Source organism: Aeromicrobium sp. Root472D3 (assembly GCF_001426485.1).
Classification (GTDB): Bacteria; Actinomycetota; Actinomycetes; order Propionibacteriales; family Nocardioidaceae; genus Aeromicrobium.
On sequence record NZ_LMET01000001.1, the window covers coordinates 296,844 to 352,507 of the forward strand.

The following is a 55,664-nucleotide window of genomic DNA, read 5'->3' on the forward strand; positions in this document are numbered from 1 at the left end:
GACTCCCGAGGGCATCACCGCGGTCGACGACGAGACCTCGACGGCCGACCCGGTCGACGAGGACGTCGCGGCGCTCACCGATGCCAATCCGAGCGGCGCCGACCTGAGCGCCACCGCGACGCAGCTCGCCTTCGACGACGTCGTCGACGAGTCGGAGGACGAGTCCAAGAAGTAGCCCGCAGCACCTCTCGCCTCATCGGGGAGCTTCCCGGTCACCCCGTGACCGGAAGGCTCCCCGATGTCGTCCGTCCGGGCCCCGACATGCGAAAAGTCCGGTCGGGAGGGAGCCACGGACCGGACTTCGTGCTGATCGGGAGGGACCAGCGTCGCAACCGGACGGGAGGGAGTGTGCCCGGTTCGAAAGGATCAACGACGCTCGCCCGGGCGGGTCACGGTGGAGAATGGAGAAATGTCGACGACCCGTTGCCCCTGCCTCAGCGGCCTCACCTACGCCGACTGCTGCGGACGACTGCACGACGGCTCCGCGACGGCCCAGACCGCCGAGCAGCTCATGCGGTCGCGCTTCAGCGCCTTCGCCGTGGGCGACCCCGACTACCTGCTGGCCACGTGGCACCCGTCGACCCGGCCGGCGTCCCTCGAGCTCGACGACGACCAGCGCTGGTACCGGCTCGACGTCCTCGCGACCCGCGAGGGCGGTCCGTTCGAGACGTCCGGGGTCGTCGAGTTCGAGGCCTTCCACCGCTCGCCGTCCGGCCGGGGCAGCCAGCACGAGATCAGCCGCTTCACCCGCGAGGGCGGCCGCTGGTTCTACGTCGACGGCGTGCGCGGTCAGTAGGGGATGCAGGCGCCGCTGCCGACGGCCGCCAGACCCGCGAGATCGCCCGCGCCCCACCGCGTGAGCGTCTCGTCGCCCTCGGGCTGCATGAGCTGACCCGGTGCGTCGACGTGGTCGAGCCCCACGAGGTGCCCCAGCTCGTGCATGATGACCGACCGCACCGACGCGCGTCCCCGACGACCGTCGAGGATGCGGGCCAGCTGGGGCCCGTCGAGCACGACCGTCCCGGTCACGAACCAGCGCCGGCCGTCGCGCTCGACCGACGAGCTGCCGGCGAAGCCCGCGACGCTGCCCTTCAGCTTCGGGGACGCGACGGGATCGCTCCACGTCACCGTGACGGGCAGCCAGCCGCCGTCGGGCGACCGGACGGTCTCGTCGTCGGGGGCCGTCTCGTCGGTCGTCCCGTCGACGACGAACTGCAGCCCCGACGCCTCGCTGACCTCGTCGAGCGCCTGGTCGAGCAGACGCATGCCGCCCTCGACGATCGTGCGCGGGTCGACGACCAGGTGGATCGGCGCGCACGGGTCGTACGTCACCGGCTCGTCGCCGTCCGGCTGCGTCGCGATGAGCCGGTACTGTCCGTCGTCCCCGGCTCTCGCGGCCGGCACGCCGAGCGGCGTCGACGCCGCGTCGTCCGGACGATCCGGGAACGCTCCCCCGGCCGCACCGTCGTCGAGCATCGAGGCGACCGACAGCGCGCCGAGCAGCACCACGAGGGCCGCGACCGCCACCGCAGCGCGCCGACGGCCGGCATCGGCGTCCCTCCCGCGTGCGGTCACCCGCAGATTGTCCCCCGCCGGAGGTCGGGCCCGCACGTCCCGCCCCTACGATGTGACCGGCACTGGGCCCGACGAGAGGACACCGCGTGAGCTGGACACTGCACGGCGACGGCAAGACCATCGCCGAGGGAGAGCTCGTCCGACCCGGCGAACGCCTCTCGTGGCCCCGCACGATCGGCTTCGGCGGCCAGCACGTCGTCGCGATGTTCGGTGCGACGTTCCTCGTGCCGCTGCTGACCGGGTTCCCACCCACGACCACCCTGTTCTTCTCGGGCGTCGGGACGATCCTGTTCCTGCTGCTGACCCGCAACCGCCTGCCCAGCTACCTCGGGTCGTCGTTCGCGTTCATCGCGCCGATCCAGGCCGCGACGGCGGCCGGCGACATGTCGGACGCGCTGTTCGGCCTCGTCGTGACGGGCATCCTGCTGGCCCTGATCGGTGCGCTCGTGACCGTCACCGGCACGGGCTGGATCGAGGTGCTGATGCCGCCCGTCGTGACGGGTGCGATCGTCGCGCTGATCGGCCTCAACCTGTCGGGCGCGGCGACCGGCAACTTCGCGCAGGGGCCGTGGATCGCGACGATCACGCTGGCCACGATCGTCGTCGTCGCGGTCGCGTTCCGCGGGCTCCTCGCGCGCCTGTCGATCCTCGTCGGCGTCGTCGTCGGCTACGCGGCCGCGGCGATCGGCGGACAGCTCGACTTCGGCCAGGTCGCGGACGCCGACTGGTTCGGCCTGCCCGACTTCACGAGCCCCAGCATGACGTGGTCGGTCGTGCCGATGTTCCTGCCCGTCGTGCTGGTGCTGGTGGCCGAGAACGTCGGCCACGTGCGCAGCGTGGCCCACCTGACCGACGACCCGTCGCTCAACGAGAAGACGGGTCCCGCCCTGTTCGCCGACGGTCTCGCGACGACGATCGCGGGCATGGGCGGCGGCTCGGCGACCACGACCTACGGCGAGAACATCGGCGTCATGACCGCGACGCGCGTGTTCTCGACGGCGGCGTACTGGGTCGCCGCGGTCGTGGCGATCGCGCTGAGCCTCTCGCCCAAGGTCGGTGCGCTGCTCAACACGATCCCCGCCGGCGTGCTGGGCGGCGTGACGGTCGCGCTGTACGGCCTCATCGGCCTGATCGGCGTCAAGATCTGGATCGACAACCAGGTCGACTTCACGCAGCCCGTCAACCAGTACACGGTCGCGATCGCCCTCGTGATCGGCATCGGCAACCTGACGCTGAGCGCCGGCGACATGACGTTCACGGGCATCGCGCTCGGCACGATCGCGGCCGTCGTGGTCTACCACGCGATGCGTCAGCTGCAGCGCCTGCGCGGCTGACCCGTCGCGGTGCCGACCCTGTCGCCGGGCCCGCGCGACGCCGTCGTCGACGCACCCTACGGTGGACCCATGGTGACCACCGACGGCTCGACCGGTTCCCCCGCCTGGCGGCGCGCCGCCCGCACCGACCTGCTGGCCTTCGCCCGCCGCTCCGAGCGGCCCGAGGGCGGGTTCGTGTGGCTCGACGACGCGGGCGAGCCCGACCCCGACAAGAACCTCGAGCTGTGGATCAACGCCCGCATGACGTACGTCTTCGCGCTGGCGCACCTGTCCGGTGCGAGCGACACCCTGCGGCTCGCCGAGCACGGCGTCCGCAGCCTGCAGACGCTGTTCCACGACGACGAGCACGGCGGCTGGTACGACGAGGTCGACGTCGACGGGCACACCGACGACACCGACAAGCGCTGCTACGGCCACGCCCACGTCCTGCTCGCCGCGGCCACCGCCGTCGCCGCGGGAGCCGAGGGCGCCCAGGCCCTGCTCGACGAGGCCACCGACCTGCACACGCACCACTTCTGGGAGCACGAGTCGGGCCGCTGCGTCGAGTCGCTGAGCCGCGACTGGACGCAGGTCGACCCCTACCGCGGCGCCAACAGCAACATGCACACCGTCGAGGCGTACCTGGTGGCCGGCGACGTCACGGGCCACCCGGTCTGGCACGAGCGCGCCCTGTCGATCTGCGAGCGCATCATCGGCATCCACGCCCGCTCGCACGGCTGGCGCATCCCCGAGCACTACGACCACGACTGGACGCCCGTCCCGGAGTACAACGTCGAGTCGCCGGCCGATCCGTTCCGTCCCTACGGCGCGACGCCCGGGCACGCCTTCGAGTGGTCGCGGCTGCTCGTGCAGCTCGCGGCGAGCCTCGACGAGCCGCGACCGTGGATCCTCGAGGCCGCCGAGGCCCTGTTCGCCCAGGCCGTCGAGGACACCGCCGAGGACGACACCCCGGGCCTGGCCTACACGACCGACTGGCACGGCGAACCGGTCGTCCGCGAGCGCTTCCACTGGGTCATGGCCGAGGCCGTCCTGGCGGCCGAGGCGCTCAACACCTACACCGACAGCGCGCTGTACGCGGGGCTCGCGAGTCGGTGGTGGTCCGAGATCGCCGAGCACTTCGTCGACGACGCGACGGGCTCGTGGCACCACGAGCTCGGCCCGTCGATGGCCCGCTCGACGCGCACCTGGCGCGGCAAGCCCGATGCGTACCACGCGTTCAACGCCCTCACGCTGCCCGATCTGCCACTCTCGCCCAGTGCGGCGCTGACGATCGGCGGAGACATCGCATGACCGAGCGCCAGCGAGGTCAGCGCCAGCGAGGTCACCGACAGGTGCTCATGCGGACGACGACCTACCGTCGCTCTTCCCCGGAGGAGGCCGCATGACCGTGCTGGTCATCGGCGAGGCGCTGGTCGACGTCGTGCAGCGCGAGGGCCGCGAGCCCGAGCCGCACGCCGGCGGATCGCCGTTCAACGTCGCGGTGGGCCTGGCCCGCCTCGACGTGCCGACGGTCCTGGCCGCACAGGTCGGCCCCGACCGCTACGGCGACGGGCTCCGCTGGCACCTGACCGACTCCGACGTGTCGCTGGTCGAGCTCGACCCCGTGCCGGCGCGGACGTCGACGGCGGCCGCGACGCTGGCCGACGACGGCAGCGCGAGCTACGAGTTCGACCTGACGTGGGACCCTGCGGCACTGCCCGATCCCGCCGACTTCGTCGCGGTGCACGTCGGCTCGCTGGGCACGTCGCTGCAGCCCGGGGCGGCGCTGGTCGCCGACCTCGTGGTGAGCGCCGACGTGATGGGCGTCCCGGTGTCGTTCGATCCCAACGTGCGGCTCGCCGTCGAGCCCGATCCCGAGGTGTGGCGGCGCGTGTTCGCCGAGATCGCACCGCACGCGTCGATCCTGAAGATGAGCGACGAGGACGCCGCGACGCTGTTCCCGGGCGAGGACCCCGCCGACCTGGTCCGCCGGCTGGCGGCCGACCACGGCATCGTCGCGATCACGCGCGGTGGCGAGGGCGCCGTCATCGCGACGGCGGGGGCGTTCGCGAGCGTCCCGCCCGCCGACGTCCGCATGGTCGACACGATCGGCGCGGGCGACTCGTTCATGGCGGCGATGCTCGCGTGGTGCGCGACGTACGACTGGCCCAGCGCGTCCGAGCTCGACGCCACCGAGCTGACCGATCTGGCGATGTACGCCTCGAGCGCCGCCGCCATCACCTGCTCGCGTCCGGGGGCCGACCCGCCGCGGACGATCGACCTGACCCCGTGACCGATCCCCCGGTCGAGCACTACGCCGGTCGCGACGGCCTGCAGCTGGCGTACCGGCAGGTCGGCGACGGGCGGCCCGTCCTGCTGCTGCACGGCTTCTTCACGACGGGCGCCGTCGCGTGGCTGCGCAGCGGGCACGCGGCCCGGCTGGTCGCGAGGGGGCACCGCGTGATCGTGCCCGACATGCGCGGTCACGGCGACAGCCCCAAGCCGCACGACCGCGCCGCGTACCCGCCGGACGTGCTGACCGACGACGCCCTCGCGCTCGTCGAGCACCTGGGCCTGACCGACTACGACCTCGGCGGCTACTCGCTGGGCGCGCACACGATCGTCCGCATGCTGGTGCGGGGCGCCGTCCCCCGACGGGCCGCGGTGGGCGGCGCGGGCTTCGACCAGCTGCTCCACGCCTCGGGCCGCGGCACGACCTTCCGGCACGTGCTCGACCACCTCGGGCGCCACGAGTGGGGCTCGCGCGACTGGCTCATGGAGGGTTTCCTGCGCAAGACCCGGGGCGATCCGACGGCGCTGCGGCACGTCCTCGACACCCCCGTCGACACGACGCGCGAGCAGCTCGCGGCGATCGGGGTGCCGACGCTCGTCGTCACCGGCACCGACGACGAGCCCGACGCGGGCCGCGAGCTGGCGGCGACCCTGCAGCACGCGACGTTCGTCGAGGTGCCCGGTGACCACGTCGGCGCCTCCGGCACCCCCGAGCTCGGCGAAGCCTTCACCGAGTGGTTCGCCTGACTCACCCCTTCCCCGGCCCCCCGTGACCCGCGAGTGGTGCGGCGTGGACGTTCTGGGACGGCGTGTCCGACCACACCGCACCGCTCGCGCTCGCGGATGCACCACTCGACGCGCGGGACGTCAGGCGACCGGGCGGGCTCCCCGCACCGACACGCAGCCCGCGGCCGACTCGGCGCCCGCGCGCAGGGACGCCTCGGCGTCCCGCGTGCCGACCCAGCAGCTGAGGAAGCCCGCCGCGAAGGCGTCGCCGGCACCCACGGTGTCGACGACGTCGGCCTCGAGCGCCGCGACCGCCTCGCCCGCGAACGTCGCCCCCTCGGCGCCGCGCGTGACGACGACCCCGTCACCCTCGAGCCGCAGGAACCCCTGCTCGTCCTCGTTCGGGAAGACCAGGTCGGCGCCGGCGAGCCACGACAGGACGGTGTCGCGTCCCGCGGCCTCGACGAAGCCCAGCGAGCTCGGGTCGATGCTGACGCCGGCGCCGCGCCGCCGCGCCTCGGCCACGAGCCCGAGCGCGAGCGGTCGCACCGCGTCGTCGAAGAACGAGTAGCCCGTCAGGTGCAGCCACGTCACGTCGTCCCACGCGTCGGCGGGGACGTGCTCGGCCGTCATGGTCGCGTTGGCGGCGCGGTCGACGTACATCGTCCGGTCGGCGGCCGCGTCGAGCGTCAGCACGATCGTCGCCGTCGGCAGGTCGGGGTCGCCCGACACCCGGGCGTCGACGCCGTACGCCTCGAGCGCCGCCACGTGACGCGCGACGGCGTCGGCACCGCAGCGACCGACGAAGCGCACCGGCGCGCCCAGGTGCCCCAGCCACGCCGCGACGTTGGCTGCCGAGCCGCCCGCCGTCATGCGGATCTCCGAGACGGTGTCGCTCGCGGCGTTGACCGCGCCGAGCGGACGGACGCCGATGTCGTCGACCAGGTCGCCGACGACGAGGATCATCGCGCGTCCCTCATCGGGCCGACCACGACAGCGCGATCTCGCCCGCGACCCGGATGTTGTTCTCGGCGATCTTCAGGTTCACCGCGAGACTCTCGCCGCCGGTCAGCTCGACGATCGTCAGCAGCAGGAACGGGGTGACCTCCTTGCCCGTCAGGCCCTGCTCGTCGGCCATCCGCAGCGCGTCGGTCAGCGCCCGGTCGTGCACCGCGGGGTCGAGCTGCTCGGCGACCGGCAGCGGGTTGGCGACCAGGATGCCGGCCTGCTGGCCCAGGGCGTCACGAGCCGCCATGACGTCGGCGACCGCCGCGGCGTCCGGCACGGTCCAGTCGAGCTCGAAGCCCGAGTCGGTCAGCCAGAAGCTCGGGAAGCGGTCGGTGCCGTAGCCGAGCACCGGCACGCTGAGGGTCTCGAGGCGCTCGAGCGTCGCCGGGATGTCGAGGATCGACTTCACGCCGGCCGAGACGACCGTGATCGGCACCTGCGACAGGATCGTCAGGTCGGCTGACTCGTCGAACGTCTCGGACGCGCCGCGGTGCACGCCGCCGAGGCCGCCGGTCGCGAACACGCGGATGCCGGCGAGGTTCGCGATGTACGACGTCGCGGCGACGGTCGTCGCGCCGCTGCCGCCGCGGGCGATCGCGATCGGCAGGTCGCGCACGCTCAGCTTGGGGATGTCCTCGCCCGCGACGCGCACCAGCTCGTCGTCGGTCAGGCCGGCCTTGAGCACGCCGTCGAGCACCGCGATCGTGGCCGGGACGACGCCCGCGTCGGTCAGGATCGACTCGAAGCGGCGGGCGGCGTGCAGGTTGTCGGGGCGCGGCAGGCCGTGCGAGATGATCGTCGACTCGAGCGCGACGACGGGCCGCCCCTCGTCGAGCGCGGACTGCACGGCGGGCGAGATGCTGAGGGGAAGGGTCACTCCGAGATCCTACGAGTCGAGTGGTGCATTCCCGTCCGCGAGTGGTGCGTCGTGGTCAGACACGCCGTCCCAGAAAGTCCACACCGCACCACTCGCGAATACGGGGCTCAGATCTCGGTGCGGTGGAAGTTCGCGTGGGAGCGGGACGCCGTGGGGCCGCGCTGGCCCTGGTAGCGCGAGCCGTACTTCTCGGAGCCGTACGGGTTGTCGGCCGCCGAGCTGAGGCGGAAGTAGCAGACCTGGCCGATCTTCATGCCGGGGTAGAGCTTGATCGGCAGGGTCGCGACGTTCGCGAGCTCGAGCGTCACGTGCCCCGAGAAGCCGGGGTCGATGAATCCGGCGGTCGAGTGCGTCAGCAGACCCAGACGACCGAGCGACGACTTGCCCTCGAGCCGCGCCGCGATGTCGTCGGGCAGCGTCACGAGCTCGTACGTCGAGCCCAGCACGAACTCGCCGGGGTGCAGGATGAACTCCTCACCCGACGCGACCTCGATCTCGCGCGTCAGGTCGGACTGGTCGGCCGCCGGGTCGATGTGCGGGTACTTGTGGTTGTCGAACACCCGGAAGAACTTGTCGAGCCGGACGTCGATGCTCGACGGCTGGATCATGCCGGGGTCGAAGGGGTCGAGGCCGACGCGGCCGGCCTCGATCTCGGCGAGGATGTCGCGGTCTGAGAGGAGCACGAGTCGAAACTAACGCATCGGCGGCACCGTGCCCGGTCTACCGTTGGCCCATGGGCCGACTGATCTACTCGTGCAACGTCTCGCTCGACGGCTACTCGGCCGACGCCGAGGGGCGATTCGACTGGTCGCAGCCCGACGAGCAGGTGCACGCCGTCACCGCCGACCTGCTGCGCCCCATGGGCACGCACCTGTACGGGCGACGGATGTACGACGTCATGGTGTTCTGGGAGACGGTCGACGACCCCGATCCGTTCATGGTCGACTTCGCCCGGCTGTGGCGGGCCGCCGACAAGGTCGTCTACTCGCGCACGCTGACCGAGCCGTCCAGCGACCGCACGCGCATCGAGCGCGACTTCGACGTCGACGCCGTGCGCGCGCTCGTCGAGGAGTCCGCGACGGACGTGCTGATCGGCGGCGCCGAGCTGGGCGGCCAGGCCATCGCGGCGGGCCTGGTCGACGAGCTCCACACCTTCGTGCACCCCGTGCTGATCGGCGGTGGCACGCGCTGGCTGCCCGACGGCGTCCGCGTCGACCTCGAGCTCGTCGACGAGCACCGCTTCGGCGGTGTCGTGCACCTGCACCACCGCGTCTCGCGGGACGACCGATGACGTCGACGCTCGACGTCCGCGAGGACGACCTCACGGGCCCCGAGGTCGTCGCCCTGCTCGAGCAGCACCTCGACGAGATGCACAGCCACACCCCGGCCGAGAGCGTCCACGCACTCGACGTCGACCGCCTGCGGGCCGACGGCGTGACGTTCTGGAGCGCCTGGTCGGACGGACGTCTGGCGGGCTGCGGCGCGATCAAGCACCTCGACCCGACGCACGCCGAGATCAAGTCGATGCGCACCGCGGACGGGTTCCGCGGGCGCGGAGTCGCCGCCACCCTGCTGGCGCACATGGTCGCCGAGGCCCGCTCCCGCGGCTACGAGCGGCTCAGCCTCGAGACCGGCAGCAACCCGCCGTTCGCCCCGGCCCGCCGCCTGTACGAGCGGCACGGCTTCGCCTACTGCGAGCCGTTCGGCGACTACGAGCTCGACCCGTGGAGCGTCTTCATGTCGCGCGACCTCGTCTGACGACGGCGCCACACCGCGCTGACGACGGCGTACGCCACCAGCACCAGCGTCAGCACGACCCAGCTGAGCACGTACGGCTTGCCGAGGATCGTCTCGTTGCCGGGCTTGCCCCCCTGGCCGCTGAGGACCGGCAGGAACGCGACGGTCAGCGTGCCCCACACGAGGAACGCCGTCGCCGATCCGCTGCGGAAGTGGGCCGGCAGCACCCGCGACGCGCCGTAGCCGATCGCCACCACGACGGGCGCCAGCACAGCGTCGTGCAGGATGACGCCACCGGCGAGCCAGAACGCCTCGGACGTCAGCTGCTCGCGGGTGAAGTCGCGCATGAGCCACACGCCCCACAGACCGCATCCGACACCGAGGGCGACCAGCAGCGCCCGCACGGCCCTCATGCGTCGACCTCGAGCCGGTTGACCCACTTGGTCTGGAACACGCCCGGACGGTTGGGGGCGATGAGCCGGGCCGGGTAGCCGTGGTCGATGTCGAGCTTCTCGCCGTTCAGCGAGAGGGCGAGCATCGTCCGGTCGTCCTTGACGACGTTGCCGACGACCCGCGACGAGCCGAAGGCGCCCTTGGTCTGCAGCGACCGCAGCACGACGTCCGCGTCGGGCTCGGCGCCGACCAGGGCCAGCAGGTCGCGCAGCGGGACGCCCGTCCACGTCGCGCTGCGGCTCCACCCCTCGACGCACGCGATCGGCAGCCGGTGCGTGCTCTGCGGCATCGCGAGCAGCTCGTCGCGCGACAGCGAGACGGTGCGGTCGCCGGCGGTCACCTCGAGCCGCCAGGCGGGGTCGAGCGCCGTCTCGGACGTGCCCGCGCCGGCCGCGGTGCGGTTGACGGGCAGGTCCTGCGGGCCATCGCCGGGTCGCACCGAGAAGGCCGAGACCTTGCGCAGCCACGGCACCGACTGCCCGGCGGTCAGCAGCACCGCCAGGCCGGACGCCGCGAACGCGCCGCGCAGGACGGTCCGACGGGTCGGGGCGGACGGGTCGAGGTGCTCGTCGGGGTGCTCGATCGGCGCGCCGAGGGCCGTGCGGATGACGGGCAGCTTGACGCCGATGTGCACGACCAGCGAGCCGATCGCGACCCACGCCACGGCCTCGTGCGTCCGGCGGAAGCTGAACTCCCAGGGGTACCAGCCGATGATGTTGAGCGTCCCGCTCGCGAGCATGAAGAACGTCGAGCCCATCAGCGCGGCGATGGACGCCCGCTCGAGCACCTCGACGACCAGACCCCGTGCGCCGGTGGCCGGGCGGTTGAACAGCCGCGGGAACACCGACCAGAGCTTGACCAGCAGCAGCGGGATCGCGGCGGTGCCGGAGGCGATGTGCAGGCCCTGCGTCCAGCGGTACAGCTGCGCCGGATTGGGGCTCAGCGTCAGCCACCCCGGGGTGCTGTACTGGAAGTGGCTCCACATGCCCGTCGCGAAGCAGACCGCGAAGCAGACGCCGAGGGCGGTGCCGACGCGGGCCGTCAGCGCCGTGCCGCGCGCCCGGCTCTCGAAGTCGTCGGGTCGCGGGATCCGTCGCTCGATGTCGGCGACGGTCGGCAGCCTCACGCCGTGTCCCGCACCATCGTCGCGGTGTGGCGGGTGCCGACCGTGCGGGTCGAGACGACCCTCATGCCGGCCGCGGCGGCGACGTCGTCGATCGCGTCGAGACCGACGACGGCCCAGTCGAACGGCACCGAGAGCCGCCCGTCGACGCGCAGGCGTCGGCGCTCGCGCACCAGTCCGGTGCCGTGGTCGGCGACCTCGGCGATGACCCTGCCGCCGGGCACCAGCACCTCGCCGACGCGGGCCAGCAGCCGGACGGGGTCGCCGCCGATGCCGAGGTTGCCGTCGGCGAGCAGCGCGTACGTCCAGCTCCCCTCGCCGGGGATCTTCGTGTAGACGTCGCGCAGCAGCGCCAGGGCACCGCGGTCGCGGGTCTGGCGGACCGCCTCCTGCGAGACGTCGATGCCCATCGCGAAGACGTGGCGGGCGGCGAGCGCGCCGACGAGGCGTCCCGGCCCGCAGCCGATGTCGATCGTCTCGGCGTCGCACGGGTCGATGAACAGCGCGCGGTCGACCCAGTCGGGCTCGGACGACCACATCGCGACGTCGAACGGCTCGATGCGGCCGACGTCGTCGACGACGTGCGTCGTCTTGCCGGTGAAGGCCGCGTCATAGGCGCTGACCGGGTCGAAGGCGAGACTCATGAGGTGGCCTCCGCCGACTCGTGGCGGCTGACGGCCTCGGCGAGGCGCGAGATCGGGATGTCGGCGGCGATCGCGACCGCGTCGTCGTACGTGTCCATGTCGGCGAGGGTGCGCAGGGTCACGACGTCGCCACCGAGGGCCTCGACGGTCTTCGCGCCCGTGTCGTCGGCCGACATCTCGACGTCGAGGAGCCGTTCGGCCAGCGACGGGTCGGGCAGCCCGAGGAGCCACCACCCGCCGTCCGTGGCCGGGCCGACGACGATGCTGCCGAGCTCGACCATGCGGCCGGCGTCGAGGTAGTCGGCGACCAGCAGCTGGGGGGTGTCCATGCCGACCTGGACGATCCCGGTGCCGTCCTCGGCCGTCGCGGCGGCGTCGGCGTGCGCGTGGGCCAGGCGTTCGGCCAGGCCCTCGCCGCGCTGCGGGACGACGCGCAGCGGTTCGAGCGCGGCGGCGATCTCGTCGGCGCGGGCGGCCTTGGACAGGTCGCCGGTCATCGCGACCACGACGGGCCAGCCGACCGCCGACGCCGTCGCGAGCGTGTCGAGCAGGGCGGCGGCGGCGAGCTCGGCCGCGACGTCGTCGCCCACCGTCCGGGCGACGCGGGTCTTGGCCAGGCCGGGCACGGGCGCCTTCGCCACGACGAGCAGCGTGGGGGCGGTCATCGCATGACCTTCGCGAAGTCGTGGGCGACGCGGACCGTGCCCTTGAGCGAGCCGGAGACCTTCGACTTCGTGCCCGCGGCGCGGCGGTCGTACGACACGTCGACCTCGCTGACCGTCCAGCCCGCGCGCGACGCCTTGAGCATCAGCTCGAGCGGGTAGCCGAAGCGCCGGTCCTGGACGTCGAGCGCCAGCAGGTCGTCGCGGCGGCACACCCGCATGGGGGCGAGGTCGTGGATGCCGAACGCGCTGCGGCGGCGGATCATGGTCGCCAGCGCCAGGGTCCCGGCGCGGGCGTGCCACGGCCACACCCCGCGCCCGACGGGCCGACGGCGACCGACCGCCATCGTCGCTCCTCCGTCACGCACGAGGTCGAGCATCGGCTCGAGCTCGTCCATGCGCATCGACGCGTCGCCGTCGATCACGGCGACGTACTCGGCCGTCGCGGCCAGCATCCCGGTGTGCACGGCGGCCCCGTACCCCGGACGGTGCTCGGTCACCACCTGCGCGCCCAACGAGCGGGCGACATCGGCCGTTCCGTCGGTCGATCCGTTGTCGACGACGATGACGTTCCAGCCCACCGGGACGTGCGCGAGCACGGTCGGGAGGGCCAGAGCCTCGTCCCGACACGGGATCACGACATCGCAGGTGCTCATGGTCATGGTTCGAACCTAGGGGTCGCGGCGCTTGGTCGCATGCGCAGGCGATGCGGCGCCACCCGATCGTCAGGCTGATCTCAGGCCGTCCACCTAGGCTGACGGCGTGCCCACGACCCTCACCCGCCCACGCGCCGCCGCCATCTCGGCCGCCGCGGGCCTGCTGCTCGTCGCCGCCTCGATGATCGTGCCGCTGTGGCTCGACGACGACGTCCGGGTCCACTTCCCCCCGCTGCACGCCGACTGGGACCCCCGGTTCGGCCTGCTGACGCTGCCCGCGATCGCGATCGGCCTGCTGCTCGTGGCCGTGCTGCCGCGGCTCGCGCGGGCCCTGCCGTGGCGTGCGCTGCTCGCGACGGCGTTCGCCACGACCTGGGTGTGGATCGTCGCGGTCGCGATGACCGAGGGCACCGAGGGGCTCGCGCGGACGTTCGAGCGTCGCCAGGAGTACGTGTACGACGCAAAGAGCGTCGGCTCGATCCACACGATGCTGCAGACGTTCATCGACCGCATCCCGATGGACGCGCCCGACAACTGGTACGTCCACGTCGCGGGCCACCCGCCGGGAGCGCTGCTGTACTTCGTCGGCATCGACCGGCTCGGCATCACCGACCCGTTCTGGATCGGCGTCGTGTGCGTGACGATCGCGAGCACCGCGATCGTCGCCGTCATGATCACGCTGCGCACGCTCGGCTCCGAGGCGCTCGCCCGGTCCGCGATGCCGTGGATCGTCCTGGCCCCCACCGCGGTGTGGATGGGCGTCAACGGCGACGCGGTCTTCACGGCCGTCGCGGCGTGGGGGCTGGCGCTGCTGGCGGTGGCGGCGAAGCACCGGCGCGCACTGCCGGCCGTCGGCGCGGGCCTGCTGCTGGGCTACTGCGTCTACCTGTCGTACGGCCTGACGCTGCTGGGCGTCCTGGCGCTCGCGGTGCTGCTGATCGCCCGCTCGTGGCGTCCCCTGCCGTGGGCCGTCGGGGGCGCGCTCGTCGTCGCGGCGGCCTTCACGCTCGGCGGGTTCGCGTGGTGGGAGGCCTACCCCGTCCTGCGCGAGCGCTACTACGACGGCATCGCGTCCGAGCGGGCGTTCTCCTACTGGGTGTGGGCCAACATCGCGGCCTGGACGTTCACGGCGGGGCTGGCCGTGTGGGCCGCGTTCCCGACGGCCGTGCGGGCCGTCCGCGAGCGCAACGTCCTGGCCCAGCTGGCGGCCGCGGCGGTGCTGACGATCGTCATCGCCGACCTGTCGGGCATGAGCAAGGCCGAGGTCGAGCGCATTTGGCTGCCCTTCACGATCTGGATCGTCGCGCTGCCGTCGCTCCTGCCCGAGCGCTGGCACCGGCCGCTGCTGCTCAGCCAGGTCGTCCTCGCACTCCTGGCCCAGCAGCTGATCCTGACCCGCTGGTGAGCCCTAGCGGGTTCGCAGGGGGTCGGTGGCCAGGGCGGCGAGCCCGTCCTGCGGGGTGATCTCGGCCTCGAAGCCCAGGCCCGCCCTCGCCGCCTCAGGCGAGGCGACGACGTGGCGGACGTCGAACGCCCGGTAGTCGCCCGTCAGCACCGGCTCCCGGCCGCCCGCCGCCGCCGAGAGCGTCGAGGCCATCTCGCCGATCGTGAACGTCGTGCCCGACGCGACGTTGTACGGCGTCACGCCCGACGGGTGCGAGCCCACCTGCTCGATCGCGAGCACGTTGGCCCGCGCGATGTCGTGGACGTGCACGAAGTCGCGCACCTGCCGGCCGTCCTCGTACACGCGCGGCGCCTCGCCTCGGGCGATCGCCGACCGGAAGATCGCGGCCACCCCGGCGTACGGCGTGTCGGCGGGCATGCCCGGGCCGTAGACGTTGTGGTACCTCAGCGCGATCGCGCGGGAGCCTTCGAGCGTGCACCACGCGGACGCGTAGTGCTCCTGCGCGATCTTCGACGCGGCATAGCTCGTGCGCGGGATGAACGGGGTGTCCTCGGCGATGCGCCGCCACTCGATGTCGCCGCCGCACACGGGGCAGCGGGGGTCGTACCGGCCGGCCGACAGGTCGTCCTCGCGACGCACCGCCGGCGGGACGTCGCCGTGCTCGGGGCACGTGTAGCGGCCGTCGCCGTAGACGACCATCGACGACGCCAGCACCAGGTCGGCCACGCCGCGCCGGGCCATCGCGGCCAGCAGGCGGGCCGTGCCGGCGTCGTTGTGCTCGGCGTAGTCGGGCAGGTCCTGGGCGTCGACGCCGTTGCCGACCATCGCGGCTTGGTGGCACACGACGTCGATGCCGTCGAGGACGTCGTCGAGCCGGTCCGACCTCAGGTCGAGCCGCTCGAACCCCGGCGGACGCTCGCCGGGTCCGTGCGCCTTGTCGAGGAACATGTCGAGCTGGACGACGTCGTGGCCGCGCTCGCGGGCGATGCGTCCGATGTGGGTGCCGATGAAGCCCGCGGCACCGGTGAGCAGGATCCTCATGACAGCACCCGGCTCACGGCAGCTCGACCGGCAGGTCCATGCCGTCGACGGCGTGCGGGCACGCGCAGTCGCGGTCGGTGCCGAGGTTGCGCACGACGTCGGCCAGCACGCCCTTGAGCGTGTCGGTGTGGGCGGCGAAGACCTCGAAGACCGACTCCATGCTGACGGCCGACGCCTCGTCGACCCCGGCGTCGTGGTCGGTCACGAGCGCCACGGTGGCGTAGCAGAGCGCCAGCTCGCGGGCGAGGACCGCCTCGGGGTGGCCCGTCATGTTGACGACGGCCCAGTCCTGCGCGGCGTACCACTTCGACTCTGCGCGGGTCGAGAACCGCGGCCCCTCGATCACGACCATCGCGCCGCCGTCGACGGGGTCGTGGTCGCCCAGGCCGTCGAGCAGGTGGCCGCGCAGGCGCGAGCAGTACGGATCGGCGAACGAGACGTGGCACGCGCCGGAGTCGAAGTACGTCTGGTGGCGCCCGGAGGTGCGGTCGACCAGCTGGTCGGGCACGACGAACGTGCCCGGCCCGTGCTCGACCTGCAGGCCGCCCACGGCGCACGGCGCCAGCACCTGCCGGACGCCGATGCTGCGCAGCGCCCACATGTTGGCGAGGTACGGCACCCGGTGCGCCGGGAAGTCGTGGTGGGCGCCGTGCCGCGGCAGGAAGGCCACCGACCGTCCCCCGACCGTCCCGACCGAGATGGGGGCGGACGGCTTGCCGTACGGGGTGTCGACCTCGACCTGCTGCGGGTCGTCGAGGAACGTGTAGAAGCCGGATCCGCCGATCACGGCGACGTCCGGGCGGGGCGATGCGCTCATCCCCCGAGCATGGCAGGGGCGGCCCCCCTCCGCGAAAGGAGGGAGGCCGCCCGTCGGCGGTCAGGCAGCCGTCACCTGACCCGCAGCGTCACCTTCGGGGCTGTGCGGGCGCCGACGGTCGACGACCCGGCGTACAGGGCCCGCACCGAGTACGTGCCCTTGCGGAGCTTCGGCAGCCGCACCGTGACCCGGCCGTTGCGCACCGTCGCCGTGACCGTCCGCGTCACACCCTTGCGGGTCACCTTCACGGCGACCCGGCCGCCGGGACGCAGGCCGGGCGCCGTGACCGTCACCGTGACCTTGGCGCGCTGCGTCCGCTTGACCGACGACGTCGCGAGCCTCGAGCGCACCGCGGCGGACGTCTTGACGACCGACACCACGACCTCGCTCGACGCCGACGGCGCCTGCACCGAGGCGTCGGCCGGGACGAACGTCGCGGTGACGCGGTGCGTGCCGACCGCGAGGGTAGACGGCAGCCGCAGCCGGGCGACGCCGTTCGACAGCTCGGCCTGGCCGAGCACCGCACCGCCGTCGGCGAAGCGGACGACACCGCGAGCGCGTCCCGTGCCCTCCGACGTCACGGACGCCGTCAGGTCGACGACCCGGTCGGAGCCGTACGCCTGCGAGGTGGCCGACGCGAAGATCTCGGACGTCGTGGCGGCCGCGGCGGGGTCCGTCGGATCGGTCGGGTCCGTCGGATCGGTCGGGTCGACGGGGTCGGTGCCGATCTCGACGACGGCGGGTCGCGAGACCACCGAGCGTCCGGTCGCGTCGGTGACCCGCGCGAACCACAGCGAGCCGGCCGGCAGCGCGGCCACGTCGAACCTGGCCTCCGCCCCGGCCTCGACGGCCTGCGAACCCAGCGGGGACGACGGAGCCGACACCGTCCACGCCTGCGTCGCCAGCGACTTGTCGACCAGCAGGTCGATCTTCGCGACGAACTCGTCGTCCTTCGCGAGGTAGCGGCCGTCCTGGTAGTCGTTGGCCGCCGTCCCGCGCATGCCCGGCTCGTCGTACTTGTACGCCTCGAACGAGTCGAGGTGCGGCGAGTACGAGTTCACCGCCATCAGCTCGGCGTCGACGTCGACCTGCAGCAGTCGCTGGAAGCCGCTGTCGCGGTCGAGCGTGTCGGCGCGGGGTGTGGGCTGCGTCGACCGGTAGCCCTGGTAGTCGGCCAGCATCTGGACGACGGTGCGCCCGGTCTCGCCGACGTTGCGCACCGCGACGGTGTCCTCGGCCAGCTCGATCGCGTCGGACTGCTCTCCCGTCACCGGGTCGCCGTACTTGGTGGCGACACCGTGGTAGTGCCCGCCCAGCACGAGGAAGATGTTGTCGCTCGGTGCGATGAGGTCGCGCCAGAGCACCTCGCCGCGGGCGGTGTAGCGGTCGCCGCGGTTCTCGATCTCCTTCTCGGTGTTCAGGTAGCTGTGCGTGACGAGGACGACGTTGCGGTCGGGGTACGAGGCGGCGATCTCCTTGGCCCACTCGATCTGCTCCGGCGACGGCCGGTACGGCAGCGACAGCGCGACGAAGTCGACACCGTTCTGCTCGAAGAAGTCGTAGTGGGCGCTGTTGTCGCCCTTCTTCCACGACCCTCCCCACCAGTCCTCGTCCTGGTACATCTCGGGGCCGAAGTACTCGTTGTACAGATCGGTGTTGCGGCCCCAGAAGCTGTCGTGGTTGCCGGGCAGGACGCCGTTCGGCACGTCCGCGTCGTTGAGGATCTGGTGGATCCTCCGCGCCGCGGCGAACTCCTTCTTCGCCCGCACGGGGTCGGCGTTGCCGCCGATCCAGTTCTCGACGATGTCGCCGCCGTTGGTGCTGTACGCGATCTTGCGCGCGTCGGCGTTCGCGACGACCCAGGTGGCCATGCGGCGGAAGACGTCGCGGAAGCCCTCGGACAGGAACTGCGTGTCGGTCATGTGGTTGACCGCGAAGTCGTAGTCCTGCGGGTCGAGGAACGTCTGGTCGGACACGCCGATCTCGTCGACCGCGCCGCCCCGGACCCGCGGACCGTCGACCACCACGACGTTCGCGACGCCGTCGACGACCGACGCGGCGGGCAGCGTGGCGACGAGCGTCAGGTCGCCGTCGGCGCTCGGGTCGCCCTCGGCCAGCAGCTTCCACGCGGTGCCGTCCCAGCCGTGCACCTGGATCTCGTTGCGGGCCCGGGTCGTGCCGCTCCACGTGAACTCGACACCGCCGGCCGGCACCGACGCGACGGGGATCGCGTAGCGCTGGAACGGGTAGGTGTCCTGGCCGGCTCTCGTGGTGAGGGCGGGCGCCGTCGCGACGCGCCGCTCGCCCGTGATCGACAGCGAGGCGGGCAGCGTGGTCCGACGGGTGGATCCGGCGTACACGACGGTGCCCTCCTCGGCGCCGACGGGCGTCGACGTCAGCAGGTCGACCGTGAGGTCCCCACCGTCCTCGTCCTTCGTCGTGACCGTCGCACGGAACCCGTCGGTGCGGGCGCGGTCCGTGGCGTCGGGCGTCCCGGGCACGTGCTCGGTGGCGACCTCGACGGGGTCGGTCTCGCCCTTGAGCGGCTCGGTCGGGTCGACCCAGGCGACGTCGGCGAGCTCGCCGGGCGTGCGGCCCGGCGTCTTCATGAAGTTCTCCTCGTCGTCGTCCGTCGTGCGGGCCCGCTGGTACGACTCGCCCCGGTCGTTCTTGGTGGTGTTGCGCAGCTCGGAGCCGAACGCGACGCACGGGCTGTAGGTGACCGTCTCGTACACGCCGACCGCGTCGACCATCGCGCCCTTCGGGTCGCGCAGGTACAGGCCGTAGCCGTCGGTCTCGTTGAGCCCGACCGACCAGACGCCCTTGGCGATCGCGCGCAGGTCGGCCGGCGCGTTGTCGTCCGCCGCGACGTACGTCCCGCCCGGCTCGAGCGTCACGTCGCCGAGGTCGGGCACCTGGTAGCCGGCGTTGCCGCGCCCGTCGCCCTCGCAGCGGCTCAGCGAGTAGCCCTTGAGGTTGATCGGCGACGTGCCGTAGTTGGCGATCTCGACGAACTCGTCGTTGCTGCCGGCGCTGCCGGCGCCGACGAGCTCGCTGATGCGCAGGTCGTGGCGGCTGGGCGCGGCCGGCGTGGTCAGCTGCTCCTTCGTCGAGGCGACGCCGGGCGAGCGCTCGCGGGCGAGCATGAAGTCGGTGGCGTTGTCGCCGGTGTCGGAGACGCGGTGGTAGCTCTCGGCCTGCATCGAGCTCAGGTCGGCGGCCTGCGGGTCGCCCTGGGTGCAGGTGCTGTTGCGGTTGGCGTAGAAGCCGACACGGTCGACGATCCTGTCGTCGGCGCGCGTGATCATCGCGCCGAAGTCGCGCCAGTGCATGCCGGTCGTGTAGCGGGCGCCGACCGTGACGCCCGGCAGGATCGCCGTCGTGGCGGCCGTCGGCGCGTAGACGAACGACTTCCCGGCGCCGATCACGGTGCCGGTCGGCAGGCCCGTGTTCTGGCTGTACGCCGTGCCGTTCTCGCCGCAGCGGTAGAGCTTCCAGCCCGACACGTCGACGGGCTCGGAACCGAAGTTGGTCAGCTCGACGTACTGGCTCGACGTGCTGGTCTGGTTGCCGTTGGCGACCTCGCTGATCTTGACGGTGCTGGGCGCCAGCGGCTGGACGGCCGCGGTCGCGTTGGGCGCGTCGGGCGTGCGACCGGCGACGACGAAGTCCTTCTCCTGGTCGCCGGTGTTGGCGACCCGCTGGTGGCTCTGGTTCAGCCGGTGGTCGAGGGCGCGGCTCAGGACCGTCGGGCGCTCGCAGTCGGAGTCGACCGACGGGTGGTAGAAGCCCACGGCGTCGAGCACCGTGTAGTCGGGCGCCTCGATGTAGGCGCCGAAACCGAACTCGTGCAGCGTGCTGCCGGTCGCGTCGTAGTCGGCGTCGCGCGCGACGACGTCCTTCCTCGTGCTGGCGGGGTTGCCGATCGTGTACGTGTCACCGGGGGCGAGCGTCGTGCCGGCCGGGACGACCTTCTGCGGGCCGTAGGCGTCGCCGGTCTGCCCGCAGCGCAGGATGCGGTAGCCCGAGATGTCGACGGGCGCGGAGCCGAAGTTGCCGATCTCGATGAAGTCGTCGGACGTGACGCGGCTGGCGTTGCTGGTCGCGCCGGCGCCGCCGTTGGCGATCTCGCTGATCAGGATCGGGGACGGGTTGGGCTTGACGTCGGCGGCGGCACGGACGGCCGGTGCGGCGTGCGCCACGCCGGGCAGCATCGTGACCAGGACGGCCGATCCGGCGAGACAGCTCACCAGTGCGGACAGGGGACGTGCACGTTTCACGGGTTCCTCCGGGGGCAGGATCGAGACAGGGTGCCTGAGGGCGACCTGAGAGTCCCGGGCCCCGGTGAACGCCGGGTGACGTCCGTGGCGGTCGCGGCTGTCGGTCCCACGAATCCCTGACGCCGTCCCGGTGGACGGTGGCTACACTGGCGGCGACGTCTTGCACGTCGCGCCGATGTAGCTCAGTGGTAGAGCGCTTGCTTCCCAAGCAAGATATGCGGGTTCGATTCCCGTCATCGGCTCCCCGGCGCGGAGCGCCTCCCGCCCGATGACGGGAATCGAGTGGGCCCCTCAGCGCGGCCGCTCCCCGCGGCGCAGCCGCCAGCAGCGGCCGCCGGACCAGGGATCCCGTCATCGGCAGCGGGCGTACGCGCCCGCCCATCGGCGCACGCAGAACAGCATCCTCACAGGCAGCTCGCAGCAATCGCCGCGTCCAAGACGTCGTGCACAAACTATTTTCACACCTCTTTCTGCCTGCGATTGCAGCAGTTGCAGCACCGGACAGCCCACAGTTTCAGGCCCCCCACCAATCCCCTCCCCACCCCCGCGGCGAAGTACAGGTGTAAGTCCCCCCAACTTTCACCAGCACCCCAATCGCAAGGATGTGGATCACATGAGCACCATTCGCTCGTACAAGAAGACCTTCGCCGGCATCGCCATCGCGGCCGTCGCAGCACTGCCCCTCGCCGCCTGCTCGTCGTCCGACTCGGCCGGCTCGTCGTCGTCCGCCTCGGAGTCGAAGACGTCGATCGCCAAGCCCGTCGCCCGCATCAACGCGCTGTCCGGCGAGGACACCGCCGTGGCCCTCGACGCGGGCTTCACCGACGCCCTGACCTCGCTCGGCCTGACGCCCGGCGTCGTCGGCGACGGCGCGCTCGAGGACGGCTCGCTCGTCTTCCCGATCACGGGCGGCAACGTCACGTACTTCAAGCCGGGAACGGCCAAGCCGTACGTCATCGGCCAGATCCAGCACGAGGGTTCGGGCTTCTCGCTCACCGCGGGTGACACCAAGGTCGAGATCACGAACCTGAACGTCGACCCGGGCGCCTCGCGCGTCTACGGCGACGTCTCGGTCAACGGCAAGACGGCCGCCAGCTCGGCGTTCATCTTCCAGCTGCGTGGCGCGACCCTGAAGCCGCTGCAGACCGAGGGTGACACCGCGATCCTCGAGGGCACGAAGGTGTACGTCAGCCCCGTCGCCGCGAGCCTGCTGAACGACACGTTCAAGACCGACGCCGTGACCGACCAGCTCCTGGTGGGCGTCGCCAAGATCACCGTCAACACCACGCCGGCCAGCTGACGGACCAGACCTCCTTCCCGGTTGGGTGAGGAGAACACACGACGGGCGTCCCCTCGGGGGCGCCCGTCGTGCTGTGTGCCGGCCGGGTCAGACGGCCTGGTGCTGGTCGGCCACCGAGCGGGCCTCGTCGCGCAGCGCCTGCACGACCAGGCGGACCGACGGCCGCTCGAACCGGTCGGGACGCAGCAGGGCCGCGATCTCGCGCTTGGCGCGGATGCCCACCAGCGGGCGCGTGACCAGTCCGTTGCCGTGCTCGCGGGTCGTGAACCGCGGCAGGATCGCGATGCCGTGGCCGCCGGCCACCAGCGCCTCGACGATGCCGTTGTCGGAGATCCGCTGCGCGATGCGCACCGGCTCGCCCGTGGCCGCCACGACCTGGCTCAGCACCCGGTCGAAGGGGTAGTCGTGCGGCACGCCGATCCAGGTCTCGCCGACGACGTCGCGCGGCGAGAGGCTCGCCCGGTGCGCGAGCGGGTGCCCCTCGGGCAGGGCGACGTCGAGCGGCTCGCTCATCAGCGGCACGACCTGCAGACCACGCTCGTGCCATGACGCCGCCGTGGTCGGGGAGTCGGCGATCACGACGTCGTAGTCGGGCGTCAGGTCGGCGAAGTCGACCGTGACACCGTCCTCGTCGGAGCAGATCAGCTCGACCTCGGGCGTGTCGGCCATGCGCGACAACGTGCCCGGCAGCAGCATCTCGCCACCCGTCGGGAACGTCGCGACCCGCACCTGCCCGGCCGGACGCTCCATGTACTCGCGCCAGCGGCCCTCGGCGCGCTCGATCGCGACCGCGATCTCGGTGGCCGTCTGCACCAGCGCGCGACCCGCCGGCGTCAGCGCGACCCCCCTCCCGGCGGGCTCGACGAGCCGGTATCCCGCCTCCCGCTCGAGCACCTTGAGCTGTTGGGACACCGCCGAGGGTGTGACCTTCATCGCGTCGGCGACCGCCCCGACGGTGCCGCGCTCCGACAGTTCCCGCAGCAGTGCGAGGCGATACACATCCATGTAGCGATGCTACATGTTGGGCATAGATATGTTGGCTTGTCCTTGACGTTCCGGCGTTCCACACTGGAAGCACGAGCCACCCCCGACTCGTCCACACAGCCTTCAAGGAGGCCCCCATGCTCGTCCTCGGAATCCTCATCGGTGCGGTCACCGCGATCGGCGTCAGCAAGACCATCCACCTCGTCGCGACCGACGGCCACGGCCGCGTCCCGACGCGCACGTCGACGCACGCCTTCGACCTGCGCTGACCCGCACCGCACCGCCGAGACCCCCACGCAGCCGCAGGCCGTGGGGGTCTTGCACGCCCAGGGTCGGTAGCGTCGCGACCATGACGACGACCGGCTTCGACCTCGACATGACGCTGATCGACTCGCGTCCCGGCATCCGCGCGGTGTACGACCGGATCGTCGAGGAGTCGGGCGCCACGATCGACGTCGACGTCGTCGTGTCGCGCCTCGGCCCGCCGGTCGAACAAGAGCTCGCGCAGTGGATGCCCGCCGACGACGCCGCGCGGTGGGCCGACCGCTACCGCGAGATCTACCCGGGCATCGCCCTCGAGCTGATCTCGACCCTCCCGGGAGCCCACGCGGCCGTCGACGCCGCCCGGTCGCGAGGACGCGCGATCCTGATCACCGCCAAGCACGCGCCCAGCGCGACCCTGCACCTCGAGCGCCTCGGCATCGAGGTCGACGAGGTCTTCGGTCGCGCGTGGCGCGAGGGCAAGGCCGACGTGCTGCGGGCCCAGGGTGCCGGGGTCTACGTCGGCGACCACGTGCACGACATGGAGGCCGCGCGCTCCTCGGGCGCGTTCGGCGTCGGGGTCACGACCGGACCGTGCGACGCCGACGAGCTCCGCGCGGCCGGTGCGGGCCACGTCCTGACGTCGCTCGAGCTGCTGCCCGGCTGGTTCGCGCAGCACGCCTGATCGCGGTGTGACGGGCGGAACAGGTTCGTGGGGCCGTTCGACTTGTCTTTGGCACCATCGGGAGCGGATACTTAAGTTACTACCCAGTAGCAAGCTGCGCCGCAGCCACCGATGAAGGAATGCTGGCATGAGCCATTACAAGAGCAACCTCCGCGACGTCGAGTTCAACCTCTTCGAGCTGTTCGACCGCCAGAGCGTCCTCGGCGCCGGCCCCTTCGAGGAGGTCGACGTCGACACCGCCAAGAGCATCCTGCGCGAGATCGACCGCATCTCCCGCGACGAGCTCGCCGCGTCCTTCGAGGACGCCGACCGCAACCCGCCCGTCTACGACCCCGCCGCGAAGACCGTCGTCATGACCGACTCGTTCCGCGCCTCCTACGACGCCTGGATGGGTGCCGAGTGGTGGCGCCTGGCGATCCCCGAGGAGCTCGGCGGCCAGGTCGCCCCCGCCTCGCTGGTGTGGAGCAGCGCCGAGTTCGTCCTCGGCTCGAACCCCGCCATCTGGATGTACGCCTGCGGCCCCGCGTTCGCGCGGATCGTCTTCGAGAACGGCATCGACCGCGACAAGAAGATCGCGCAGCACATGGTCGACCGGCAGTGGGGCGCCACGATGGTGCTCACCGAGCCCGACGCGGGCTCCGACGTCGGCGCCGGCCGCACCAAGGCGTTCCCCAACGAGGACGGCTCGTGGAACATCGAGGGCGTCAAGCGCTTCATCACCTCGGCCGAGCACGACCTGAGTGAGAACATCATGCACCTGGTGCTCGCCCGCCCCCAGGGCGTCGAGGGCGTCGGCGGCCCCGGCACCAAGGGGCTCAGCCTGTTCCTCGTCCCGAAGTTCCACTTCGACCACGAGACCGGCGAGCTGACCGGCGAGCGCAACGGCGCGTACGTCACCAACGTCGAGAAGAAGATGGGCCTCAAGGTCTCCACGACCTGCGAGGTCACCTTCGGCGACGGCGCACCGGCCCAGGGCTGGCTGCTCGGCGAGGTGCACGACGGCATCAACCAGATGTTCCGCGTCATCGAGAACGCCCGCATGTTCGTGGGTGCCAAGGCCATCGCGACGCTGTCGACGGGCTACCTCAACGCCCTCGACTACGCCAAGGAGCGCGTCCAGGGCGCCGACCTGACGCAGGCGTCCGACAAGACCGCGCCCCGCGTCACGATCACGCACCACCCGGACGTCCGCCGGTCGCTCATGACCCAGAAGGCGTTCGCCGAGGGCCTGCGGTCGCTGATGATCTACTGCGCCACGTGGCAGGACGACGTCATGGTCAAGGAAGCGTCGGGCGAGGACGCGTCGCTGTCCGAGGCCGTCAACGACCTGCTGCTCCCGCTCGTCAAGGGCTTCGGCTCCGAGCGCTCGTGGGTGCTGCTGGGCACCGAGTCGCTGCAGACGTTCGGCGGATCGGGCTTCCTGCAGGACTACCCGATCGAGCAGTACGTCCGCGACGCCAAGATCGACACCCTCTACGAGGGCACGACCGCGATCCAGGGCCAGGACCTGTTCTTCCGCAAGATCGTCAAGAACAAGGGCGCGGCGCTCGGCTACCTCGCCGGCGAGATCGAGGGCTTCATCACGAGCGAGGCCGGCAACGGTCGCCTCAAGATCGAGCGCGAGCTGCTGGCCAAGGGGCTCGAGGACGCCCAGGCCGTCATCGCGGCGACGTTCACCGACCTGATGTCGGCCAACCCGGCCGACGCCAACGGCGACATCAAGAACATCTACAAGGTCGGCCTCAACACGACCCGCCTGGTCTACGTGCTGGGTGACCTGACGATCGCGTGGCTGCTGCTGCGTGGCGCCGAGGTCGCGCTGCAGAAGCTCGGCGGCGAGGTGTCGGCCGCCGACAAGGCGTTCTACGAGGGCAAGGTCGCCGCGGCCTCGTTCTTCGCGCGCAACGTGCTGCCGCTGCTGGCCGGCGAGCGCGCGATCGCGGAGAACATCGACGCGTCCATCATGGAGCTCGACGAAACCGCCTTCTGACCGACCCCGCCCGCGGCGGAGCGTCGACGGCGCGCCACCCCCCTGCGAGGCGTGGTGAGGTGAACGGCTCGACCGAGCCGAACCCCCTCACCACGCCTCGCTGCGTTTCCGTCGTTCGCCAGGGAGGAGCTCTGCGACGACCGTGAGGGCGAAGCCCGAGGCGAACCCGAGCGATCAGGCTTGCGTCACGTCGCCTCGCTCCGCTCACGCTCGGCCGCAAGCGGCCTCCCTGGCGACCGCATGCTTTCGTTCGCCATGGAGCGAAGCGACCGTGAGGGCGAAGCCCGAGGCGAACCACAGCAATCAGGCTTGCGTAACGTCGCCTCGCTTCGCTCACGGTCGGCCGCGAGCGGCCTCCCTGGCGACCGCACACCTCGGTCGCCAGGGAGGAGCTCTGCGACGACCGTGAGGGCGAAGCCCGAGGCGAACCACAGCGATCAGGTTCGCGTCAGGTCGCCTCGTGAGGGCGAAGCCCGAGGCGAACCCGAGCGATCGGGCTTGCGTCACGTCGCCTCGCTTCGCTCACGGTCGGCCGCAAGCGGCCTCCCTGGCGACCGCATGCTTTCGTTCGCCAGGGAGCGCAGCGACCGTGAGGGCGAAGCCCGAGGCGAACCCGAGCGATCGGGCTTGCGCATGTCGCCTCGCTTCGCTCACGGTCGGCCGCGGGCGGCCTCCCTGGCGACCGCATGCCGCCGTTCGCCAGGGAGCGAAGCGACCGTGAGGGCGAAGCCCGAGGCGAACCACAGCGATCACACTCACCTAGGTCGCCTCGCTTCGCTCACGGTCGGCCGCGGGCGGCCTCCCTGGCGACCGCATGCTTTCGTTCGCCAGGGAGCGAAGCGACCCTGAGGGCGAAGCCCGAGGCGAACCACAGCGATCAGGCTTGCGTCAGGTCGCCTCGCTTCGCTCACGGTCGGCCGCGGGCGGCCTCCCTGGCGACCGACAAGCTCCGTTCGCCAGGGAGCGAAGCGACCGTGAGGGCGAAGCCCGATGCGAACCACAGCGATCAGGCGGGCGTACGTCGCTTCGCCTCGCTGGCGACCGGGCGGGTCAGCCGTAGGTCTCGCGGTGCTCGGCCTTCAGCCGCTGGTACGTCTCGTCGGCGGCTGCGGCGTCCCAGGCGGCCTTGAAGATGCGCGCCGACTCGGCCTTGACCGGGTCCTCCGGGTCGGGCGGCAGCTCGGCACGTCCGTGGGCGCCGCTCTGGCCCTTCTTGTCGTCCGGCACGGGACCGTCGTACTTGCGGCCGCCGCGGTGCCGGGCGTACCGACGGGCCCGCGTGTACCCCATCTGCAGGTACTTGCGAGCCATGTCGGCCCCCACCACGTCGCCGTCGGCGAGGTAGGCGTCGAACGCCGCACGGATGGCCTCGCTGCTCTCGCGCGCGTCGTCCGGCGTCGCGAACCGCCAGAGCGGGAGCAGCTCGCTCTTGTACGGCTCGACCTGGAAGACGCCCTGCTCACCGCGCCCCACCCGGTACCGCTCGGGGTGGGCGCGGTGGTCGACGTCCTCGTCGGTCACGACCTAGAGGTCGGTGACGGTGGCGTGGTCGCCGCCGTCGTAGGGCTGGCCGGTCGCCTTGGACTTGACGAGGCTGATCAGGCTCGCGACGCGCCCGCCCGGGGAGTCCCAGTACTCGGCGGTCTCGGCGTCGACGTGGATCAGGATCGCGTTGGGGTCCTCCGGACCCTCGGGGATCCACGCCTCGGCGAACGTGCTCCAGTACTCCTTGAGCTTCTCGACGTCGTCGACGATCTCGGCGCGTCCCGAGATCGACACCCACGAGCTCTGGCTCGTGACCGTCACGCCGACGACGGGGTTGGCGCGGATGTGCGCGACCTTGCGGGAGTCGCGGGTCGCGATGAACCACAGGTCGGCGTCGAGGTCGACGTCCTGGCGCGACATCGGCCGGCTGACCAGGTGCCCCTCGGAGTCGGTCGTGGTCAGCATGACGAAGCGGGAGTCCTTCGTGAGCTCGACGAGCTTGGCGGTGTCGGTGGCGGTGTCGTTCGTGGGGTCGGTCATGGCGCCGACGTACCCGTCCGCGACGGCTTCACCCGTGTGGGTCGGTCCTGATCGGGTACGCGCACCGCATGACCCAGACCCCCGAAGAGCCCGGAACGTCCGACGGACCCCAGATCGACGCCGAGCCGAAGCCCGAGCCCGCGACGGACGCCAAGCAGGGCGTCAACGACCCGAACCCCGAGGACACCGGGACGGACGAGCCGCTGACGTCGATGTGACGACGGACGACGAAGCCCCCGCAGCCGTGCCGTCTGCGGGGGCTCCGTCGTGGGGGCGTGTCAGGTGAACAGCGCGCCGGTCAGCGTGAAGAAGCCGTAGCCGTCGGCGCCGTAGAAGATCACGTACATGGCCAGCGCACCGCCGGCGAGCGCGACGTCCTTGTTGAAGGAGATCATCTCCATCTGCTTGGCCTGGGCGTCGGTCTCCTTCCAGAACGCGTGCATCGTGACCGCCATGATCAGCAGCAGGATCGCGATGCCGAGCGAACCGGCGTCGCCGAAGACGCCGAACAGGATCGACAGGCCGCCGACCAGCAGCGCGACGCCGCTGACCTGGGCGAGGACCTTGCCGTTGGGCAGGCCCTTGGACGAGGCGTAGCCGCCCATCGCGTCGGCCTGCGTGAGGTGGCCGAAGGCCGACCCGAGGAGCAGGAGGACGAAGAGGATGCGGCTGATGAGGAAGATGGCTTCCATGGGAGCTCCAGATGGTTGAGAGTTAAACCACATATACTGGCCGTCGCGTGGCACCGCGTCAAGCCCGCGACCCGGTGCGGCGATGTGCGAAAGTTGCCCCGTGAGACTCACGAACCCGCTCTGGTACCTCGCGGCGTTCCTGCTCGCGATCGCCAGCTCGATGGCCGGGACGGCCGTCGCCGCGAGCGCCTTCGACCCCGTGCGCGACGCCACCGTGATCCCCGTGACCGAGCGCGTCGACGCCAAGGGCTCGACCCTCGCGATCTACACCGACCTCGTCCAGCCCGAGCGCGACATCAGCTGCCGCGGCCGGTACGGCGACGGCGACCGCGGACGGGTCGTCATCCCGCCCGAGGGCATCGACATCACCGCCCAGGGCGACGGCACCACGTGGCACCTCGTCGCCCTGCTCGCGGAGGGGCGCGACGGCCTGCGCATCGTCTGCACGCCCGACGACAAGCGGGTCGACAACGCCGCCTACGGCTACGCGACCGTCACGGGCTTCAGCTCGGCGGCCAACAACGGCAAGGGCGTCGCCAGCATCGGCGCCGGGGCCGGAGCGGTCCTCGCGGCGTGGGTCTTCTGGTGCCGGCGACGGGCCAGGCGCGACGAGCGGCTCGACGCCCTCGCGTCCCGCAGGACCTGACCGGGGTCAGCGCAGCGCGTCAGCCCGGCGCAGCAGGCGCATCCACCCCTCCTGCAGGTCGCCCCACTCCTCCCAGCACGACTCGGCGCGCCGCTCGGTGAGTCCGTCCTCGTCGACCAGGTGGTCGGCGTCGCGCCCCTCCGATCCGTACACGTAGCACTGGTAGGTGACCGCGCGCTGCGTGTCGGACGCGTGCTCGTCGGTCGGGTCGGCCTCGTACGCCGCGGCGCTGAGCTCGTAGCCGTAGGCCGCCGCCTCGAGGTCGTCCAGCCCCTGATCGCCGCCCCGCACCCCGACGAGCGCGGAGAACTGGTCGGCGACGTCCTCCTCGCGACCCGTGAACTCCATCTCGTACACGTCGAGCAGCGCGTGGCCCGCCTCGTGGTCGACCGTGTCGACGAGGATGCCGCGCTCGGTCGCCGCGGCGTCGTCGGCGTCCTCCAGCAGCTCGCGGGTCTCGACGACGTCCTCGAGGCACACCTGGATCTCGCGCCTCGCGGGGTCGTACAGCGCGCCGTCGGCGCACGAGCGGACGACCACCGGGACGTCGACGGGCAGCACCACGAAGTCGTTGAGCCCCTCGACGGCCTCCTCCACGACGCCACCGTCCTCGACCTCGGCGGCCACCGATCGGAGGTCCCGGTCGTCCGGCTCCTCGTACGTCACCACGAACGCGCCGCCACCCGGACCGGCACCGTCGCCGCCCGCCCCACCGAGCACGACGCACCCCGAGAGCACGAGCGGAACCAGCACCACAGCACCTCGCCGCACCCAGGACATGGCAGGACGATACGCCAGGAACGGCGCGCAGGACCGGCACACGAGGGTCGTCGCGAGTAGCGTGGCCGCATGACCTGGAGCACGGACGACATCCCCGACCTCACCGGACGGCGCGCCGTCATCACCGGCGTGACGGGAGGGCTCGGCCTGCACACCGCGATCGGGCTGGCCCGCAAGGGCGCCGCGCTCGTCGTGACGGCCCGCGACACCGCCAAGGCCGACGTGGCCCTCGCCCGCATCGCCCGGGACGCCCCCGGGTCGTCGGTCGACGTCGTCTCCCTCGACCTCGCCGACCTCGCGGACGCCCGACGCGCCGCGGCCGACGTCGTCCGCGACCACGACCGCATCGACATCCTGGTCAACAACGCCGGCATCATGATCCCGCCGAAGACCGAGACCAAGGACGGCTTCGAGCTCCAGATCGGCACCAACCACCTCGGCCACTTCGCGTGGACGGCCGGCCTGTGGCCGCTGCTCGACCGCAGCGGCGCCCGGGTCGTCGCGGTCTCGTCGATGGCCCACACCGCCGTCGGCAGCATCGACCTCGACTCGCTGACGCCGCAGGGGTCGTCGCGTCCGTACAAGCGCTGGCAGTCGTACGGCGAGTCGAAGCTCGCGAACCTGATGTTCGCGCTCGAGCTCGACCGGCGGGCCACGGCGGCGTCGAGCCGGGTCGTCAGCGTCGCCGCCCACCCCGGCTACGCCTCGACCAACCTGACCAAGACCGGCATGAACGTGCGGGGCCTCTCGCTGCCCGGCGTCGGCATCCACCAGATCAGCAAGATCATCGCGCAGCCCGCGTCGCACGGCGCGTGGCCGCTGCTGATGGCCGCGACCGACCCGACGCTCACGGGCGGCGAGTACGTCGGACCGGGTGCCCTCGGCGGCTGGCGCGGACGACCCAAGCTCGTGGGCATGACCAGGACGGCCCGCGACACCGAGCTCGCGGCCGACCTCTGGGCCGCGTCCGAGGCCGCGACGGGCGTCGAGTTCGCCGTCTGAGCGCCGCCTACAGCCGCACGCGCCCGTAGGCCTCCGGCTCCTCGTCCATGATCTTGCGCCGGGTGCGCACGCGGTACCGCCAGATCTGGGTGATGCCGAGCGCCCACAGCAGGTACTGGAACGACATCGCCCACCGGAAGGCCGCGGGCGTGTAGTCGGACCCGCCCCCCGGGGTGCGCCAGTCGAGGACCAGCCCGATCGCGACGACCAGCACGAGGCTCGCGATGAAGCCGCCCTGGTTGATGATGCCCGTCGCGCTGGCCATCCGGTCGGACGGATTGGACGTCCGGCCGATGTCGAAGCCGATCATCGAGGCCGGACCGCCGACGCCGGCGACGACGACCAGCAGCGCGAGGAGCCACAGCGGCGCCGTTCCCGGCCATGCCAGCACCGCCGACCACACCGCGACGATCGAGCCGATGATGCCGAGGACGATCGTCGACCGGTGCCACGGGTGCCGGGGGATGATGAGCCCGAGCACCGGTCCCGCGACGACCATCACCGCCACCATCAACGTCAGCAGCAGACCGGCCGTGTGGTCGGACAGGCCCTCGCCCTGGACGAAGAACGGGTAGCCCCACAGCAGCGCGAGGGTCGTGGCGCTGAACTGCGTCGAGAAGTGCGTCCAGAAGCCGAGCCGGGTGCCGGGCTGCCTCCACGACGCCGCCAGGGTCGCCCGGATGTGCCCCATCGACATGGCCGGACCGGTGACCGAGCGGGTGCCCGGCGCGTCGCGCACCACGACGACCAGCGCGAGGCTCAGCACGATGCCGATCGAGGCCGCGATCAGGTACGAGCGCGTCCAGCCCAGCTGGCCGAGCGCGATCGTCATCGGGACGGCCGCCAGCGCACCACCCAGCTGACCGACCATGCCCGTGAGCTGGGAGATCAGCGGGATGCGGCGCGGGGCGAACCACGTGTTGACCAGGCGCAGGACGCAGATGAAGGTCATGGCGTCGCCCATGCCGACGAAGAACCGGGCGACCAGCGCCAGGACGTAGGTGTCGGCGAATGCGAAGCCCACCTGCGCCGCGGTCAGCGTCAGCGCCCCCGTCAGCAGCACGCGGCGCGGGCCGAACCGGTCGACGAGCAGCCCGACCGGGATCTGCATGGCGGCGTAGACGAGCAGCTGCAGCATCGTGAACGTCGCGAGCTGGGCGGCGGAGATGTCGAACCTCTCGGCGGCGGCCAGACCCGCGACCGCGAGCGACGACCGGTGGAAGACCGCCAGCAGGTAGACCATCAGGGCGACGATCCACACCGCGTACGCGCCGCGATGGCGGACGTCGACGACTTGGCTCACCGACCGATCGTAGTCCCGCGCGTCGCGCGGCACGAGCCGGCGTGTGTCACGGTGGACTCCATGACGTCCAGCCGCCTGACCCTCGTCGACTGGCGCCGCAGGGTCGGCGAGATGTACAGCGAGGTCCGCAGCGAGGGCGATCGCGAGGCGGCCTGGCTGCGCTGGCGGGTCGCGCGCGACGAGCTGTTCCAGCACCACGCGCAGAGCCCCCTGCTCGCCGACGACCCCCTGCGCGGGAGCGGTCTGCCGTTCTGGCCGTACGACCCCGCGATGCGGTTCGAGGCGGATCTGGTCCCCGTCGACGACGACGAGACGGAGCCCCGCCTCGTCGACGCCGGTGGCGACGGGACGATCGAGATGCACCTCACCGGACGGGTCGAGCTGCCCCTCGGGGGGACGCTCGACGTCTGGTGGCTGCACCAGTACGGCGGCGGGATCTTCGTGCCGCTGCGCGACGGGACGTCCGGCGACGGCTCGTACGGTGGCGGGCGCTACCTGCTCGACACCGCGAAGGGCTCGTGGCTGGGCGGCACCGACTCGTCGATCACGCTCGACCTCAACTTCGCCTACCACCCGTCGTGCCGCTACAACCCGCGCTGGCAGTGCCCGCTCGCCCCGCCCGGCAACACGATCTCGCGGCGGATCGAGGCCGGCGAGCGCCTCTGACCCCGCGGGTCAGAACGTCAGGGCCACCGCGGGGTCGTGCAGGATGCCGGCGACGTCGGCCAGGAACCGCGATCCCTGCTCGCCGTCGACGACCCGGTGGTCGAAGCTCAGCGCCAGCGTCGTGACCCACCGCGGCACGACCCGGTCGTCCTCGTCGACCCACGGGCGGCGCTCGATCGAGCCGAGCGCCAGGATGCCGGCCTCACCCGGGTTGAGGATCGGCGTGCCCGCGTCGATGCCGAAGACGCCGATGTTGGTGAGGGTGAACGTGCCGCCCGCCATCTGCGCGGGCTGCGTGCGTCCGTCGCGGGCGGTCGCCGTCAGGTCGCCGATCGCCGCGGCGAGCTCGACCAGCGGGAGCGAGTCGGCGCCGACGATGTTGGGCACGACCAGACCGCGCTGGGTCGCGGCGGCGATGCCGAGGTTGACCGACCTCTTGAGGACGATCTCCTGCGCGTCGTCGTCCCACCGCGAGTTGAGCTCGGGCGTGCGGCGCATCGCGAGGCAGATCGCCTTCGCCGCGATGAGCGTCGGCGAGACCTTGACGTCCCGGAACGCACGGCTCGCCCTCAACGTCGCGACGAGCTCGACGGTGCGCGAGACGTCGACCGTCACCCACTCGGTGACGTGCGGCGCCGTGAACGCCGACCGCACCATGGCCTCGGCCGTCCACTTGCGGACGCCCTTGATCGGGGTGCGGGTCTCGTCGTCGGACGTCGTGACGGGCGCGGGCCCGGTCTCGGCGGCCTGCGGGGGCCGGCGCTTGGCGGCGTGCGCCTCGACGTCCGCGCGGGTCACGATCGTGCCGGTGCCGGTGGCGATGACCTCGGACAGGTCGATGCCGAGGTCCTTCGCGAGCTTGCGGACGGGGGGCTTCGCGAGCGTCCGCGTCGGTGCCGGGACCTTCTCGGTGTCGACCGACGCGACGGACGGCGTCGGCACGGCCCGTCGACGGCGCACGACCTGCTCGGCGCCCGGTCCGTAGCCGACCAGCATGGGCTGCCGCGCCGGCTCCGGCGACTCGTCGGCGGGCGAGGATGACTCGTCGGCGGGCGAGGGCGACTCGTCGGCGGGCGGGAGTGACTCGTCGGCGATGGTGAGGAGGGGGCGGCCGACCTCGACCGTCTCGCCCTCGGCGACGTGCAGCGTCTGCACGAACCCCGCGTAGGGGCTCGGCAGCTCGACGACCGACTTGGCGGTCTCGATCTCGACGACGACGTCGTTGATCGCGACGACGTCGCCGGTCGCGACCCGCCACGTGACGATCTCGGCCTCGGTGAGACCCTCGCCGACGTCGGGCAGCGAGAAGGTGTGGGCAGAAGCGGTCTTCATGGTCATCGCAGCCCCTCAGTACGCGCGGGCGCGGTCGACGGCATCGAGGATGCGGTCGAGGCCCGGCAGGAAGTCGTGCTCGGTCCGGCTCGGCGGGTACGGCATGTCATAGCCCGTGACGCGCTGCACCGGGGACTCGAGGGAGTAGAAGCACTCCTCGCCGATGCGCGCCGCGACCTCGGCCCCGAGGCCCAGCGTGCGGGCGGCCTCGTGAACGACGACGGCGTGCCCCGTGCGCCGCACCGACTCCACGACCGGCGCGAGGTCGAGCGGCGACAGGGTCCGCAGGTCGATGACCTCGAGGTCGAGCCCGTCGGCCTCGGCCGCGCGGGCCGAGTCGAGGCACGTCTTGACCATCGGGCCGTACGTGACCAGCGTCGCGTCACGCCCCGGACGCACGATCCTCGCCGACCACAGGGGGGCGGCCGGCCCGGCGAGGTCGACCTCGCCGGTCTCCCAGTAGCGCCGCTTCGGCTCCATGAACACGACGGGGTCGTCGGACGCGATGGCCTGCTGGATCATCCAGTGCGCGTCGTTCGGGTCGGCGCAGGACACGACCTTGAGACCCGCGGTCAGGGCGAACTGCGCCTCGGGGCTCTCCGAGTGGTGCTCGACCGCGCCGATGCCGCCGCCGTAGGGGATGCGGATGACGATCGGCATGCGCACGCGTCCGCGGCTGCGGAAGTGCAGCTTGGCGACCTGGCTGACGATCTGGTCGTAGGCGGGGTAGACGAAGCCGTCGAACTGGATCTCGACGACGGGCCGGAAGCCCCGGAACGTCAGGCCGATCGCGGTGCCGACGATCGCCGACTCGGCCAGCGGCGTGTCCATGACCCGCCCCTCGCCGAAGTCCTTCTGCAGACCCTCGGTGACGCGGAAGACCCCGCCGAGGCGACCGATGTCCTCGCCCATCAGGACGACCTTCGGATCGTCCTCGAGGGCCAGCCGCAGCCCCGAGTTGAGCGCCTTGACCATGCTCATGCGCGTCATGACGCGACCACGCTCCCCTCCATCGCGTCGCGCCAGGCGACGTGCTCGGCCTGCTGCTGCCGGTTCTCGACCGTGCTCTCGACGAACACGTGGTCGAACAGCTCGGCCAGGTCGGGCTCGGGGATCTGCTGGCAGGCGGCGCGCAGGTGCACGCCCAGCGCGTCGGCGTCCGCGGCCAGGTCGGCGAAGAAGTCGTCGGACGTCCCCTCGGCCACGAGGAGCAGCCGCACCCGCTCGAGGGGGTCCTTGGCCTGCCACGCGTCGACCTCGGACGCGTCGCGGTAGCGGCTCGGGTCGTCGGACGTCGTGTGGGCGCCCATGCGGTACGTCACGGCCTCGATCAGCGTCGGCCCCTCCCCGTCGCGCGCCCGCTGCAGGGCGGCGCGGGTCACGGCGAGGCACGCCAGGACGTCGTTGCCGTCGACGCGGACGCCCGGCAGGCCGAAGCCCGCGGCGCGCTGCACGATCGGCACCCGCGTCTGGCTCGCGACCGGCACCGAGATCGCGTACTGGTTGTTCTCGCAGAAGAAGACGACCGGCGACTGGTGCACCGCGGCCCAGTCGAGGGCCTCGCTGACGTCGCCCTGGCTCGTCGCGCCGTCGCCGAAGTAGGCGATCACGGCGCTGTCGCGATCCGGGTCGCCGCTGCCGACCAGGCCCTCGAGGGCCAGGCCCATCGCGTAGCCCGTGGCGTGCAGCGTCTGGGCGCCGATGATGATGTTGGGCAGCGCGATGCCGTGGTCGGCCGGGTCCCAGCCGCCGAGGTCGGACCCCCGGAAGATGCCCAGCAGCAGGCTCGGGTCGACGCCGCGGCACCACGCCACGCCGTGGTCGCGGTAGGTCGGGAAGGCGAAGTCGTGCGCTCGCAGGGCGCGTGCCGAGCCGACCTGCGCGGCCTCCTGGCCCAGCGCCGGCGGCCACAGGCCCAGCTCGCCGTGACGCTGCAGCGCGTACGCCTCGGTGTCGACGCGGCGCGTCATCACCAGGTCGCGGTAGAGGGCCTCGATCTCGGACCGGTCGCCGTCGAAGGCGACGTGCGGATCGGTCACGCGCTGGCCGGTCGGCGTCAGCAGCTGGACGAGCGGGGCGTCAGGGGTCGGTGCGGTCGACGAGTTCATGCGTCTCCTCCATCAACCGGCGGACGGGGTCTCCGTGCCGGTGTCGAAGCTGCAGGTCTCCGTCGTCACAGGGTGGCGGACGGGTGGAGACCCACACGGGCGTGACTGGCGTCACATCTGCGACCACCGTAGCCCGAGACGCCCCGCCGATCCAGTCGGGGCCCCGAGCCGTGCGTCAGCTGCGCGCAGCCCTCCACGCGGCGGCCAGCGCGAGCAGCTCGGCGTTGACCGCGGGCGTCCCGACGCTGACCCGCACGCCCTCGCCGGCGAACGGTCGCACCGAGACCGGGTCGCAGGCGGCCGCGAAGTCGAGCGCGTCGTCGCCCAGCGGCAGCCAGACGAAGTTGGCCTCGGTCTCGGGCACGTCCCAGCCCTGCTGCCGCAACGCGGCCACCATCGCGACGCGCTCCTGGACGATCGCCTCGACCCGCCGGTCGAGCTCGTCCTGCGACTCCAGCGAGGCGACCGCCGCGGCCTGCGACAGGTCGGTGACGGCGAACGGCGGCGTCGCCTTGCGGATCGAGACCGCGACCTCCGGGCGGGCGATCGCGTACCCGACCCGCAGGCCCGCGAGGCCGTACGCCTTCGAGAACGTCCGCAGCACCACGACGTTCGAGTGGTCGGCCAGCGCCGCGAGCCCACTGGCCGCACGCGGGTCGCGGACGAACTCGACGTACGCCTCGTCGACCACGACCAGGACGTCGTCGCGCACCGCGGCCAGGAACGCCGTCAGGGCCTCGGCCGTCACGACAGGGCCCGTCGGGTTGTTGGGGGTGCAGACCAGGACGACCTTGGTGTGCTCGGTGACCGCCGCCGCCATCGCGTCGAGGTCGTGGGTCGCGTCGGGCCGCAACGGCACCCGGACGGTCGTGGCACCCGTGAGGTCGGCCGCGATCGGGTACGCCTCGAACGAGCGCCACGCGTAGACGATCTCGTCGCCGGGCTCGAGGTGCGCCGTCAGCAGCGCGAACAGCACGGCGACCGAGCCCGTCCCGGCCGCGAAGTGGTCGGCTGACAGCCCGAACCGGGCCGACAGGGCCGCGTAGAGGTCGGTCATGCCCGCGTCGGGGTAGCGGTTCATCCGGGCGAGCTCGGCCGAGGCCCGCTCCATGACGCCGGGCAGCGGCGCGTAGGGGTTCTCGTTGCTCGACAGCTTGTGGTCGTCGCTCGAGGCGGCCCTGCCGGGCCGGTAGACCGGGATGCCGTCGAGGGCGTGCCGGGCGCGGGGGATCGTCATGCCGCCGACACTATCCGCGGCAGCGACGCCTGACAGAATCAGCGCGTGCCACACCCCAGTCCGCGCCTCGGCTACGCCCTCATCGTCCTCGTCGCGGTCCTGTTCGGGCTCAACGGCGGCATCTCGCGCGTCGCGATGGGTGCGGGGCTGAGCCCCGAGGCGTTCACGACGCTGCGCATCACGGGCGCGACCCTCGTGTTCGTCGCGTACGCGGCCTGCTTCCGGCGCTCGGCGCTCGTGCGGCCCCGGGGATCCGCGCTGCTGCTGGTGATCGCACTCGGCGTCGTCGGGGTGCTCGGGCTCCAGCTGACGTACAACGTCGCGATCGACCGCCTGCCCCTCGGCATCGCGCTCCTGATCGAGTACCTCGCGCCCGTCCTCGTCGTGCTGTGGGTGCGGTTCGTGCGGCGAGAGGACGTCCGGCCCCGCATGTGGGCGGCCGTCGCCCTCGCGCTGGTCGGCCTCGCCGTCGTGAGCCGGGTCTGGAACGGGCTGGCCTTCGACGGCCTCGGCGTCGTCATGGCCCTGCTGGCCGCCGTCTGCTTCGCGACCTACTTCCTGCTCGGCGAGCACCAGGTGCAGCTCGACGAGCACGGTGTCGGCACCGACGACCCCCTGCGCGTCATCCTGTGGGCCTTCGTCGCCGCGACCGTCGGCATGAACCTCGTCCAGCCGATCTGGGCGACCCCCGCCCTGCCCGCCACGACCGGTGGGTTGGGGCGGCTCGACGGCATCTCGGTGAACCCCTGGCTCGTCATCGCGGTCGTGGTCGTGTTCGGGACCGTCCTGCCGTTCTTCCTCGGCATGCTCGCGCTGCGGCACCTGCCCGCCACGATCGTGACGGTCGTGGCGATGCTCGAGCCCGTCATCGCGGTCGTGCTGGGGTGGGCGTGGTTCCGCGAGTCGCTGACGCCCGTCCAGGTCGTCGGGGCCGTCGCCGTGCTGGCCGGCATCGTGCTCGCCCAGACGTCCAGACGGGTCGAGCTGACGGTCCCCGCGCCGCAGTAGCCGGTCCGCCCGCGGCCGCGGGTGCAACAATCGTCCGATGGAGCGTTTTCTCTCGACCTGGCTCGTCAGTGCCGTCGCCCTGTCGGTGGCCGCCTGGCTGCTCGGCACCCACATGGCGATCGGCGACCCCACCGACTCGACCACGTCCCGCGTCGTCGCGGTGCTGGTCGTCGCCCTGGTGTTCACGGTCGTCAACACGCTGGTCGGGCCCGTCGTCAAGCTCCTGTCGCTGCCGTTCATCATCCTGACGCTCGGCCTGGCGCTCCTCGTCATCAACGCCCTGCTCCTGCTGCTCACCGAGCAGATCACCGACGCCTTCGACGTCGTGTTCCACATCGACGGCTTCTGGTGGGCCGTGCTCGCCTCGATCGTCATCTCGATCAGCCAGAGCGTCGTCGGTGCCGTCGTCGGCACGCGCGACTGACCATGACGTACCGCGTCGCCCTGGTGTGCCTCGGCAACATCTGCCGCTCGCCGATGGCCCACGTCGTGCTCGACGAGCGGCTGGCACGGGCCGGTCTCGACGACCGGGTCGAGGTCGCGTCGTCCGGCACGGGCGGCTGGCACGAGGGCGAGTCGATGGACCGCCGGGCCGCCGCGGTCCTGCGCGACGCCGGCTACGACCCGTCCCGTCACCGCGCCCGGACGTTCTCGACGGACTGGTACGCCGAGCACGACCTGCTGCTCGCGATGGACCACAGCAACCTGGCCGACATGGTCGACCAGGCGCCGACCGTCGCCCAGCAGGCGCAGGTGCGACTCTTCCGCGAGTTCGACCCGCTCGCCCGTGAGGGCGACGACGAGGTGCCCGATCCCTGGTACGGCGGCGCCGACGGATTCCGCGACGTCCTGGCCATGATCGAGCGGACGACCGACGCCCTGGTCGAGCAGCTGCCCGACCTCGCCCGGGCCCGGCCGCACTAGGGGAAGCCCCCGTCGGCGTGGGGCCCGTCGGCCCGCAACCGGTAACGTCGGGGGCATGGCACGCATGGCAGGGACCGCCGCCCGGGCGGAGACGCTCCTCGGCATCGGAGTGGTCTCGACGACCCCGGTCGCGGGTGGCGACATCTGCACCGCGACCCGGCTGCGCCTGACCGACGGACGCGGCGCGATCATCAAGACGCGCCCCCACGCCCCCGAGGGCTTCTTCCGGCGGGAGGCCGAGGGCCTGCACTGGCTCGCCGACGCGCAGGGCGCCCGCGTGCCGCAGGTGCTCGCGGTCGCCGACGACTGCCTGGTCCTCGACTGGATCGAGCCCGGCAAGCCCACGACCGACCTGGCCGAGAAGTTCGGCCGCAGCCTCGCCGCGACGCACCGGGCCGGTGCCGACGCGTTCGGCGGCCCGCGCGACGGCTTCGTCGGCCTCGCCCCGCTGCCCAACCGCACCCTCCCGTCGTGGCCCGAGTTCTTCGCGTCGCGTCGCGTCATGCCGTACGTCCGGGCCGCGGTCGACCGCGGGTCGCTGACGACCGACGAGGCCGCCACGATCGAGGCCGCGATGCGCCGCATCCACGACCTGGCCGGGCCCGACGAGGCCCCGTCGCGCATCCACGGCGACCTCTGGTCGGGCAACGTCGTGTGGGGCGCCGACGGCGACGTCTGGATCATCGACCCCGCCGCGCACGGTGGGCACCGCGAGACCGATCTCGCGATGCTGTCGCTGTTCGGCGCGCCCCACCTGCAGCGCATCCTCGACGCCTACGACGAGGCGGCGCCGCTGGCCGACGGCTGGCACGACCGGCTGCCGCTGCACCAGCTGCACCCGCTGCTGGTGCACTCGGTGCTGTTCGGCGGCACCTACGGCGCCCGCGCCGCGGCCGCCGCCCGAGACCTGCTCGCCGGCTGATTCCGGCATCTTTCAGCGGCGTCTCAGACACGACGGGCAGACTGGCACCCATGCGCATCCTTGTCGTCGACGATGACCGTGCTGTGCGCGACTCCCTGCGCCGGTCCCTCGAGTTCAACGGCTACACCGTCGAGCTCGCCTCCGACGGCGCCGAGGCCCTCGCACGCGTCCCGCAGATCAACCCCGACGCGATCATCATGGACGTCATGATGCCGCGGCTCGACGGGCTCGAGGCGACCCGCGCGCTCCGCAGCGCCGGCAACGACGTGCCGATCCTCGTGCTGACGGCCCGCGACGCCGTGTCCGACCGCGTCGACGGGCTCGACGCCGGCGCCGACGACTACCTGACCAAGCCGTTCGCGCTCGAGGAGCTGCTGGCGCGCGTGCGCTCGCTGCTGCGGCGCTCGACGCGTGCCGCCGAGGTCGAGCCCGACGAGAAGCCCCTGACGTTCGCCGACCTGTCGCTCGACCCCGTCACGCGCGACGTCACCCGCGGCAACCGGTCGCTGTCGCTGACGCGCACCGAGTTCGCCCTGCTCGAGCTGTTCCTCCAGCGTCCCAAGCGGGTGCTCGAGCGCTCGTTCATCCTCGAGGAGGTCTGGGGCTTCGACTTCCCGACGACGGCCAACTCGCTCGAGGTCTACGTCGGCTACGTCCGGCGCAAGCTCGAGGCCGAGGGCGAGCCCCGCCTGCTGCACACCGTGCGCGGCGTCGGCTACGTCCTGCGCGAGACCCCTCCGTGATCGAGAGCGGGCACCGCGCGCTGCAGAAGGTCACGGGGCGCATGTCGCTCGCCCTGCGCGTCGCGGTGCTGACGACCGGCGCCGTCGCGATGACGCTCGGCATGGTCAGCGCCGTCGTGTTCGTGACGGTGCGGGCCGAGTTCACGAGCTCGCTCGACGACTCGATGATCCGCCGCGCCAACGCCGCCGTGGGCAGCGGCATCGACGCACCGCTCCTCAGCGACCCCTCGACGAACGCGCTGGCCTACATCGGCATCCAGCCGTTCCTCGTCCAGTCGGGAAAGCTGATCGGCAACTTCCAGAACTCTCCCGACCAGTACGCCCAGCTGAAGGGGTACCGCGAGCTCGAGGTCTCGATCGGCGAGCGCAAGTACTCGGCCCGCACCGTCATGATCCGGGGCGTCCCGCACCGGGTCGTGGCCGTCCCCGCCAACAAGGGCCAGGCGCTCGTGCTGGTGCAGTCGATGGAGTCCAACCGCGACGCCCTCGAGCGGCTCAAGATCATCCTGCTGCTCGCCAGCACCGCCGGAGTCGTGCTGGCCGGCATCGCGGGGTGGGCCGTGGCCGCGAACGGGCTGCGACCCGTCCGCCGTCTCACCGAGGCCACCGAGCACGTGGCCCGCACGACCGACCTGACCCCGATCGAGGTCACGGGCCGCGACGAGCTGGCCCGTCTGACGACGTCGTTCAACGCGATGCTGGTGGCGCTCGACGCGTCGCAGGAGCGTCAGCGCCAGCTCGTCGCCGACGCCGGGCACGAGCTGCGCACCCCCCTCACGAGCCTGCGCACCAACATCGAGCTGATCGGGCAGGCCGCCGACACCACCGAGCGCAGCCTCACCGACGAGCAGCGGCACGAGATCATGGACGACGTCCGGGCGCAGCTCGAGGAGCTGACGACCCTGGTGGGCGACCTGGTCGAGCTGGCCCGTGACGAGCCGATGTCGCGCGATCCCGCACCGCTCGACCTCGCCGACGTCGTGACGCACGCGGTCGACCGCGTCCGCCTGCGCGCCCAGGACGCCCGCATCGACGTCGACCTCTCGCCGTGGATGGTGATCGGCGAGCCCCAGCTGCTCGAGCGCGCCGTGACCAACCTGCTCGACAACGCCGCCAAGTGGAGCCCGCCGGAGGGCGAGATCCGCGTGCGGCTGGCCGACGGCGTGCTGACGGTCGCCGACGAGGGCGAGGGCATCAACGCCGACGACCTGCCGCACATCTTCGACCGCTTCTACCGCTCCAGCGAGGCGCGGACGCTGCCCGGATCGGGTCTCGGCCTGTCGATCGTCAAGCGCGCGGCCGAGCGCCACGGCGGGACGGTCGAGGTCGCCTCGGAGCGCGGTGAGGGCACGACGTTCACCCTGCGCCTGCCCGAGGCGACGGCCTGACCCGCCCGGTCGCGCGAGCGAAGCCGCTTGCGGCCGAGCGTGAGCGAAGCGAGGCGACGTGCGCAAGCCCTCACGGTCTGGTTCGCCTCGGGCTCCGCCCTCACGGTCGCTTCGCTCCCTGGCGAACGAGGGCATGCGGTCGCCAGTGAGGCCGCTTGCGGCCGAGCGTGAGCGAAGCGAGGCGACGTGCGCAAGTCTGATCGCTCGGGTTCGCCTCGGGCTTCGCCCTCACGGTCGCTTCGCTCCCTGGCGAACGAGGGCATGCGGTCGCCAGGGAGGCCGCTTGCGGCCGACCGTGAGCGAAGCTGGGGGTACCTCCTGCGAGCGCCAGCGAGTGGGGGCGGCGACCTGACGCAGGCCTGATCGGTCGGGTTCGCCTCGGGCTTCGCCCTCACGGTCGGGCGCGGCCGCCCTCTCTGGCAAAACGGAGCCGTGGGCAGGGGGCGTGCTTCTTCGATGGCTCCTACGTCGTTCTCACGCGCATCTCAGTCATGGGCGAGAATGTATGACCATGACCGACTCGCACGATCCGTTCGCCGCCAATCCGTACTCCCCCCCTACGGATCGTGACGGCGCAGACGCCGCTCCCAGCAACGACCCGGCCGGGCAGACACCGCCCCCGGCCGCGCCCCACCGCGACACCGAGCCGACGGTCGAGGTGCCCGCCCAGGCCCCCGCCACGTCCGAGGCCGCTCCCCCGCCGCCCCCGGCCACGGAGCCGCAGACCCGTCAGGCCGAGGCCGCACCCGCCGCCCCGACGGACGACTACACGCACCGCTACGCGGCCCCCACCGACCAGTCGGGACAGCAGGGCGTGCCGGCCGGTGCGCCCCTGTCGAACCACGGCGACCCGTTCCGCGACAACGAGCCCACGACGTCCTTCGCCACGCCCGCCTTCGCGGCGGCCGGTGCGGGCGCCGGAGCCGGCTACGGCGCCGGCGGACACGACGGCGGCGCGTCGCAGACGCCTCCCCCGCGTCGTGGCGGACGACGCCTCGCGGCCGGGCTCGCGTTCCTGGTGCTCGCGGGCGGCGCCGGTTACGGCGGCGCCTGGGCGTTCGACCAGCAGGACGGCAGCGGCAGCGGCGACGGGACGACCGTCAGCTCGCTCGACACCAGCAACAAGGCCACGCAGACCAAGGCGCCGTCCGGCACGGTCGAGCAGGTCGCCGACAAGGTGCTGCCCTCGGTCGTCCAGATCAACGTCAAGGGTGGTCAGGAGTCGGGCTCCGGCACCGGCATCATCATCAGCAGCGACGGCGAGATCATGACGAACAACCACGTCGTCTCGGTCGCCGGCGACGACGGCACGATCACGGTCGCCTTCAACGACGGCACGAACGCCAAGGCCGAGATCGTCGGCACCGACCCCAAGACCGACCTGGCCGTCATCAAGGCGGACGGCAAGTCGGGCCTGACGCCCGCGGCGCTCGGCACGTCGGCCGATCTCAAGGTCGGCCAGGAGGTCGTCGCGATCGGCTCGCCGTTCGGTCTCGAGAGCACCGTGACGCAGGGCATCGTCTCGGCCCTGAACCGTCCGGTCTCGTCCAGCGACGGGTCCGGCGGCGACCGGACGACGTTCCCGGCCGTGCAGACCGACGCCGCGATCAACCCCGGCAACTCCGGCGGCCCCCTGGTCGACCTGCAGGGTCGCGTGATCGCGATCAACTCGGCGATCCGCTCCGGCGGGACGACGTCGGGCGAGGCCGGCTCGATCGGCCTGGGCTTCGCGATCCCGATCGACTTGGCCAAGAACGTCGGCAAGCAGCTGCTCGACGGCAAGACCGTCGCCCACGCGCAGATCGGCGTCACGGTCGACAACTTCCTCGGCACCGACGGCATCACCGGCATCGGCGCGCAGGTCAAGGAGATCACGCCCGACGGCGCCGGCGACAAGGCCGGCCTGAAGGAGGGCGACGTCATCACCTCGGTCAACGGCATGGTCGTGCCGAGCTCCGAGGCCCTGGTGGCGGCCGTCCGGGGCTACAACCCCGGCGAGAAGATCACGGTCGACTACACCCGTGGCAGCCAGAAGTCCGAGACCGAGGTGACCCTCGGATCCGACGGCGGCACGACGACGCAGTAGTCGTCACCCGAACCGACGAAGACCCCGACCTCCCCCCGGTCGGGGTCTTCGTCGTCCGTCCCGGTGGTGCCGACCGTCAGGTCCGAATCCCGCGAGTGGCGGCGTGGCCCGAGCACTAGCGTGGACCCGTGAAGACCGACCGCGACCTCTCCGTCCCCGCCCTGCTCGTGACGGTGCTGCTGTGGGCGTCGGCGTTCGTGGGCATCCGGGCCGTCGGCGACACCTATTCCCCGGGGTCGCTGACCCTCGGACGCCTGGTGGTCGGGGCGGTCGCGCTGACCGCGTTCGTCCGACCTCGGGTGGGCACCCTCCCCCGTGGCCGGGGGCTGCTGCTCGTGGCGGTCTACGCGCTGACGTGGTCGGTGGCGTACAACATCGCGCTCAACGCGGCCGAGCGCGACCTCGATGCCGGCACCACGGCGCTGATCGTCAACATCGGGCCGGCGCTCATCGCGCTGCTCGCCGGCGTCGTGCTGAAGGAGGGCTTCCCGAGACCCCTCGTCGTCGGGATGGTCGTGGCCTTCGCCGGCGTCGCCCTCATCGCGACGAGCACCGAGCGCGACCCCACCGCCGCGGCGACCGCCACGACGACCGGCGTCGTGCTGTGCGTCCTGGCCGCCGTGTTCTACGCGGTCGGCGCGCTCGTGCAGAAGCCGGCACTGGCGTTCGTGAGCCCCGTCATGTGCGTGTGGCTCGGCTGCGTCATCGGCGCGGTCGCGTGCCTGCCGTTCGCACCCGCGCTCGTCGGCGAGCTGCGAGACGCCTCCGGGCAGGACGTGCTCTGGCTGGTCTACCTCGGGGTGTTCCCGACCGCCGTCGCGTTCACGACGTGGTCCTACGCGCTGCGCCGCATCTCGGCAGGTCAGGCGGCGTCGACCACGTACCTCGTGCCGGCCGTCGCGACGGCGATCTCGTGGGCCGTGCTCGACGAGGTGCCGGCGGCGCTGTCGTTCGTCGGCGGCGCGCTGTGCCTCGCCGGCGTCGCCATCACCCGCCTGCGGCCCCGAGCGCCCGACCCAGTCGCGCCAGGTCGGGAGCGGCCGCGTCGATGAGCTCGGCCACGACCTGGTCGACCCGGTCGTCGGCGAGACCGGCCGCGGCCAGGTTGGCACGCGCCTTGTCCAGCACGTCGCCGGCCGGGACCGGACGTCCGGCGCCGCCCAGCACGTCGTCGACCGATGCGTCGACCGACCGACCGTCCGTGAGGGTGACCCGGAGCCGCGCCGGGAAGCGCGCCGGGAAGCCGGAGTCGTCCCACACCTCGTGCGTGATGCGACGGGAGAGCTCGAGACGCTCACCGCCGATCGGCTCCGAGAACAGATCGAGCCCCACGCGCCCGTCGACGGCCCGTCCCGCCAGCACGTAGGGCAGGCTCCAGCGCGCGTCGTGCGGGGTCCTCGGTGACTGCCGTCCGGACCACGGATCGGCGATGATCGGCAGGGCGCCGCGGGGAACGTGGCAGTGGATCGACGCGATGTCGGCAGCCTCGACCCCGTCGTCCATGACGAGGCCCAAGGCCTCGACGAACGGGTGGATGAAGTGGCAGCAGGGGATCATCTTGAAGGCCGCGTCGGGCAGGTGCCAGCGCTCGCCCAGGGTCGTCAGCTCGTCGGCCAGACGCGCCGGGGCGTCGGCGTCGCCGGCGTAGAGACTGAAGAACCCCAGGTCGCCCTCGAGGACGCGTGAGGGCCCCGTCATGCCGGCCCGGGCCAGCTCGGCCGCCCACAGGCCCGAGTGCGCGGCCCACGCCGGTTGCCCGGCCTTGATCGTGTCGCCGTCGGCGAGGAAGGCGAAGGTGCCGCCCGGCATGCTGCCGGCGATGCCGAGGGCGTCCACCGCGACCTGCTCGGCATCGTCGTGCAGCAGCGACGACACGAGCGAGGCCGCGAACGGCCCGGCCGCCGACGTGGTCTGGAAGCCGCGGGCCTGCAGCGTCCCGGGACTCGCGAGACCCATCCGGATGATCGCCTCCCAGCCCAGGGCGTACGCCGACAGCATCGCGGTGCCGGTGGCACCGACCTCCTCGGCGACGGCCAGCGCCGCGGCGGCCAGGGTCGCGCTGCCGTGCATGACCGAGGCGACGTGCGTGTCGTCGAACTCGAGCGAGTGCATGTACGAGCCGTTGACGAGGGCCGCCACCGACGCGGGCGCCGTGGCCGACGAGCCGAGCACCGTCGACCGTCCACCGGTGTGCGCCACCGTGACGACCCGGTCGAGGCCACGGAGGGGGCCGCTGCGCGCGCCCAGCGTGCCGACGCCGAGCGCGTCGAGCAAGTGCAGCCGCGCGGACGACATGACGTGATCGGGCAGCCGTCCGTGCAGCGCGCGGGCGCGACGGACGAGATCGGTCGTGAGCCCCGGCGAGTCCGCGGGCGCCGTCATCGGCGCCACGCCTCGGTCACGACGGCGTGCCACGACCGCTCGTCGAGCTCGCGGCCCGCGACCAGCGCACGGGCCAGGGGGGCGAACGCCGGCGTCGCCGCCGTCAGGTCGGAGATCTTCGCCAGCACCTGGTCCTCCTCGAGGGGACGGTCGGGACCACCCACGGCGCTCAGCACGACGACCTCGGACGTCGTGCCGTCGGTGCGGGTCACCCGCACGCGGGCCGGGCGGTCGTGCGGGGCCTCCGGCAGGGGCTCGAAGGCCTCGAGCCGGACGAGTCCGCGGAGGCGGGCGACGGTCCGGTCGTGCAGCAGCGCCTCGCCGAAGACGTCCGGACCGGTGCGGCCCGTCGCGAGCACGGTGCTCACGACGTGGGGCAGCGAGAACTTGCCCGCCAGCGTCGTGACCGGCGTGGTGTTGTCGAGCGAGTACGCCAGCGGGTGCGTCTCGACGACGACCTCGGCGATGTCCTGCGCGTCGGTGCCGGCCAGCTCGCCGTGCGCCAGCTCGAGCGACGCCTCGAGCGCCGAGTGCGTGTACTGGCAGGCCGCGTAGACCTTGTGGTACCCGTCGAGGATCGCCCAGGGACGGTCCGGGGCGTCCTCGCCGAGGCGGGCCACCTCGTCCTCGTCGACGGCGTGGCCGTATCCCGCCGCGAACACGTCGAGGGCCCCGGTCGGCTCGCCGCCGAGCCCCGCGGCCGAGAGGTCGACCGCGAGGAATCCGAGCACCGCACCGGCGCCGGCCCAGGCGTTGCGCACCTGCGCGCCCGACACCGCGTGGCTGAACGGTCCCGACATCGACAGCGTCGACGCGACGTCGACCGCGGCCATGACGGCCGCGCCCGAGCCGGTGCGCAACCAGGCCACCGCGGCGGCGGCGCCGATCGGCGACAGCGTCGCGTGCGGGTGCAGCACCAGGGGCCTCGGCGCCGGGAAGAGGCGCGCGAACGCCGTCACGACCTCGTAGCCCACCACCACCGCGGCGAGCACGTCGGCGACGCTGCGCCCGGTGGCCTCGGCCTCGGCGGCGGCTGCCGGCACGGTGTAGAGGCCGCCGTGGCACGTCGCCGGTCGGTAGCCCTCGTCGAGCTCGTCCCAGCCGCACGCCGTTGCGTTCAGGGCCGCCGTGCGGTCGCGCGGTCCCCGGCCGCCCAGGACCGTGGTCGCCTCCCCGGGCGAGCCGGGCGACGTGAACGCCCGGCCGAGCTCGACCACCTCGGGGTGCGTCGCGCCGACCACCATCGCCGCGAGGTCGTCCATCACGACCAGGGCGGCCTTGCTGCGCAGCCGCTCGTCGGCCAGCAGGGTCGCCGGGTCGAGGGCGTCGATGCGCTCGACCAGCCGCTCCCGCCAGGCGTCCCAGCCCGCCGGCACCGCCGTCACGCGGGATCCACCGCGGCCGCGGCCGTGCCCGCGAGCCGGCCGAGACCCACCGCGGTCAGCAGGCCGTTGCCCGAGGAGTAGCCGCGTCCGCCCTGCTGGCCGCTGACGCCGGCGGCCACGCCGCCGACCGCGAACAGCCCGGGGACGACACCGTCGTCGCGCAGCACCCGCCCGTCGCCGTCGACGTCGAGTCCGCCCTGGGTGTGGAACAGCCCCGGGGACACGCGCGACGCGACGTAGGGCGGCTCGAGGGGAGCCATGCCGAAGTCGGTGCGGCCGTGCTCGTCGGCGGACTCGCCGCGGGCTGCCGCGGCGTACGCCTCGAGGGTCGGGCGCAGGGCGTCGACGTCCACCCCGACGACCCGAGCGAGGTCGTCGACGGTCGCGCACTCCTTGGCGCCGCCCATCTCGACCAGGTCGGCGAACTCGTCCTCGCGCAGCGTGATGTCGCGGATGCGGGCGTCGTAGACGGCCCAGATCGGAGCCGTTCCGCCCAGCACCTCGGTGGCGAACCCCGAGTACCCGACGATCTCGTCGCCGAGCCGCACCCCGCGGGCGTCGACCAGGACGCCGCCCTTCTCGACCGTCGTCCACGACAGGATCGAGCCGTGCGGGTACGCGACCGCGGCGTACCCCTGGAACGCGGCCTGGTTGCGCAGCCGTCCGCCCAGGTCGACGCCCCACTCGATCGCCTCGCCCGTCGAGCCGTGGGCACCGAAGTACTCCAGCCCCGCCAGCTCGGGAGCCCACCGCTGGACCAGCTCGCGGTTGGCCGCGAAGCCGTTGGCGGCCAGCACCACGGACCGTGCACGGATGACGTACCGCTCCGTGCGCTCGCCCTCGACGACGACGCCGCGCACGACCCCGTCCTCGACCAGCAGCTCGGTGACGGGGTTGCCCGTGACGACGTCGACGCCGGCGCGACGGCACGCCGCGACCAGGTCGTTCGACAGGTCGATGCCGCGGCGCGACACCGGGGCGTGCAGGCGCGTGACCGAGTGGCCGACGTGCTTGTAGTCGGTGATGAGCGCCAGGCCGACCCCGTGGTCGTCGACGAGCCACTCGACCAACGACGCCGACGTCTCGGCCAGCCGGCGCGTCAGGTGCTCGGCCTCGTGAGGACCGCTCTGCCGGATCAGGTCGGCGGTCATGCGATCGGGGTCGTCGTCGACGCCCGCCTCGCGCTGGAACCGCGAGCCGGCCGCGGGGATCGAGCCCGTCGACAGCGCCGTGTTGCCGCCCGGCGCGTCGAGCTTCTCGAGCACGACGACCGACGCGCCGGCGTCGGACGCCGCCAGGGCAGCCGCGAGTCCGCCGCCGCCCGCTCCGACGACCACGACGTCGACGTCGAACTCGTCGGCGTCCGCCGTGCGGTCGGGTGCGGTCGTGGACGGGGTGGGTGTCGAGCTCATGATGCTTCCTTCCGGCCGGCTGCGAGGCCGGCTCACACGATGTCAGGCGCGACGGGGGTGCCCGCCGCGAGGTCGGCGATCAGGCCGTCGGCACCTTGGCCATCAGGCCTCCGTCGACCAGGATCGAGGTGCCGGTGACGAACGAGGCGTCGTCGGAGGCCAGGAACGCGATGGCCCCGGCGATGTCGGCGGGGCTGCCCATGCGGCCCAGGGGTGCCGCCGCTCCGGCACCTGCCGCGGCGGCCGCGGGGTCGTCCTGGGCGTCGAAGTAGCCCTGCAGGTTGGGCGTCAGGATGAAGCCCGGGCACACCGCGTTGACGCGGATGCCGTGCGGGCCGCCGTCCAGCGCCATGGCCTTGGTCATCGCCAGGATCGCGCCCTTCGACGCGACGTAGGCGGCGTCCTGCGGGAACCCGGCGAACGACGCCGTCGAGCCGAGCGTCACGATCGAGCCGCCTCGCGGCACCATGGCGGGCCACAGGTGGCGGTTGAGCAGGAACAGGCTCGTCAGGTTGACGTCCATCTGGTGGTGCCACTCCTGCGGCGTCAGGGCGTCGAGGGCTCCCACGACCGTGATGCCCGCCGCGTGGACGACGACGTCGGGCGCTCCGTGCTCGGCCAGCAGGCCCGGGACGTGGGCGTCTACCTCGTCCTGCGAGGCGACGTCGAAGGCCGCCGTGACGGCGCGGGGGCCTGCCGCTGCTGCTGCCTCGGCGAGGCGGTCCTGGTCGCGACCCAGCAGCAGCACCGTGGCGCCGTCGGCCGCCAGGCGCTCGGCGGCGCCGCGGCCGATGCCCGAGCTGGCGCCCGAGACCCAGGCGAGCCGGCCGTCGAGCCGGCCCGTCATGCGCCGCCCATCGGCAGCGCGGGCTGGCCCGCGGTCCATCCGCCGTCGACGGCCATCACGACGCCCGTGACGGCCGACGCCCAGGACGACGCCAGGTACGCGATGGTCTGGCCGATCTCCTCGGGCTCGAACATGCGGCCGAGCGGGACGCGCGCCGACACCGCGGCGTCGAGCTCGGGCGTCATCTGCTGCTTGGCCATCGGGGTGAGGGTGAAGCCGGGGCAGACCGCGTTGACGCGGATGTTGTCGGGGGCCCAGTCGATCGCCAGCGAGCGGGTCAGGGCCGCGACGGCACCCTTGGACGCCGAGTACGCCGACTGGTCGGGCAGGCTCACGAGCGCCGCCTGCGAGGCGACGTTGACGATCGCACCCGCGCCGGACGCCTTGAGCGTCGCGTAGAGGGCCTTGCTGGTGTTGAACGTGCCGACGACGTTGACGTCGTACGTGCGGCGGAAGTCGTCGGGGTCGACGTCCTGCGCCGGCAGGTTGGCCGTGATGATGCCGGCGCAGTTGACCAGGACGTCGACCTGCCCGTGCTCGGCCACCGCGGCGTCGGCGGCACGCTGCACCGAGGCGGAGTCGGTGATGTCGGTCCCGACGATGCCGGGGGCCTCGTCGAGGTCCCACGCGACGACGGTCGCGCCCGCTCCGCGCAGCACCTCGACCGTCGCCGCCCCGATGCCGGACGCGCCTCCGGTGACGACGGCCACCTTGCCTGAGAGATCGACCATGACGTGCCTTCCTTTCGTCAGCGCGCGGACGCGCTGGGGTAGTCGGTGTAGCCGGCGTCCCCGCCGGTGTAGAACGTGTCCTCGTCCCAGGCCGAGCGCTCGACGCCGAGGCGCCACCGCTCGACCAGGTCGGGGTTGGAGATGAAGAGCCGACCGACGCTGACGAGGTCGGCGACACCGTCCTCGACGATCGGGGCGACCTCGTCGAGCTCGCTGGAGCCCATGTAGCCCGTGTTGACGACGTACGTGGACGGCCAGCGCCGACGCAGCTCCTCGTGCAGGGTCGAGGTGCGCCCGCGCAGCGTGTGCAGGTAGGCGAAGCCGTCTGCGGCGAGCTCGTCGACCAGGGTCAGGTAGGTGTCCTCGTTGTCGCGGTCGCGCATGTCGTTGAACTGACCGCCGGGCGAGATGCGCAGGCCCACGCGGTCGGCGCCGATGGCGTCGGCGCAGGCCCGGGCGACCTCGACCAGGAACCGCGCACGGCCCTCGGGCGTCCCGCCGTACTCGTCGGTTCGCTCGTTGGTGCCCGGCGACAGGAACTGGTGGGGCAGGTAGCCGTTCGCGGCGTGGATCTCGATGCCGTCGGCGCCCGCGGCGACGGCACGAGCGGCGGCCGCGGCGTAGTCGGCGACGATCGTGGCGATCTCGTCGGTCGTCATGGCCCGCGGCTCGGGGCACGGCACGGTCTCGCCGTCGGCCGTCGTGACCTCGAGGTCGGCGCGCACGGCGCTCGGCGCCAGCACCTCGCACCCCTCGGGCAGCAGGCTGGGGTGGCCGATGCGACCGGTGTGCATCAGCTGGACGAACAGGCGCCCTCCCGCCTCGTGCACCGCGTCGGCGACGCGCGCCCACTGGGCCTGCTGCTCGTCGGTGTGCAGACCCGGGGTGCCGGGGTAGCCCTGCCCCGCGGCGCTCGGCTGGGTCGCCTCGCTGACGATCAGGCCTGCACCCGCGCGCTGGCGGTAGTAGTCGACGGCGCTGTCGGGGAGCACCCCGGCCACGTCCGCCCGGTTGCGGGTCATGGGAGCCATGACGACGCGGTTGGCCAGCTCGACGCGGCCGAGCGTCCAGGGCGTGAAGATCGTGTCAGGCACGGTGGGCTCCTTCGGAGGGCGCCTGCTCCGCGGCCCTCAGCATCTGCAGGGTGTTCTGCAGGGACGCCTGCAGGTGGGACTTCATGGACGTGCGGGCTCCCTCACCGTCGCGGGACGTCAGGGAGCGGATGAGGTCGCGGTGCTCGCCGACGGCCTCCTGGGCGCGGTGCCCCGTGGCACCCGACCGCGACCGGGCCAGGCGCAGCTCGCCGTTGACCTGCGCGACGGCCTGCGCGAGACGGACGTTCCCGGCGTGGCGCACGATCAGGTCGTGCACGTCGAGGGTGTCGAAGACGCTGGGCTGCTGCCCCTGGATGACCTCGGAGACCGTGGCCTCCTGCAGGCGGTCGAGCTCGCGCAGCCCGTCGTCGCCGATGCGGACGGCGGCCAGCTCGGCCGCCTCGCACTCCAGGGCGATGCGCACCTCGAACAGCTCGTGCACCTCGTCGAGGTCGAGGCGGCGCACGAAGGCGCCCCGGTGCGACTCGAGGGTGACCAGGCCCAGGTGCGCGAGACGCTGGAGCGCCTCGCGCACCGGGCCGCGGCTGACGCCGAGATCAGCGGCGATCTCGACCTCGTTCAGCCGCGAGCCGGTCGGACGTTCGCCCTGCACGATCTGCTGCCGCACCCGCGCCTCGACCTTGTCGGCCAGGGTCAGGTTGCTGCGGTCGATCGGCAGGACGCCGTCCAGCCGGAAGGTGTCAGCCATCGATGTTGACGCACACCGTCTTGACGTCGGTGTAGTCGTGCATGACGTCGTGACCCATCTCGCGACCCCAGCCCGACTCCTTCATCCCGCCGAACGGCATCGACGGGTCGAAGACGCCGTAGGAGTTGACCCACACGGTGCCGGCCTGGATGCGGGCCGCCATCTGGTGCGCCGTCGCGACGTTCTGCGTCCACACGCCCGACGCGAGGCCGTAGCGGGTGTCGTTGGCCATCGCCACGACCTGGTCGGTGTCGCTGAACCGGCTGGCCACGACGACGGGACCGAAGATCTCCTCCTTGACGATGCGCGAGTCCTGCGTCGCGCCGGCGAAGATCGTCGGCTCGATGAAGTAGCCGCGGTCGCCGATGCGGGCGCCGCCCGTGACGACCTCGCCCTCGCCCCTGCCGACGTCGAGGTAGCCGCTGACGCGCTCGAAGTGCTCGCGGCTGGCGACGGGCCCGATCTCGCTGGTCGGGTCGAAGCCGTCGCCGACCTTGATCTGGCGGGCCTTCTCGGCCATGCCCGCGATGACCTCGTCGTAGACGTCGTCGTGGACGTACAGGCGCGACGCGGCCGCGCACGCCTGTCCGGCGTTGAAGAAGATGCCGGCCGACGAGCCGGCGATCGCGGCCTCGATGTCGGCGTCCGGGAAGATGATGTTGGCGCTCTTGCCACCGAGCTCGAGCGTGACGCGCTTGAGGTTGCCCTTCGCGGCGTCGAGGATCCGGCGCCCCGTCGCGGTCGATCCCGTGAACGAGACCTTGTCGACGTCGGGGTGCTCGGCCAGGCGCTGGCCCACCGTCGAGCCGTAGCCGTTGACGACGTTGAAGACGCCGGGCGGGAAGCCCGCCTCGAGGGCCAGTCGGCCCAGGCGCAGCGCCGACAGCGGCGTCGCCTCGGCCGGCTTCAGCACGACGGTGTTGCCCGCGGCGAGCGCCGGGGCCAGCTTCCACGCGCTGATCGTCAGCGGGAAGTTCCACGGCACGATCAGGCCGACCACGCCGAGCGCCTCGCGACGCGTGTAGGTGTGGAAGTTGCCGGGGGCCGAGATCGGGATGGTCGAGCCCTCGAGCTTGGTGGCGAAGCCCGACATGTAGTGGAACAGGCCTGCCGCGGAGGGCACGTCCCCGCCGGTCGCGAACGAGTACGGCTTGCCCTGGTCGAGGGTCTCGATGCGGCCGATCTCGGCGGCGTCCTCGAGGAGCAGGTCACCGAGGCGCCACAGGCACGCGGCGCGCTCGTTGGGCTTCATGCGCGACCAGGGGCCGCGCTCGAACGCCTCGCGGGCGGCGGCGACGGCACGGTCGACGTCGGCCGCGCTGCCCTCCGACACCTGCGTGATGACCTCGCCGGTGGACGGGTTGACGGTGTCGAACACCTTGCCGTCGAGCGCGTCGACGAACTCGCCGCCGATCAGCAGCTGGGTGTGCTCGATCGGCGCGTGGGCGTCGACGGGGGTCTCTGTGACAGTCATGGGGTGATCTCCTTCGGGGAGGGTGGGCTCGGACTCAGTGCTCGTGGACGACGACGCCGCGGATGTTGCGACCCGCGTGCATGTCGGCGACGGCCTCGTTGATCTGGTCGAGCGAGTAGCGGCGCGTCACGAGCTCGTCGAGCTTGAGGGTGCCGTCCTTGTACATCTTCAGCAGCTTCGGGATGTCGGCCGTGGGGTTGCAGTTGCCGTACATGACGCCCTGGAAGTGCTTGGCGAAGTTGGTGAAGTCCTGCGGGCTGATCGAGATGCCCTCGGCGGCCTGGCCGACCGACACCAGCACGCACGTGCCCGCCTTGCCGACCGCGCGGAACGCGTCGCCGATGATGTCGCCGTCGACGCGGCCGACCGTGATGATCGCGACGTCGACGCCCTGGCCGTTGGTCAGGTGGTCGATGCGCGACTGCGCGTCGGGGATCGACGCGTACGCCTCGGTGGCACCGAAGACCTTGGCCTGGTCGTGCTTGGCCTCGACCGGCTCGATCACGATGACGTGGTCGGCACCGGCGTGCTTGGCGCCCTGGACCGCGTTGGCGCCGACACCGCCGAGACCGAGCACGAGCACGACGTCGCCGGGCTTGACGCCGCCGTTGACGGCCGCGCCGAAGCCCGTCGCGACACCGCACGAGGCCAGGCAGGCCAGCTCGAACGGGATGTCCTCGGGCAGCTTCACGGTCTGCATCTCGTGGCACACCAGGTAGTTGGAGAAGGTGCCGAGCCGTGTCACGCCGCCGACGGCCTTGCCGTCCGCGTCGTGGAAGTGCGGGTTGCCGTCCATGCCCATGCCGGTCTCCATGCCGGCGCCGTTGTTGCAGATGTACTGCATGCCGCGGGCGCAGTACTCGCACTGGCCGCAGGCGGGGATGAACAGGGTCGCGACGTGGTCGCCGACCTGGACCTTGGTGACCTTGGAGCCGACGG

Annotated in this window: 55 protein-coding genes and 1 tRNA gene (1 of these 56 only partly in view); 25 read left to right on the forward strand and 31 right to left on the reverse strand. The window is 72.3% G+C overall.

The genetic code is table 11. The annotated features are described in order from the left end of the window. The first annotated feature begins 409 nt into the window (after positions 1 to 409). Complete coding sequence (locus ASD10_RS01500) at positions 410 to 796, forward strand: YchJ family protein (protein WP_056603603.1); 387 nt, start codon at positions 410 to 412, stop codon at positions 794 to 796. Here the strand turns inward: ASD10_RS01500 and ASD10_RS01505 are convergent. After that, positions 790 to 1,575, reverse strand: coding sequence for a matrixin family metalloprotease (locus tag ASD10_RS01505; protein WP_157432403.1), 786 nt, complete (start codon positions 1,573 to 1,575; stop codon positions 790 to 792). The genes ASD10_RS01500 and ASD10_RS01505 overlap by 7 nt on opposite strands. 86 nt (positions 1,576 to 1,661) lie before the next feature. On the opposite strand from ASD10_RS01505, the gene ASD10_RS01510 reads away from it, so the two are divergent. From ASD10_RS01510 to ASD10_RS01525, 4 genes are all read left to right on the forward strand, one after another. Next, the gene (locus tag ASD10_RS01510; protein WP_056603609.1) at positions 1,662 to 2,909 is read left to right on the forward strand and encodes a uracil-xanthine permease family protein; all 1,248 of its coding nucleotides are present in this window, start codon (positions 1,662 to 1,664) and stop codon (positions 2,907 to 2,909) included. 69 nt (positions 2,910 to 2,978) lie between these two features. Further along, complete coding sequence (locus ASD10_RS01515) at positions 2,979 to 4,199, forward strand: AGE family epimerase/isomerase (protein WP_056609768.1); 1,221 nt, start codon at positions 2,979 to 2,981, stop codon at positions 4,197 to 4,199. A 91-nt stretch (positions 4,200 to 4,290) separates the two neighbouring features. Beyond that, on the forward strand, positions 4,291 to 5,181 hold the full coding sequence (locus ASD10_RS01520; RefSeq protein WP_056603612.1) for a carbohydrate kinase: 891 nt from the start codon (positions 4,291 to 4,293) through the stop codon (positions 5,179 to 5,181). Beyond that, a complete protein-coding gene (locus ASD10_RS01525) occupies positions 5,178 to 5,927 on the forward strand; it encodes an alpha/beta fold hydrolase (protein WP_056603614.1) in 750 nt (249 codons plus the stop codon). Before ASD10_RS01520 ends, ASD10_RS01525 begins: the two co-directional genes overlap by 4 nt. Positions 5,928 to 6,047: 120 nt before the next feature. Here ASD10_RS01525 and ASD10_RS01530 read toward each other — a convergent pair whose 3' ends face one another. The 3 genes from ASD10_RS01530 to dcd form a co-directional block, all read right to left on the reverse strand. Next, positions 6,048 to 6,872, reverse strand: coding sequence for a carbohydrate kinase family protein (locus ASD10_RS01530; RefSeq protein WP_056603616.1), 825 nt, complete (start codon positions 6,870 to 6,872; stop codon positions 6,048 to 6,050). Positions 6,873 to 6,882: 10 nt separating this feature from the next. Beyond that, positions 6,883 to 7,791 (reverse strand): pseudouridine-5'-phosphate glycosidase, encoded by a 909-nt coding sequence (locus ASD10_RS01535; protein ID WP_056603619.1) that lies wholly within the window; start codon positions 7,789 to 7,791, stop codon positions 6,883 to 6,885. A 107-nt stretch (positions 7,792 to 7,898) separates the two neighbouring features. Beyond that, on the reverse strand, positions 7,899 to 8,474 hold the full coding sequence (dcd, locus tag ASD10_RS01540; RefSeq protein WP_056603622.1) for a dCTP deaminase: 576 nt from the start codon (positions 8,472 to 8,474) through the stop codon (positions 7,899 to 7,901). 50 nt (positions 8,475 to 8,524) lie between these two features. Here dcd and ASD10_RS01545 point away from each other — a divergent pair, with 50 nt between their 5' ends. Together ASD10_RS01545 and ASD10_RS01550 are read left to right on the forward strand one after the other, a co-directional pair. Next, on the forward strand, positions 8,525 to 9,082 hold the full coding sequence (locus tag ASD10_RS01545; RefSeq protein ID WP_056603625.1) for a dihydrofolate reductase family protein: 558 nt from the start codon (positions 8,525 to 8,527) through the stop codon (positions 9,080 to 9,082). Then, a complete protein-coding gene (locus tag ASD10_RS01550) occupies positions 9,079 to 9,549 on the forward strand; it encodes a GNAT family N-acetyltransferase (protein ID WP_056603628.1) in 471 nt (156 codons plus the stop codon). The genes ASD10_RS01545 and ASD10_RS01550 overlap by 4 nt, the downstream gene beginning before the upstream one ends. On the opposite strand, the gene ASD10_RS01555 is transcribed toward ASD10_RS01550, so the two are convergent. Genes ASD10_RS01555 through ASD10_RS01575 form a run of 5 tightly spaced genes read right to left on the reverse strand, consistent with a single transcriptional unit; the run spans position 9,501 to position 13,072 of the window. Continuing rightward, on the reverse strand, positions 9,501 to 9,941 hold the full coding sequence (locus ASD10_RS01555; protein ID WP_056603631.1) for a hypothetical protein: 441 nt from the start codon (positions 9,939 to 9,941) through the stop codon (positions 9,501 to 9,503). The two genes, ASD10_RS01550 and ASD10_RS01555, sit on opposite strands and share 49 nt — an antisense overlap. Continuing rightward, entirely contained in the window at positions 9,938 to 11,107 is a 1,170-nt protein-coding gene (locus ASD10_RS01560) for a molybdopterin-dependent oxidoreductase (RefSeq protein ID WP_200938110.1), read from the reverse strand. Before ASD10_RS01560 ends, ASD10_RS01555 begins: the two co-directional genes overlap by 4 nt. Then, entirely contained in the window at positions 11,104 to 11,748 is a 645-nt protein-coding gene (locus ASD10_RS01565; protein WP_056603634.1) for a class I SAM-dependent methyltransferase, read from the reverse strand. Before ASD10_RS01565 ends, ASD10_RS01560 begins: the two co-directional genes overlap by 4 nt. Then, positions 11,745 to 12,413 carry a DUF2064 domain-containing protein gene (locus ASD10_RS01570; protein ID WP_056603635.1) on the reverse strand — a complete coding sequence of 223 codons (669 nt, stop codon included), beginning with the start codon at positions 12,411 to 12,413 and terminating at the stop codon, positions 11,745 to 11,747. The genes ASD10_RS01565 and ASD10_RS01570 overlap by 4 nt, the downstream gene beginning before the upstream one ends. Further along, positions 12,410 to 13,072 (reverse strand): glycosyltransferase family 2 protein, encoded by a 663-nt coding sequence (locus ASD10_RS01575; protein ID WP_157432404.1) that lies wholly within the window; start codon positions 13,070 to 13,072, stop codon positions 12,410 to 12,412. The genes ASD10_RS01570 and ASD10_RS01575 overlap by 4 nt, the downstream gene beginning before the upstream one ends. 100 nt (positions 13,073 to 13,172) lie before the next feature. Between ASD10_RS01575 and ASD10_RS01580 the strand changes: the two genes are divergently transcribed. Further along, a complete protein-coding gene (locus tag ASD10_RS01580) occupies positions 13,173 to 14,471 on the forward strand; it encodes a hypothetical protein (RefSeq protein ID WP_235501730.1) in 1,299 nt (432 codons plus the stop codon). A 3-nt stretch (positions 14,472 to 14,474) separates the two neighbouring features. Here the strand turns inward: ASD10_RS01580 and ASD10_RS01585 are convergent, their stop codons facing one another. The 3 genes from ASD10_RS01585 to ASD10_RS01595 all read right to left on the reverse strand — a co-directional run bounded on the left by ASD10_RS01585 (position 14,475) and on the right by ASD10_RS01595 (position 20,579). After that, positions 14,475 to 15,512: an NAD(P)-dependent oxidoreductase gene (locus ASD10_RS01585; protein ID WP_056603643.1), complete on the reverse strand. Its 1,038-nt coding sequence runs from the start codon at positions 15,510 to 15,512 to the stop codon at positions 14,475 to 14,477. Positions 15,513 to 15,525: 13 nt separating this feature from the next. Next, positions 15,526 to 16,329 carry an S-methyl-5'-thioadenosine phosphorylase gene (locus ASD10_RS01590; RefSeq protein ID WP_056603647.1) on the reverse strand — a complete coding sequence of 268 codons (804 nt, stop codon included), beginning with the start codon at positions 16,327 to 16,329 and terminating at the stop codon, positions 15,526 to 15,528. Between the two features lie 71 nt (positions 16,330 to 16,400). After that, positions 16,401 to 20,579 (reverse strand): lamin tail domain-containing protein, encoded by a 4,179-nt coding sequence (locus tag ASD10_RS01595; RefSeq protein ID WP_056603649.1) that lies wholly within the window; start codon positions 20,577 to 20,579, stop codon positions 16,401 to 16,403. A 201-nt stretch (positions 20,580 to 20,780) separates the two neighbouring features. Here ASD10_RS01595 and ASD10_RS01600 point away from each other — a divergent pair. Next, positions 20,781 to 20,851, forward strand: a tRNA-Gly gene (locus ASD10_RS01600). 371 nt (positions 20,852 to 21,222) lie between these two features. Beyond that, positions 21,223 to 21,909 carry a hypothetical protein gene (locus tag ASD10_RS01605; RefSeq protein ID WP_157432405.1) on the forward strand — a complete coding sequence of 229 codons (687 nt, stop codon included), beginning with the start codon at positions 21,223 to 21,225 and terminating at the stop codon, positions 21,907 to 21,909. Between the two features lie 87 nt (positions 21,910 to 21,996). Here ASD10_RS01605 and ASD10_RS01610 read toward each other — a convergent pair whose 3' ends face one another. After that, the gene (locus ASD10_RS01610; protein ID WP_056603653.1) at positions 21,997 to 22,914 is read right to left on the reverse strand and encodes a LysR family transcriptional regulator; all 918 of its coding nucleotides are present in this window, start codon (positions 22,912 to 22,914) and stop codon (positions 21,997 to 21,999) included. Positions 22,915 to 23,030: 116 nt separating this feature from the next. Between ASD10_RS01610 and ASD10_RS19475 the strand changes: the two genes are divergently transcribed. The 3 genes from ASD10_RS19475 to ASD10_RS01620 all read left to right on the forward strand — a co-directional run bounded on the left by ASD10_RS19475 (position 23,031) and on the right by ASD10_RS01620 (position 25,829). Then, positions 23,031 to 23,162 (forward strand): hypothetical protein, encoded by a 132-nt coding sequence (locus ASD10_RS19475; RefSeq protein ID WP_255355083.1) that lies wholly within the window; start codon positions 23,031 to 23,033, stop codon positions 23,160 to 23,162. 80 nt (positions 23,163 to 23,242) lie between these two features. Beyond that, positions 23,243 to 23,839, forward strand: a complete 597-nt coding sequence (locus ASD10_RS01615) for an HAD family hydrolase (protein WP_056603656.1) — start codon at positions 23,243 to 23,245, stop codon at positions 23,837 to 23,839. Between the two features lie 127 nt (positions 23,840 to 23,966). Beyond that, the gene (locus tag ASD10_RS01620; RefSeq protein ID WP_056603659.1) at positions 23,967 to 25,829 is read left to right on the forward strand and encodes an acyl-CoA dehydrogenase; all 1,863 of its coding nucleotides are present in this window, start codon (positions 23,967 to 23,969) and stop codon (positions 25,827 to 25,829) included. A gap of 1,050 nt (positions 25,830 to 26,879) precedes the next feature. Here the strand turns inward: ASD10_RS01620 and ASD10_RS01625 are convergent. Together ASD10_RS01625 and ASD10_RS01630 are read right to left on the reverse strand one after the other, a co-directional pair. Then, on the reverse strand, positions 26,880 to 27,350 hold the full coding sequence (locus ASD10_RS01625) for a DUF4385 domain-containing protein (RefSeq protein WP_056603662.1): 471 nt from the start codon (positions 27,348 to 27,350) through the stop codon (positions 26,880 to 26,882). Positions 27,351 to 27,353: 3 nt separating this feature from the next. Then, a complete protein-coding gene (locus ASD10_RS01630) occupies positions 27,354 to 27,854 on the reverse strand; it encodes a pyridoxamine 5'-phosphate oxidase family protein (protein WP_056603665.1) in 501 nt (166 codons plus the stop codon). A 68-nt stretch (positions 27,855 to 27,922) separates the two neighbouring features. Between ASD10_RS01630 and ASD10_RS18590 the strand changes: the two genes are divergently transcribed. Further along, on the forward strand, positions 27,923 to 28,072 hold the full coding sequence (locus ASD10_RS18590; protein WP_157432406.1) for a hypothetical protein: 150 nt from the start codon (positions 27,923 to 27,925) through the stop codon (positions 28,070 to 28,072). A 60-nt stretch (positions 28,073 to 28,132) separates the two neighbouring features. Here the strand turns inward: ASD10_RS18590 and ASD10_RS01635 are convergent, their stop codons facing one another. Continuing rightward, on the reverse strand, positions 28,133 to 28,546 hold the full coding sequence (locus ASD10_RS01635; RefSeq protein WP_056603668.1) for a DoxX family protein: 414 nt from the start codon (positions 28,544 to 28,546) through the stop codon (positions 28,133 to 28,135). Between the two features lie 100 nt (positions 28,547 to 28,646). Between ASD10_RS01635 and ASD10_RS01640 the strand changes: the two genes are divergently transcribed. Further along, positions 28,647 to 29,192, forward strand: coding sequence for a hypothetical protein (locus ASD10_RS01640; RefSeq protein ID WP_056603671.1), 546 nt, complete (start codon positions 28,647 to 28,649; stop codon positions 29,190 to 29,192). A 6-nt stretch (positions 29,193 to 29,198) separates the two neighbouring features. On the opposite strand, the gene ASD10_RS01645 is transcribed toward ASD10_RS01640, so the two are convergent. Next, complete coding sequence (locus ASD10_RS01645; protein WP_082555957.1) at positions 29,199 to 29,972, reverse strand: DUF4344 domain-containing metallopeptidase; 774 nt, start codon at positions 29,970 to 29,972, stop codon at positions 29,199 to 29,201. A 69-nt stretch (positions 29,973 to 30,041) separates the two neighbouring features. On the opposite strand from ASD10_RS01645, the gene ASD10_RS01650 reads away from it, so the two are divergent. After that, entirely contained in the window at positions 30,042 to 30,974 is a 933-nt protein-coding gene (locus ASD10_RS01650) for an oxidoreductase (protein WP_056603676.1), read from the forward strand. Positions 30,975 to 30,981: 7 nt separating this feature from the next. Here ASD10_RS01650 and ASD10_RS01655 read toward each other — a convergent pair whose 3' ends face one another. Next, positions 30,982 to 32,277, reverse strand: a complete 1,296-nt coding sequence (locus ASD10_RS01655) for a nitrate/nitrite transporter (protein ID WP_235501731.1) — start codon at positions 32,275 to 32,277, stop codon at positions 30,982 to 30,984. A 60-nt stretch (positions 32,278 to 32,337) separates the two neighbouring features. Here ASD10_RS01655 and ASD10_RS01660 point away from each other — a divergent pair, with 60 nt between their 5' ends. Then, entirely contained in the window at positions 32,338 to 32,943 is a 606-nt protein-coding gene (locus ASD10_RS01660) for a DUF1684 domain-containing protein (RefSeq protein ID WP_056603679.1), read from the forward strand. 9 nt (positions 32,944 to 32,952) lie between these two features. On the opposite strand, the gene ASD10_RS01665 is transcribed toward ASD10_RS01660, so the two are convergent. From ASD10_RS01665 to hisC, 4 genes are all read right to left on the reverse strand, one after another. Beyond that, entirely contained in the window at positions 32,953 to 34,281 is a 1,329-nt protein-coding gene (locus ASD10_RS01665) for a dihydrolipoamide acetyltransferase family protein (RefSeq protein ID WP_369797544.1), read from the reverse strand. A 9-nt stretch (positions 34,282 to 34,290) separates the two neighbouring features. Next, positions 34,291 to 35,265, reverse strand: a complete 975-nt coding sequence (locus ASD10_RS01670; RefSeq protein ID WP_056603684.1) for an alpha-ketoacid dehydrogenase subunit beta — start codon at positions 35,263 to 35,265, stop codon at positions 34,291 to 34,293. After that, positions 35,262 to 36,383, reverse strand: a complete 1,122-nt coding sequence (pdhA, locus tag ASD10_RS01675; protein WP_056603687.1) for a pyruvate dehydrogenase (acetyl-transferring) E1 component subunit alpha — start codon at positions 36,381 to 36,383, stop codon at positions 35,262 to 35,264. Before pdhA ends, ASD10_RS01670 begins: the two co-directional genes overlap by 4 nt. A gap of 175 nt (positions 36,384 to 36,558) precedes the next feature. Next, positions 36,559 to 37,620: a histidinol-phosphate transaminase gene (gene hisC, locus ASD10_RS01680; protein WP_056603690.1), complete on the reverse strand. Its 1,062-nt coding sequence runs from the start codon at positions 37,618 to 37,620 to the stop codon at positions 36,559 to 36,561. A 45-nt stretch (positions 37,621 to 37,665) separates the two neighbouring features. Between hisC and ASD10_RS01685 the strand changes: the two genes are divergently transcribed. The 8 genes from ASD10_RS01685 (at position 37,666) to ASD10_RS01720 (ending at position 45,743) form a co-directional block, all read left to right on the forward strand. Further along, entirely contained in the window at positions 37,666 to 38,628 is a 963-nt protein-coding gene (locus ASD10_RS01685; protein ID WP_056603694.1) for a DMT family transporter, read from the forward strand. A gap of 37 nt (positions 38,629 to 38,665) precedes the next feature. Further along, entirely contained in the window at positions 38,666 to 39,052 is a 387-nt protein-coding gene (locus ASD10_RS01690; RefSeq protein WP_056603696.1) for a phage holin family protein, read from the forward strand. Positions 39,053 to 39,054: 2 nt separating this feature from the next. Next, positions 39,055 to 39,552 carry a low molecular weight protein-tyrosine-phosphatase gene (locus tag ASD10_RS01695; RefSeq protein WP_056603698.1) on the forward strand — a complete coding sequence of 166 codons (498 nt, stop codon included), beginning with the start codon at positions 39,055 to 39,057 and terminating at the stop codon, positions 39,550 to 39,552. 55 nt (positions 39,553 to 39,607) lie between these two features. After that, complete coding sequence (locus ASD10_RS01700; protein WP_056603701.1) at positions 39,608 to 40,474, forward strand: fructosamine kinase family protein; 867 nt, start codon at positions 39,608 to 39,610, stop codon at positions 40,472 to 40,474. Between the two features lie 50 nt (positions 40,475 to 40,524). Next, positions 40,525 to 41,217 carry a response regulator transcription factor gene (locus ASD10_RS01705; protein WP_056603704.1) on the forward strand — a complete coding sequence of 231 codons (693 nt, stop codon included), beginning with the start codon at positions 40,525 to 40,527 and terminating at the stop codon, positions 41,215 to 41,217. Continuing rightward, positions 41,214 to 42,605 (forward strand): cell wall metabolism sensor histidine kinase WalK, encoded by a 1,392-nt coding sequence (locus tag ASD10_RS01710; protein ID WP_157432407.1) that lies wholly within the window; start codon positions 41,214 to 41,216, stop codon positions 42,603 to 42,605. Before ASD10_RS01705 ends, ASD10_RS01710 begins: the two co-directional genes overlap by 4 nt. A gap of 511 nt (positions 42,606 to 43,116) precedes the next feature. Then, positions 43,117 to 44,691, forward strand: coding sequence for a S1C family serine protease (locus ASD10_RS01715; protein WP_157432408.1), 1,575 nt, complete (start codon positions 43,117 to 43,119; stop codon positions 44,689 to 44,691). Positions 44,692 to 44,819: 128 nt separating this feature from the next. Beyond that, on the forward strand, positions 44,820 to 45,743 hold the full coding sequence (locus ASD10_RS01720; protein WP_056603707.1) for a DMT family transporter: 924 nt from the start codon (positions 44,820 to 44,822) through the stop codon (positions 45,741 to 45,743). Here ASD10_RS01720 and ASD10_RS01725 read toward each other — a convergent pair. From ASD10_RS01725 to ASD10_RS01765, 9 genes are all read right to left on the reverse strand, one after another. Beyond that, the gene (locus ASD10_RS01725) at positions 45,679 to 47,073 is read right to left on the reverse strand and encodes an MmgE/PrpD family protein (protein WP_082556237.1); all 1,395 of its coding nucleotides are present in this window, start codon (positions 47,071 to 47,073) and stop codon (positions 45,679 to 45,681) included. The two genes, ASD10_RS01720 and ASD10_RS01725, sit on opposite strands and share 65 nt — an antisense overlap. Further along, complete coding sequence (locus ASD10_RS01730) at positions 47,070 to 48,458, reverse strand: MmgE/PrpD family protein (RefSeq protein WP_056603711.1); 1,389 nt, start codon at positions 48,456 to 48,458, stop codon at positions 47,070 to 47,072. The genes ASD10_RS01725 and ASD10_RS01730 overlap by 4 nt, the downstream gene beginning before the upstream one ends. Beyond that, a complete protein-coding gene (locus tag ASD10_RS01735; protein ID WP_056603714.1) occupies positions 48,455 to 49,870 on the reverse strand; it encodes an FAD-dependent oxidoreductase in 1,416 nt (471 codons plus the stop codon). Before ASD10_RS01735 ends, ASD10_RS01730 begins: the two co-directional genes overlap by 4 nt. A 79-nt stretch (positions 49,871 to 49,949) precedes the next feature. After that, on the reverse strand, positions 49,950 to 50,717 hold the full coding sequence (locus ASD10_RS01740; protein WP_056603716.1) for an SDR family NAD(P)-dependent oxidoreductase: 768 nt from the start codon (positions 50,715 to 50,717) through the stop codon (positions 49,950 to 49,952). Beyond that, positions 50,714 to 51,448, reverse strand: coding sequence for an SDR family NAD(P)-dependent oxidoreductase (locus ASD10_RS01745; RefSeq protein ID WP_056603719.1), 735 nt, complete (start codon positions 51,446 to 51,448; stop codon positions 50,714 to 50,716). Before ASD10_RS01745 ends, ASD10_RS01740 begins: the two co-directional genes overlap by 4 nt. Before the next feature lie 17 nt (positions 51,449 to 51,465). Continuing rightward, positions 51,466 to 52,542, reverse strand: a complete 1,077-nt coding sequence (locus ASD10_RS01750) for an alkene reductase (RefSeq protein WP_056603722.1) — start codon at positions 52,540 to 52,542, stop codon at positions 51,466 to 51,468. Continuing rightward, positions 52,535 to 53,251 (reverse strand): GntR family transcriptional regulator, encoded by a 717-nt coding sequence (locus ASD10_RS01755; RefSeq protein WP_056603725.1) that lies wholly within the window; start codon positions 53,249 to 53,251, stop codon positions 52,535 to 52,537. Before ASD10_RS01755 ends, ASD10_RS01750 begins: the two co-directional genes overlap by 8 nt. Then, positions 53,244 to 54,725: an aldehyde dehydrogenase family protein gene (locus tag ASD10_RS01760; protein ID WP_056603727.1), complete on the reverse strand. Its 1,482-nt coding sequence runs from the start codon at positions 54,723 to 54,725 to the stop codon at positions 53,244 to 53,246. Before ASD10_RS01760 ends, ASD10_RS01755 begins: the two co-directional genes overlap by 8 nt. Positions 54,726 to 54,759: 34 nt before the next feature. Next, on the reverse strand, positions 54,760 to 55,664 hold the 3' portion of the coding sequence (locus tag ASD10_RS01765) for a Zn-dependent alcohol dehydrogenase (protein WP_056603730.1). It continues 205 nt past the right edge of the window; only the last 905 of its 1,110 coding nucleotides appear in the window; its start codon lies beyond the right edge, outside the window; it ends in the stop codon at positions 54,760 to 54,762.

Excerpts from the sequence above, each read along its gene's own strand:
- ASD10_RS01500 (WP_056603603.1), top strand. The coding sequence starts at position 410 with ATGTCGACGACCCGTTGCCCCTGCCTCAGCGGCCTCACCTACGCCGAC.
- ASD10_RS01515 (WP_056609768.1), top strand. The coding sequence starts at position 2,979 with ATGGTGACCACCGACGGCTCGACCGGTTCCCCCGCCTGGCGGCGCGCC.
- ASD10_RS01520 (WP_056603612.1), top strand. The coding sequence starts at position 4,291 with ATGACCGTGCTGGTCATCGGCGAGGCGCTGGTCGACGTCGTGCAGCGC.
- ASD10_RS01530 (WP_056603616.1), bottom strand. The coding sequence starts at position 6,872 with ATGATCCTCGTCGTCGGCGACCTGGTCGACGACATCGGCGTCCGTCCG.
- ASD10_RS01545 (WP_056603625.1), top strand. The coding sequence starts at position 8,525 with ATGGGCCGACTGATCTACTCGTGCAACGTCTCGCTCGACGGCTACTCG.
- ASD10_RS01550 (WP_056603628.1), top strand. The coding sequence starts at position 9,079 with ATGACGTCGACGCTCGACGTCCGCGAGGACGACCTCACGGGCCCCGAG.
- ASD10_RS01555 (WP_056603631.1), bottom strand. The coding sequence starts at position 9,941 with ATGAGGGCCGTGCGGGCGCTGCTGGTCGCCCTCGGTGTCGGATGCGGT.
- ASD10_RS01565 (WP_056603634.1), bottom strand. The coding sequence starts at position 11,748 with ATGAGTCTCGCCTTCGACCCGGTCAGCGCCTATGACGCGGCCTTCACC.
- ASD10_RS01570 (WP_056603635.1), bottom strand. The coding sequence starts at position 12,413 with ATGACCGCCCCCACGCTGCTCGTCGTGGCGAAGGCGCCCGTGCCCGGC.
- ASD10_RS01575 (WP_157432404.1), bottom strand. The coding sequence starts at position 13,072 with ATGACCATGAGCACCTGCGATGTCGTGATCCCGTGTCGGGACGAGGCT.
- ASD10_RS01585 (WP_056603643.1), bottom strand. The coding sequence starts at position 15,512 with ATGAGGATCCTGCTCACCGGTGCCGCGGGCTTCATCGGCACCCACATC.
- ASD10_RS01590 (WP_056603647.1), bottom strand. The coding sequence starts at position 16,329 with ATGAGCGCATCGCCCCGCCCGGACGTCGCCGTGATCGGCGGATCCGGC.
- ASD10_RS01605 (WP_157432405.1), top strand. The coding sequence starts at position 21,223 with ATGAGCACCATTCGCTCGTACAAGAAGACCTTCGCCGGCATCGCCATC.
- ASD10_RS01610 (WP_056603653.1), bottom strand. The coding sequence starts at position 22,914 with ATGGATGTGTATCGCCTCGCACTGCTGCGGGAACTGTCGGAGCGCGGC.
- ASD10_RS19475 (WP_255355083.1), top strand. The coding sequence starts at position 23,031 with ATGCTCGTCCTCGGAATCCTCATCGGTGCGGTCACCGCGATCGGCGTC.
- ASD10_RS01615 (WP_056603656.1), top strand. The coding sequence starts at position 23,243 with ATGACGACGACCGGCTTCGACCTCGACATGACGCTGATCGACTCGCGT.
- ASD10_RS01620 (WP_056603659.1), top strand. The coding sequence starts at position 23,967 with ATGAGCCATTACAAGAGCAACCTCCGCGACGTCGAGTTCAACCTCTTC.
- ASD10_RS01630 (WP_056603665.1), bottom strand. The coding sequence starts at position 27,854 with ATGACCGACCCCACGAACGACACCGCCACCGACACCGCCAAGCTCGTC.
- ASD10_RS18590 (WP_157432406.1), top strand. The coding sequence starts at position 27,923 with ATGACCCAGACCCCCGAAGAGCCCGGAACGTCCGACGGACCCCAGATC.
- ASD10_RS01635 (WP_056603668.1), bottom strand. The coding sequence starts at position 28,546 with ATGGAAGCCATCTTCCTCATCAGCCGCATCCTCTTCGTCCTCCTGCTC.
- ASD10_RS01645 (WP_082555957.1), bottom strand. The coding sequence starts at position 29,972 with ATGTCCTGGGTGCGGCGAGGTGCTGTGGTGCTGGTTCCGCTCGTGCTC.
- ASD10_RS01650 (WP_056603676.1), top strand. The coding sequence starts at position 30,042 with ATGACCTGGAGCACGGACGACATCCCCGACCTCACCGGACGGCGCGCC.
- ASD10_RS01660 (WP_056603679.1), top strand. The coding sequence starts at position 32,338 with ATGACGTCCAGCCGCCTGACCCTCGTCGACTGGCGCCGCAGGGTCGGC.
- ASD10_RS01665 (WP_369797544.1), bottom strand. The coding sequence starts at position 34,281 with ATGACCATGAAGACCGCTTCTGCCCACACCTTCTCGCTGCCCGACGTC.
- ASD10_RS01670 (WP_056603684.1), bottom strand. The coding sequence starts at position 35,265 with ATGACGCGCATGAGCATGGTCAAGGCGCTCAACTCGGGGCTGCGGCTG.
- pdhA (WP_056603687.1), bottom strand. The coding sequence starts at position 36,383 with ATGAACTCGTCGACCGCACCGACCCCTGACGCCCCGCTCGTCCAGCTG.
- hisC (WP_056603690.1), bottom strand. The coding sequence starts at position 37,620 with ATGACGATCCCCCGCGCCCGGCACGCCCTCGACGGCATCCCGGTCTAC.
- ASD10_RS01690 (WP_056603696.1), top strand. The coding sequence starts at position 38,666 with ATGGAGCGTTTTCTCTCGACCTGGCTCGTCAGTGCCGTCGCCCTGTCG.
- ASD10_RS01695 (WP_056603698.1), top strand. The coding sequence starts at position 39,055 with ATGACGTACCGCGTCGCCCTGGTGTGCCTCGGCAACATCTGCCGCTCG.
- ASD10_RS01700 (WP_056603701.1), top strand. The coding sequence starts at position 39,608 with ATGGCACGCATGGCAGGGACCGCCGCCCGGGCGGAGACGCTCCTCGGC.
- ASD10_RS01705 (WP_056603704.1), top strand. The coding sequence starts at position 40,525 with ATGCGCATCCTTGTCGTCGACGATGACCGTGCTGTGCGCGACTCCCTG.
- ASD10_RS01715 (WP_157432408.1), top strand. The coding sequence starts at position 43,117 with ATGACCGACTCGCACGATCCGTTCGCCGCCAATCCGTACTCCCCCCCT.
- ASD10_RS01725 (WP_082556237.1), bottom strand. The coding sequence starts at position 47,073 with ATGACGGCGCCCGCGGACTCGCCGGGGCTCACGACCGATCTCGTCCGT.
- ASD10_RS01735 (WP_056603714.1), bottom strand. The coding sequence starts at position 49,870 with ATGAGCTCGACACCCACCCCGTCCACGACCGCACCCGACCGCACGGCG.
- ASD10_RS01740 (WP_056603716.1), bottom strand. The coding sequence starts at position 50,717 with ATGACGGGCCGGCTCGACGGCCGGCTCGCCTGGGTCTCGGGCGCCAGC.
- ASD10_RS01745 (WP_056603719.1), bottom strand. The coding sequence starts at position 51,448 with ATGGTCGATCTCTCAGGCAAGGTGGCCGTCGTCACCGGAGGCGCGTCC.
- ASD10_RS01755 (WP_056603725.1), bottom strand. The coding sequence starts at position 53,251 with ATGGCTGACACCTTCCGGCTGGACGGCGTCCTGCCGATCGACCGCAGC.
- ASD10_RS01760 (WP_056603727.1), bottom strand. The coding sequence starts at position 54,725 with ATGACTGTCACAGAGACCCCCGTCGACGCCCACGCGCCGATCGAGCAC.